This is a genomic window from Pseudomonas sp. VEM90 (assembly GCF_054611535.1).
Genome location: NZ_JBTRAR010000020.1, coordinates 1 through 57443, shown reverse-complemented (window position 1 = coordinate 57443; position 57443 = coordinate 1). Strand labels below are relative to the sequence as shown.

Here is a 57443-nt window from a genome sequence, read left to right as displayed (position 1 = left end):
GCTTCGCTCGATCAGCTCGATGGGCTGACCGAGTGGGTATTGCAGCAGGCCAAGGGCAACCCGAATGAAATTGGTGCGGCTTCGGTCGAGTACCTGCATGCCTTCGGCTATGTTGCCTATGGCTATATGTGGGCACTGATGGCGCGGGCGGCGCAGGCGGGTGAGGGAGATGCGGCGTTCTATTCGGGCAAGCTGGGTACGGCGCGGTTCTACTTTGCGCGGTTGCTGCCACGGGTGGATTCGCTGGTGGCTTCGGTGAAGGCGGGAAGTGAGTCGCTTTACCTGCTGGATGCCGAGCAGTTCTGATCGTTTTTTGGGGCCGCGAAGCGGCCCCAGCCATGCCATATCTGTGAATGAATCTCCTGTGTAAGCTTTTTCCTACGCGACGTGGTGACTTTTCACCACTGTTCTAAGATTGGATCCACGGTTAATCTTTACCACATGGACGTTGCGCAGGAAGCGCAAAGGACAGATCAAGGACGACGACGAAGGACCACCTGCCAGGATGGCGGGGCGATACGGATGTCACAGGGAAACAGTCTGGAAAACCCCGCTTCGGCGGGGTTTTCTTTGCGTGCGTGTTTTTAGGCCAGCACATCCCGCGGTGATGCCCCCAACAGGCGGGCGTCCGTCTCTTCCTCCAGCAACGTGCGCAGCAGCTCTACAGAGGCCTGCTGGCGCTGGGCATCGCGAAATACCAGGCCAACCTTCAACGGCACGCGCGGCTCGCTCAACGGTTTCCACAGCAGCCCTTGGTCATCTTCGGCGGCCTCCTTGGCGCGCCCTGGAAGAATAGTGGCCAGCGCCGTGTGCGCGAGGCTATCGAGAATCCCTGCCATATTGTTCATCTCTGCCTGCACCTGCGGCCGTCGGCCCTGGCTGGCCAACTGCGCCTGCCAGATCTGGCGGATCTGGAACTCCTCGCCCAGCATCAGCATGGGCAACTCGGCGGCCTGGCGGATGGACACCTTCTTGAAGTCCTTCAGCGGGTGGGTATCGGGTATGACCAGTTGCAGCTCATCTTCGTACAACAGCAGGCCATGCAGCCCTGGCTGGCGCGGCGGCAGGTAGCTGATGCCGATGTCCAGACTGCCGTTGAGCAGGCGGCGTTCGATCTCCAGCCCCGACAACTCGTAAATCTGCACGACCAGGTGAGGTTGAGCCTTGCGCAGCCGTTCAAGCAGTTGCGGTACCAGGCTTGGCCGCACGGTCTGCAATACACCGATAGCCAAGGTGCGCAGCGACTGGCCCTTGAAGTTGCGCATGGCCTCGTGGGCACGCTGCAGGCCGTCGAGCAACGGCAGGGCATGGTTGTACAACGTGTGGGCGGCCAGGGTCGGCAGCAAGCGTTTGTTGCTGCGCTCGAACAGGCTGAGATCGAGGCTGTGCTCCAACTGGCGGATTTGCTGGGAAAGCGCTGGCTGTGACAGCGACAGGCGTTCGGCGGCACGGCCGACGTGGCCTTCTTCGTACACCGCGACGAAATAACGCAGTTGACGGAAATCCATAAGAAACACTTATCGAAAATGCTGGAAAAACGAAATGGTCGAAAACCCTGTTGAAGCCTAGTCTATCGCCGTATTCCAAAGGGTTACAGCGATGATTCGGTCGATTGTTACCCCGGATGAAAAACACTTTTGATAGGCAAGGCAAAATATCGAGTGTCGGCATCAAGACCGCACCGTGGCTGCCCTTTACCGTGATTGGTTGGAGCCCTGATGAACCTGTTCAACCTGCGCCGCTCGGCTTCTGCCGCCGCCGCCGAGCCCAAGCGTGCGCCGGTGATCGTGCCGCAAGCTTCTGAGCTGTCACCTGAGCGCCTGATGCCCGGCGCCGAACGTGCAGCGCAGGTATTCGTGCGTGGCCAGGGCTCCTGGTTGTGGGACAACGAGGGGCATGCCTACCTGGACTTCACCCAGGGCGGTGCGGTCAACAGCTTGGGCCACAGCCCCAGCGTGCTGGTCAAAGCATTGGGCAATCAGGCTCAGGCCTTGATCAACCCGGGCTCGGGCTTCCACAACCGTGGCCTGCTGGGGCTGGTCAACCGGCTGTGTCAGAGTACCGGCAGTGACCAGGCCTACCTGCTCAATAGCGGTGCCGAGGCCTGTGAAGGGGCGATCAAGCTGGCGCGGAAGTGGGGCCAGCTGCACCGCAATGGCGCCTATCACATCATTACTGCCAGCCAAGCCTGCCATGGCCGTAGCCTGGGCGCGCTGTCGGCGTCCGATCCGCTGCCATGCAATCGCTGCGAACCTGGCCTGCCAGGTTTCAGCAAGGTGCCGTTCAACGACCTGGCGGCGCTGCACGCCGAGGTGGACTCACGCACCGTGGCGATCATGCTCGAGCCGATACAGGGTGAGGCGGGCGTTATTCCCGCTACTCAGGAATACCTCAAAGGCGTGGAAACGCTCTGCCGCGAACTGGGCATCCTGCTGATCCTAGATGAGGTGCAGACCGGTATTGGTCGCTGTGGTGCGCTGTTGGCCGAGGAGCTCTATGGCGTGCGTGCCGACATCATTACCTTGGGCAAGGGCCTGGGGGGCGGCGTGCCGCTGGCCGCCTTGCTGGCCAGGGGCAAGGCATGCTGCGCCGAGCCTGGTGAGCTGGACGGCAGCCACCATGGCAACGCGCTGATGTGCGCCGCCGGCCTGGCGGTGCTGGACAGCGTGCTGGAGCCTGGCTTTCTGGCCCAGGTTCAGGATAACGGTCGTCACCTGCGTGAAGGCCTGAGCCGCCTGACCGGGCGCTATGGTCAGGGTGAAGTGCGCGGTCACGGGCTGCTATGGGCCCTGCAACTGAAAGAAAACCTGGCCCGCGAGCTGGTGGCTGCGGCCCTGCACGAGGGCCTGCTGCTCAACGCGCCGCAAACGGATGTGGTGCGCTTTTCTCCGGCGCTGACTGTGAGCAAAGGCAACATCGACGAAATGCTGCTGCGCCTGGCGCGCGCTTTCGCCCGCCTGCATGCCCAGCAGCAGGCCCGTCGCGAAGTGCCAGCGTAGCGGCCTGCCAAAGAATTCAACGAACCGTCTGGCGTTCCTGCGCATCGCCCCTGGCCTGTTTCATTCGGCCCGGGGCGTTTTTTTTTGCCTGTGGAACCTCTTCGACTGGCAGCTAGTCTTTGATGTAACCCTTCAGGAGAGACTCGCATGGACTTTATTCGCATCATCATCGCCATTCTTCTGCCACCTCTGGGCGTGTTTCTGCAGGTGGGGTTTGGCGGGGCGTTCTGGCTGAATATTCTGCTGACCTTGCTGGGATACATTCCGGGGATCGTGCATGCGGTGTATATCATCGCCAAGCGTTGATACAGGCAGAGATTGGCCCCTGCAGGAGCAGCGCAAGGTCGCTCCTGCTCGGGGCGCCTGGAACTATTGCGCCAACACCCGGCAATAGAATTTCCACTCTTCTTCCAAGGCATGCGCCAGGTTTTCCGCCTTGCGGAACCCGTGCCGCTCCTCCGCATAAAAATGCCCTTCAGCGTCGATCCCGTTGGCCTGTAGCGCCGCCAACATGGCGCGTGTCTGCTCCGGCACCACCACCGCATCCAGCTCACCCTGGAAGAAAATCACCGGCACCTTGATGCGCTGCGCATGCAGCAGCGGGGTGCGCTGGCGATAGCGTTCAGCGTCGCGCTGCGGGTCGCCGATCAGCCAGTCCAGGTAATCCCCTTCGAACTTGTGCGTGGCACGGCCAAGGGCTAGCGGGTCGCTGACCCCATAGAGGCTGGCGCCAGCGCGGAACACGTCATGGAACGCCAAGGCGCACAAGGTGGTGTAGCCACCGGCGCTACCGCCGCGGATAAACGCCTTGTGCTTGTCGACCAGGCCTTGAGCAGCCAGGTATTCGACCGCCGCGCAGGCATCGGCCACGTCACTTTCGCCCCAGCGCAGGTGCAGTGCCTGGCGGTATTCCCGACCATAGCCGGTGCTGCCCCGGTAGTTGAGGTCGGCCACGGCAAAGCCACGCTGGGTCCAGTACTGGATGCGCGGGTCGAGCACGGGATAGCAGGCTGAGGTTGGCCCGCCGTGGATGAACACCACCAGCGGCGCGGCGCCTTGCGACTGCGCTGGCGGGTAGAAGAAACCATGGGCCTGCTCGCCGCCACTGCCGTAGTGGATCGACTGTGGCAGGCTGATTTGCCCTGCCGGCAGCATTTCGGCACCGCCGGCCAGCACACGTACGTCGTGGTTGCTGCGGTCAATGGCAATGACTGCTGGTGGGCTGATGGGCGAGGCGGCAATGGCATACAGGTGTTCGCTGTCCATGGCCAGGCTGCGAAAGCGTGTGTAGGCACTGGCGAAATGCTCCATACGGCCATCTTCGCCACGCAGCCCCAATTGCCCGAAGCCGTCTTCGAACCAGCTGGCCAGGTAGCTTTGCGGGCTCAGTGCCAACCAGGTACAGGTCCCCAATTGCCAAGGCGCAGCAGCATGGTCCGCCGGTGCGGCAGGCAACGCCTGCCATTGGCCATCGACCTCACCCCAGGGTTGCCAGAAGCCATTGCGGTCGGACAGGCAGTAGAGCCGACCTTCGGCATCGAAGCGTGGTTGTTGCAACGATTCTTCTGCGGCGGCTACACATTGCGCCGGCCCCCAGTGGCCGCTGGCATCGCGCGCGCGGCACATCAGCCGGGTGACGGTCCAGGGCTGTGCCGGGCGGTCCCATTCGATCCACGCCAGGCGCTGGCCATCGGCACTGACGGCAGGCGAGGCGTAGAAGTCGGCGCCCTCGGCGAGCACCTCGCGGCGGCTGTCACCCAAAGCGACCAGGCGGTGCTCTACCTGCTCGGCATGGCGCTCTTCGACGGCCAGTACGTGGCCGTCGTGCCACTGCACATCGCCATAGCGGCAGCTGGCATCCTGGGTCAGTGCACGTGGTAACAGATCGTCCAGCGGCTGGGTGTAGACCTGCTGGTCCTTTTCGTTGACGAATACCAGCCCGTCGCCACCGAGGCAGAAGCTGCCACCGCCGTACTCATAGACCCGGCTGCGTACGCTGAAGCCGTCCGGGGTCAGGCAGCGGGCCTGGTAGTGCAGCCAGTGCCAGATACGGCATGCCCCATCGGCCGGGCGGAATTCGTTCCAGAACAGCCCGTCAGCACTGACCTTGAGTTCGGCGAAGTCGGTACCGGCGGCCACTGCCTGGGCCGCGCTGAATTCAGCCGCGGGCGATGACACGGGAGTTTCGATCATTGCGGAAGGTCATCTGTTCGATCGCGAGCTGGGCGGTTTCTGCCTCCTCGCGGGCTTTGAGGATGATGCCGTGCTCGGTCGACTTGGCGCACACCGGGTCGGCATTGCTGGCATCGCCGGTCAGCATGAAGGCCTGGCAGCGACAGCCGCCGAAGTCCTTTTCTTTCTCGTCGCAGGAGCGGCAAGGTTCGCGCATCCACTCATAGCCACGGAAGCGGTTGAAACCGAACGAGTCATACCAGATATGGTGCAAGTCGTGGTCGCGTACATTCGGGAACTGCACGGGCAGCTGGCGGGCGCCGTGGCAGGGCAATGCGGTGCCGTCCGGGGTGATGGTGAGGAACAGGTTGCCCCAGCCGTTCATGCAGGCCTTGGGGCGCTCTTCGTAGTAGTCAGGGGTTACGAAAATAAGCTTGCACGGGTTGCCCTCGGCCTTGAGCTTGTCCCGGTATTCGTTGGTGATACGTTCGGCCCGCTCGAGCTGCGCGCGGGTTGGCAGCAGCCCCAGGCGGTTGAGGTGCGCCCAGCCATAGAACTGGCAAGTGGCGAGCTCGACAAAGTCGGCCTCCAGGGCAATGCACAACTCGATGATGCGGTCGATCTTGTCGATGTTGTGCCGATGGGTGACGAAGTTGAGCACCATCGGGTAGCCATGGGCTTTCACCGCGCGGGCCATTTCCAGCTTCTGTGCAAAAGCCTTTTTCGAGCCGGCCAGCAGGTTGTTCACCTGCTCGTCGCTGGCCTGGAAGCTGATCTGGATATGGTCCAGGCCAGCCTTCTTGAATTCGGCGATGCGCGCCTCGGTCAGCCCAATGCCCGAGGTGATCAGGTTGGTGTAGTAACCCAGGCGGCGGGCCTCTGCGATCAGTTGAGCAAGGTCCTGGCGTACCAGCGGTTCACCGCCGGAAAAGCCGATTTGTGCGGCACCCATTTCCCGCGCTTCAGCCATGACCTTGAACCACTGTTCGGTGCTCAGCTCCTGGCCCTGGGCGGCGAAGTCCAGCGGGTTGGAGCAGTAAGGGCACTGCAGCGGGCAGCGGTAGGTGAGCTCGGCCAGCAGCCACAGCGGCAGGCCGACCTCGGGCGTGGGCGGCAACTCAGGCGAGGACGATCCAGTGTTCGGCACGGGCCACCTCCATGAACTGCTCGATGTCGTCCGCCACTTCCGGGACACCGGGGAATTGCTGTTCGAGTTCGCTGATAATCGCTGCCACGTCACGCTGGCCGTCGATCAGGCCACCGATCAGGCTCGCGCTGTCGTTGAGCTTGATCATGCCTTCAGGGTACAGCAACACATGGCCCTTTTGCGCCGGCTCGTACTGGAAACGATAGCCGGGGCGCCAGTTCGGTACCTGCTTACGGTCGAAACTCATAGGGTGATTCCCTTGTGCCACACCCGTTCCTGGGTGACGGAGTGATAGGGCGGGCGGTTCAGTTCGTAGGCCATGCTCATGGCATCGAGCATGCTCCAGAGGATATCCAGCTTGAACTGCAATATCTCCAGCATACGCTCCTGGCCCGCGCGGGTGGTGTAGTGCTGCAGGGTAATCGCCAGGCCGTGTTCCACATCGCGCCGAGCCTGGCCCAGGCGGGTACGGAAGTACTCGTAGCCGGCGGGATCGATCCACGGGTAGTGCTGTGGCCAGCTGTCCAGGCGCGATTGGTGGATTTGCGGGGCGAACAGCTCGGTCAGCGAGCTGCTGGCGGCTTCCTGCCAGCTGGCGCGGCGGGCGAAGTTGACGTAGGCGTCCACAGCAAAGCGCACGCCGGGCAATACCAGTTCTTGCGAGCGCAATTGGTCCGGGTCCAGCCCGACAGCCTGGCCCAGGCGCAGCCAGGCTTCGATACCGCCATCCTCGCCGGGCGCACCATCGTGGTCGAGCAGGCGCTGGATCCACTCGCGGCGCACTTCGCGGTCCGGGCAGTTGGCCAGGATCGCGGCATCTTTCATCGGGATGTTGACTTGGTAATAAAAGCGGTTGGCCACCCAGCCCTGGATCTGCTCTCGGGTGGCGCGCCCCTGGTACATCGCCACGTGGTACGGGTGATGGATGTGGTAATAGGCGCCCTTGGCGCGCAAGGCCTGCTCGAACTCGGCAGGGGACATAGGCAGTGCGTCGCTCATTCGGCTGGCTCCTGTAAAGCGATTGTCAGGGCTGACACATATTCACCCTGTGGGAGCGGGCATGCCCGCGAACACCGGCGAAGCCGGTGCCATACACCGTGTTGGATGCTTCGCGGGCATGCCCGCTCCCACAGGGCCTGTGTCGCATCACGAACTGTTTTACAACGCGATGCTCATGCCATCGAAGGCAACTTCGACGCCCCGGCGCAGGACTTCGGCGCGCTCGGGGGAGTTTTCATCGAGAATCGGGTTGGTGTTGTTGATGTGGATAAGCACTTTGCGCTGGCGCGGGAAGCCGTCGAGCACTTCCAGCATGCCGCCAGGGCCGTTCTGGGCCAGGTGACCCATCTCGCGGCCGGTGCGGGTGCCCACGCCACGGCGCTGCATTTCGTCGTCTTCCCACAGGGTGCCGTCGACCAGCAGGCAGTCGGCACCGTGCATCATCGCCAGCAGATTGTCGTCGACCTGGCCCAGGCCCGGGGCGTAGAACAGCTTGCCGCCGGTGCGGGTGTCCTCTACCAGCAGGCCAAGGTTGTCGCCCGGGTGCGGGTCGAAGCGGTGTGGCGAATAAGGCGGCGCGGCGCTGCGCAGGGGGAAGGGGGTGAACTTGAGGTTGGGGCAGGCGTCGATCACGAAGCTGCCTTCCAGCTCGATACGGTTCCACTGCAGGCCACCGTTCCAGTGGCTGAGCATGTTGAACAGCGGGAAACCGGTGGTCAGGTCCTGGTGGACCATGTCCGTGCACCATACCTGATGCGGGCAGCCTTCGCGCAGGCTGAGCAGGCCGGTGGTGTGGTCGATCTGGCTGTCCAGCAGGACGATGGCGTTGATGCCGGTGTCGCGCAGGGCCCGGGCCGGCTGCATCGGCGCAAAGGCCTGCAGTTGGGCGCGGATGTCGGGCGAGGCATTGCACAGTATCCAGTGCACACCGTCGTCGGACAGGGCGATGGATGACTGGGTGCGCGCCGTGGCTTGCAGGGTGCCATCACGGTAGCCCTTGCAGTTGACGCAGTTGCAGTTCCACTGCGGGAACCCGCCACCGGCGGCGGAGCCGAGAACCTGGATGTACATGGCCACTCTCTATGCAGAAACCGGATCGGAAAAAACGAAAACGCCCCGGCAGGCCGAGGCGTGAAACCCTAAGCCTGGCTTAGCGGTTAGCGAAGTACATAGTAACTTCGAAGCCGATACGCAGGTCAGTGTATGCAGGTTTGGTCCACATGGAATTACTCCTTCCGAATGAGGGTTGGGTTGTTCAGCTACTACTTGGGTACCGCCATGCGTTGGCAGTTCCCTGAAACCGGGATTGCGCTATCTTACAAGAAAAATTTGAACCGGAAGGTTAATTATTCGAGAAGCGCCGTTGCAGTTCGCGTAATAATCATCGATTTTCGCCCTGCCAGGAAGTGTCTGGCGCGGCAGCGTTGGCCAAGCATAGCCAAGCGGAACCTGTGTCGAGCAGGTTGCTCAGCAGGTGGTCCAGATCCGTCTGCCGCGTAGTCAGAATAGACCTGCGCAGCACATCCAGCTTATCGGGTTGTGTGGCCAAGTGTGTCTGCCACGCCCATTCGGCGACATCGGCGTTGGCCATGGCGGGCTCGTCGAATTGCCCAGCCAATGCCTGGCGAGCGGCCGGGTCAAGGGTGACGCCATGGCGCAGCAGGTCGAGCAGGTGGTCGAGCACCTGTGCCTGGCCGGTGTGGGGGGACTGCACGCCGAACAGCAGCCCACCGACCCCCTCGACCTGACGAAAGGCGCTGAACACCGCATAACCGAGTTGCAATTCCACCCGCAGGCGTTGGTAAACCGGCCCTTGCAGCAACTGGGCTAACAGACGGCCTGCGGCTTCTTTGGCCGCAGGCAACGGGCAGAACAGCAGCAGGGCATGTTCGCTGCCTGGCACTTGGGCATGCTGCCAGCGGTGGTTTGCCCATGTTGGCAGGGGACTAGGCCGCGAGCCTTGCCCAGGGCACTGCTGCAGCGCAGTGCCCAAGGCGTTTAGCGCGGTATCCTCGAAGCCTGCAGCCATGCCATGCCACTCGGTGTGCAGCCACAGGCTGTCGAGTTGCTGCTGGTTCAGCGTGTCGGCGGGCACCGCTGCGGGCAGGCTACCCCGTACCGCGTCTGGCAGTTGCTTGAGCAGGGCCCTGATGGGGATCAGGGCCGGGGGCTGCGCCGTGCAGGGCAGCCAGCAACTGGCAGGTGGCTTGAGCATCAAGGCCAATGCTTGTTCCACTGCGCGCAGCACTGCTGCTGGCAGGCCGGCGCAGCGCAACTGCCAGTATTCTCCGGCGCTGCTGTACTGCAGTTGCACGGAGGCGCGGTCACAACGTTCCTGCAGTGGTGCCAGGGCCTGTTCCAGCACACGCTGCAAGGGCTGGCGCAAAGGTGAAGGTACATGCCAGCGCAGGTACAGCGCAGCGTATTGGCGCGCGGGCGGGAGCTGGTCACTGATCTTCAGCGCTGCCGGCAGCGGCTGCGCCTTGGCATGGGGCAGGTCTGCCATCAGCAATGGGTCGACTGGCAAGTGCTGCCAATTGCCATGGTCGCTACCTGGCAGGCTTTCCAGCAGGGCGCCAAGCGCCTGCAACCCTTGGGTATCCAGCTTGGCGAACGGCTGGCCTGTGCTGTCCCGGCGGGCCAGCTCGAGCGCGCTGGCACTGTGCGCACGGCTGCGCTGCAGCAAGCCGAATTGGTGGTTCAACTGTTCGCGGTCGGCCTGGCGGATGAACCTGAACCAACCTTGCAGCAGGGCGCAGGTTTCGTCCGGGCAAGCGTCGGTACTTAGCTTCAGGTCAAGGTGCCACAGCAGCTGACCGGCAAACGCGTACAGCTTTTCGGCCGTGAAGCTTTGTAGCCAGCCACGCTCGCGAAGCGCGCCCAGCCAGGTACCTGGGCGGCTGTCCTCCAGGTAAGCGAACAGCAGTTCCAAGGCTTGCTCGGCGCCGCTGGGGAGGCCTTGGTGAGTGAAGGTCAGGGAGCTAGCGATTGCTGGCAGTGGCGGCGGCGGCATTTGCGGCCCGCGCTCACCTGCGGCGAACAGTTCGGCATGCTGCCGGGCAAGGCGTTCAAGTTCATCCAGCGGCTGCGGCCCGCAAAGGCTCAAGCAGATCTGGCCGCCTTGGTAGAAGCGCTGATGAAAGCCCGCAAGCGCTTGCTGGAAGGCCGCATCGTGCAAGGCCAGGGTGTATCGATTGCCAGCATGAAAAGCGCTCAGTGGATGCTTGTCTGACACTGACTGCAGCAGGGCGAACTGTTGTTGGGCCGATGGATTGCGCGACCAGGCGATGAATTCGGCGTGGATCACTTCGCGTTCACGGCGTTGGCGTTCGATGCCCAGATCCGGTTCTGCCAGCATTTGGCACAGGCGCTCGAGACCGCCGCCTAGCGCGTTGGGTGGCACCTCGAAGAAAAAGTCGGTGGCGCGTTCACGGGTGCTGGCGTTGACCTGTCCGCCCAGGGCTTGTACGTAGCGCATCAGGCCGTCTTCCAGCGGGAAGCGCGGGGTACCGAGGAAGAACAGGTGTTCGAGGAAGTGCGCCAGACCGGGCCATTTGGCAGGTGCGTCGTGGCTGCCCGCATGTACCCGCAGTGCGGCGGCCGAGCGTTTGAGGCGCGGGGCGTGGCGCAGGGTCAACTGCAAGCCGTTGACGAGGGTGAGTTGGCGAGTGGCGTCAGGCATGGGGGCTCCGGTGGCGGCTTTTCATGCTAACCGATTTGTTTGCAGGCTCGGCCTATTCGCGGGGTATGGCGCCGGTATGAAAGGCAGCGCAGATCCCGTGGGAGCGGGCGTGCCCGCGAATGGGCCGCATAGCGGCCCCTGTCAGCCTTTACGCAGGTGCAGCTCCTGGCGCAAGTCGATCAGGTAGGGAAACGCCATGCGCCCCTGCACCACCCGTTCATGTTCCAGCTCTGCCAACAACTGGCACTCATCCCGCCCAGCCATGGCCAGTAAACTGCCATCCGGGCCGATGATGCTGCTCTGCCCGCAATACTGGATCTCGTCTTCCGCGCCGCAGTAGTTGGCATATACCAGGTAGCACTGGTTTTCCTGCGCCCGTGCCCTCACGGTCACCTGGCAGGTAAAGTCGTACGGCGTCATGTTCGCCGTCGGCACCAGGATCAGCTCGGCGCCATCCAGCGCCAGGCGCCGGGCGTTCTCCGGGAACTCGATGTCGTAGCAGATCAGCAGGCCAACCTTCCAGCCTTCCAGTTCCACTACCGGGAAGTGGTCGGCGCCTGGGCTGAACATTGAGCGGTCCAGTTCACCGAACAGGTGGGTCTTGCGGTAATTGCTCAGGCTGCGGCCATGCGCATCGATCAACTGCACGCTGTTGTAGATCGCCCCGTCATCGCCGCGCTCCGGGTAGCCATAGACAATGGCGATGCGATGCGCCTGGGCGATTTCCACCACGGTCATGGCTGCCGGGCCATCGGCGGCCTCGGCCAGGCGCTCGACCTGGGCCAGGCCGATGTTGTAGCCGGTCAGGAACATCTCCGGGCAGACCAGCAACCGGGCGCCTTGTGCGGCCGCCAACTGCGCCTGGTGGCGCAGCCGTTGCAGGTTGCCGGGCACGTCCAGTGGCTTGGGTGCACCTTGGTACAGAGCGATGCGCATGGTGCCTCCTTGTCTCAATCCGCCAGGGCGATCGGGCCGATTTCGTTGAACACATCGCCTGGGCCTGGGTTGTCGGGGTGGGTGTGGCCACCCAAGTGGTTCATGATACCCCACACCGCATTCAGCGACGTCTGCACCGCGCCTTCAACCCAGGCGGGGGTCCATGACACGTCGTCCCCGGCAATGAAGATACCGCGCTGCTCCGCTGGCATGTCCTGCTGCATGAAGTGCGCGTACATGCGCTGGTTGTAGCGGTAATGGCCGGGAAGCGCGCCTTTGAAGGCGCCGAGGAAGTACGGGTCGGCCTCCCAGGAAACCGTGATCGGGTCGCCGATGATATGGCCGGCGATATCGGTCTTCGGGTAGATCTTCTTCAGCGCATCCAAGGCCAGTTGCACGCGCTTTTCCACCGGGTGCGGCAGCATCTTCAGTGCGTCGCTCATCCACGAGTACGACAGGCAGATCACCCCGGGCTTGTCGTTGCCGTTGTCGAACAGGTAAGTGCCGCGGGTGAGTCGATCGGTGAGGGTCATGCTCAGCAAGTCACGGCCGGTTTCCGGGTCCTTGTCCTTCCAGAACGGGCGGTCGACCATGACGAAGGTTTTCGACGACTGCATGTAGCGGGTACGGTCCAGGGCCATCCACATCTTTTGCGAGAACAGCGATTCCTCGCAGTCGATCTGGGTGGTCAGCAACCAGGTCTGGCAGGTGGCGAGTACTGCGCTGTAGTGGCGGGTATCGCCCCAGTTGTCGGTGACCGCCAGGCGGCCATCGGCGGCGCGGGCAATGCGCTTGACCCCGGTACGTGGTGCGCCGCCATGCAGCGTGCTCAGGCTGGTGCCCTCTGGCCAATGCACGCAGCGTTCCGGTACGTGGCGCCAGATGCCCTGTGGCACTTGTTCCACGCCCCCGACCACCAGGTGCTGGTGGTCGTCGCAGTTGGTCATCACCACGCGGAAGATTTCCAGCATCGAGTTGGGGAAGTCCGAGTCCCAACCGCCGGTGCCGAAACCGACCTGGCCGAACACTTCTCGGTGCTGGAAGCTCAGCTTGGCAAAAGAGCGCGAGGTGGCGACGAAGTCGTAGAAGGTGCGGTCGTCCCACAGCGGCACCAGCTTGTTCCAGAGTTCCTTCAGGCGCGGTACATCACGGTCGCGGATGGCCTGCTGGATATCGGCGAACTGCGCACCGCTCTCCAGCGCATCGGCCCAGGCGTCGGCGACCTCATGAAACAGTTGCGGCAGGTCGGTGGGCTTCTCGGCGTAGTAGGTCTGGCCTTCCAGGTCGATCACTGTGCTGCCCGAAGCCGGGGTCAGCGGGTTGGGGAAGGGTTTGGTTTCCAGGCCCAGCTTGTCGACGTAGTGGTAGAAGGCGGTGGACGACACCGGGAAGCGCATGCCACCCAGCTCGGCAACGATCCCGTCAGTGCCATTGAAGGCTTGCGAGCGCAGCCGGCCGCCCAGCCTGGACGCCTCGTACACCACCGGCTTGAGGCCCAGCTTCATCAGCTCGTAGGCCGCTACCAGGCCGGCGATACCGGCACCGACAATGGCCACCTCTTCCCCATGGCGCTCAGCCGGAATACTGCCCAGGCCTGCCGGGTGTTCCAGCCAGTCGTCGAAAGCAAAAGGGAAGTCCGGGCCGAAAATGGTGATTGGCTTCTTGCCGTCGGCGGGGTGGCGGTTCTTCTTGTTCATGAAATGACCTTGCCAGAGAGGCTGCGCGAGGAGCGGAGCCTGAGTATAGGAGATGCCTGGCTGTCATTTTAGGGAGTGGGGTGTTCGTAATTAAGGTGCAGAGTGTTGTCTGAATGTAGTTAGTTTCGTCGTAATGATTAAGCTCATGTTCATTAAGACGAGGCAGGCGGTCGAGGTAATTCAAAAACCGCCCTGGCCCTTTGTAGGAGCGGGTTTACCCGCGAATGCGTCGGTAGATTCTCTGCCCCATTCGCGGGTAAACCCGCTCCTACAACCGGCCTCATCGATAACCCCACCCGAGCGCCAGTCCGTTCAAAGCGGCTGTCCACGGTCCACCTTGCTGCTGAGAATGATCGACGTGGTGGTTTTCTCCACCCCGTCGACACTGCCAATCTGGTCGAGCAACTGATCCAGCTGCTCGGGCGAGTCCGTACGCAGCCAGGCCACATAGTCGAATTCGCCGCTTACCGCACACAGCTGCTGCACCTGGCCCATGGCACTCAGGCGCCGCACCACGTCCTTGCCGGAACGCGGCTGTACCTTGATCCCGACATACGCCTGCAACCCGCCGCCTATCACACTCTGGCCCAGGCGTACGCCATAGCCGGAGATAACCTTGTTTTTCTCCAGCCGCTCCAGGCGCGAATTGACGGTGGTGCGGGCGATGCCCAACTGGCGGGCGAGGGTGGCGACGCTTTCGCGGGCGTTGATTTGCAGCAGGGCGATCAGCTGGCGATCGATTTCATCCAGCGTGATGGAGCGGGAATCCGACATGGCGAGTCTCTATGGTTGGCCCGCTAGCCTAGCCAGCCTGTGCCAATCAGGGCAAGGCCAGGTGCAGTCGATCACCGTTGATGGCGTCGGTTTGGCACTTTCTGTGAGAACGGCCGCGTATCTCTGAAGGCTGCGTCTTCGGCACTAATTCGGCATGATGAAGCGGTAGTCCAACGGGAACCTCAGCGTGAACCTCGACCACCTGCTCGAATGCTGGCGACTGGAAGTCGCCAGCAAGAAAAGGCCCGGACGCCGTATCAGCCTACTGTTCAACGTGCTGCGCCGCGCACGCAAGGACAACAAACTACGTTTTCTCTTCGCCTATCGCCTGGCCCAGTACCTCGACGCCCGCGGCGGCCTGGCCCGGCGCCACGCCAGGCGCATGCAGCAGCGGCTCAACCTAAAGTACGCCGTAGACATCGACATCTGCGCCCAGATCGCCCCCGGCCTGCGCATCGCGCACCTGCCTGGGGTGGTGATTACCCGGTACGTCAGCATCGGGCGCAATTTCTTCGTCCGGCAGAACTGCTCGATCGGCATCAAGACCCTGGGGCTGGATGAGTACGCCCTGCGCATTGGCGACAACGTCAGCATGGGCGCCAACAGTTGCATCGTTGCTGATCGTATCGACATTGGCGATGACGTGGTGATTGGCGCGATGTCGTTGGTTACGCGGGACATTCCGCCTGGCATGACCTTCTACAACCCGCGACAGGTCGAGATGCGTCCGGGAGGGGGTTAACCAACAGAGTTACATTTTTGCGGACGCTGGCGATGGCTTATTGATACCTTTTCGGCCGCTACCCTCTGGACGATATCGTTGTTGATCATGACGTACTCGGGTTCGTGGCCTGGTAGGGACGTTCGGGCTGGTTGATCTGATAACGGGTACTGCGCCCTCCGCCAGCCAGTCGCCGCAAGCAGCCTTTCTCCAGCAGGTCGCTTAAGTGCCGAGTTGCGGTGGCCTTGGAGACCTGTGCCACAGATTGGTACTGCGCAGCGCTTATGCCTGCCTCAAAGCCTTTCTCGCCGCCGTCAAGCAGCCGATTGAGTACTTTGATCTGATCGGGGGAAAGTGAGTCTGTGCGATGTGCCTGCCAAAAGCGCGCTTTGGCCAGTACGCGGTCGATACGGGCAAGTGCCTGCTCCAGACTTTTGAGCAATGTGCCGAGAAACCACTGCAGCCAGGCAGTGATATCCAACGTGCTTTTCTGGCTCGCTTCGAGGATGCGGTAATAGCCGGCTCGGTCGTTGAGGATGCTTGCGGACATGGCGTAAAAACGGATGGCTTGCTGTTCGCCTTGGGCCAGCGCTAGGTCTGTGATGGCGCGAGTAAGACGGCCGTTGCCGTCATCGAAGGGGTGCAGGGTGACAAACCAGAAGTGGGCGATGCCGGCGCGTAGCAATGGGTCGAGGCTGGCATCGCTGCGGCTGCTCTCGAACCAGGCGAGGAATTCGGCCAATTGAGTTTCCAGCCCGGCGCGGGGTGGAGCTTCGAAATGCACTGTAGGACGGTCGACGCGGCCTGAAACAACCTGCATGGGCTCCTCGCCCCGCAGTGTGCCAATGCGTAGCGGGCGTGCCAGCAGGTGGTCGCCACTGGGGAACAGCCAGCAGTGCCAGCCGTACAGTCGCTCCAGATCCAAAGGTTGCTGGTGCGCGCGGATGGCATCGAGCAGTAACGCTGCCAAGCCTTCCGAGCGTGCAGTGGTGCGGCCTTCTTCGTTTATCCCCAGGCGCCGCGCCAGTGATGAACGCACTGAGCCGACATTCAGCTGCTCACCCTCGATAGCTGATGAGGTGACGATGTTCTGTAGCAGGGCATCCAGGCTGCTCTGCGCCTCGGTATCGCTACCGACAGCGCCGAGCATCCCAAGCAAACGCCCCTGGGCCTGATTGCAGGCGCGCAGCAGCTGGGCAAGCGGTTCGGCTTGCCAGGTGAAGTGTGGCCAGTTGGACTGCTGCCAGATCCAGTAGGGTTCATTCATAGGCTTGCTCATTTGTGAGCCGATTAGCGAGCCTATTCGGCTCATTATGTGAGCTGATAATGCTGGCTATTCGGCTCATTGTCTAATCCTTACGCTGGGGGTTTGGGTGGAAGAGTGCGCCTGGTCAGGGTTGCCGGTTGGGCGAGAATTTGCAGTGGTTCGGGATAGATTGTTGTATTTGCCCAAATGGCTGATTAGCTGCTGGCTTTGGTGGCTTCGGCGCGCTGGGTGGTCGGCTTCTCGGGGGGCTGATTTCGCTGAGATGGTGTTTCAGCGCCACTTCCAAGGTCATGCGCTCGGCGCCGCTGTAAGGGATGTACACGCCCCGACCATTTATTTCTTGCGGGCATGAAAAAGCCGCGCAGTGCGCGGCTTCTAAGCTGGTGGGCCCACACGGACTCGAACCGTGGACCAAAGGATTATGAGTCCTCTGCTCTAACCAACTGAGCTATAGGCCCTCAGTAAGTGGGCGGATTATAACGAGGGTTTCGCACCTGTGCCATCTGAAAGATCCGATAGTGCTATGCGAAGAAACGCGGCTGCGAATTCCTCTGGTGGTAGCGGGAGGCTGACGATGTAGCCCTGGATCTGCTCGCAGCCCTCGGCCGCCAGAAAACGCTGCTGGGCCTGGTTTTCCACGCCTTCGGCAATGATGGTCAACTGCATGCTGCGGCCCAGGGCAATGATCGCCCGGGCGATGGCGGCGTCGTGTGGGTCGTCGGGCAGGCCGCGGATGAACGACTTGTCGATCTTGAGGATGTCCAGCGGCAGGCGCTTGAGGTAGCTGAGCGAGGAATAGCCGGTGCCGAAGTCATCGATGGCTAGCTGTACGCCGAGTTTCTTCAGTTGGTACAGCACGGCCAGGGCCTCTTCTGCCTGGCTCATGATGAAGTTTTCGGTGATTTCCAACTGCAGGTCACCGGCCTTCAGCTGATGGTGCTTGAGCAGTTGTTCGATGCGCCGTGCCAGGTGTGGGTGGCGCAGCTGGGCGCCGGCAAGGTTGATCGACAGCGGGCCGAAGGGTTCGTAGTGCTGCTTCCAGGCCTGCATCTGCCGGCAGGCTTGCTCCAGTACCCAGTCGCCGAGCTGCAGGATGGTGCCGTTCTCTTCCGCCAGGTGGATGAAGTGTTCCGGCGGTACCTCACCAAAGGTCGGGTGGCTCCAGCGGATCAGCGCTTCGGCACCCACCAGGCTCTGGGTCTTCAGGCTGAGCTTGGGCTGGAAGCACAGGCTCATTTCGTTGCGTTCGACGGCCCGGCGCAGTTCATGCTCCAGGGCGATGCGCTCGCTGGCCTGGGCGGTGAGGTCGCGGGTGTAGGCTTCGACGCGGTTACGGCCTTTGGCCTTGGAGCGGTACATGGCGGCGTCGGCGTTGCGGATCAGTGTGGAGACGTCGGTGCCATCCTGTGGGTAAAGACTGATGCCGATGCTGGCGCTGGTGAAAAACTCGTGCTCGCCGGCCTGGAACGGTGCGTTGAAGCAGGCCAGTAGCTTGTTGGCGATAGTGCTGGCGTCACTGGGCTTGTGCAGGCCGGGCAGCAGAATGATGAATTCGTCGCCACCCAGGCGGGCTACGGTGTCAACGTCACGTACCTGCTCTTTCAAGCGCTGGGCGATGCCCTTGAGCAGCAGGTCACCGACCGGGTGGCCAAGGCTGTCGTTGATGTGCTTGAAGCGGTCGAGGTCCAGGAACAGCACTGCGCCCTGGCGGTTGGAGACCTGCGCGCAGGTGAGTACGCCCTGCAGCCGGTTTTCGAACAAGGTGCGATTGGGCAGGCCGGTCAGCGGGTCGTGGTGGGCCTGATAGTCGAGTTTGGCCTGGGCGTGCTTGATGCTGGAGATGTCTGCAAAAACCGCCACGAAGTGAGTGATCTCGCGGTCGCTGTTGCGCACGGCACTGATGGTCAGCCAGCTTGGGTAAAGTTCGCCGTTCTTGCGCTTGTTGTAGATTTCGCCCTGCCAGTGGCCCTCGTCGGTAAGCTGGTGCCACATGGCCAGATAGAAAGCGCTGTCGTGCTGGCCAGAGGCGAGCAGGCGCGGGGTCTGGCCGAGGGCTTCGATCTCGCTGTAGCCGGTGATTTCACTGAAGGCGCGGTTGACGGCACTGATGCGCTGGTCAATGTCGGTGATCAGCACGCCTTCGGCAGTGTTCTCGAACACGGTGGCGGCCAGTTGCAGCTTTTCTTGCATCAGGTGACGCTCGGTGATGTCGCGGGCGATGGTCAGCATGCAGTCGACGCCGGTAATCGGCAGGGGCCGGGCGGACAGCTCGCAAAGGCGGATCTGCCCGTCGCTGCGGCGGATATGGCAGGTGAAGTCGCGCACGAAGCCGTCGCGGTTGAGCTGGTCGACCAGGCGTTTGCGCTCGTTGAGGTCGACCCAGATGCCCAGGTCCAGCGAGGTCTGGTCGATGGTTGGGTTGAGGGCGTAGCCGGTGAGGCGGCAGAAGCCCTCGTTCACCTCCAGCAGCAACCCGTCGCTCTGGCGCGACAGCAGCAGGCCGTCGGGCGAGGCGTGGAAGGCCTTTGCGAACTTTTCTTCTGAAGTTTGCAGCTGCTGCTGGGTCTCCTTCAGCTGGCTGATGTCGCGTACTGCCACAACCAGCGCGGGCGTGCCGTCCAGTTCGAAGGTTTCGGCCGAAGTCAGGCCGGTGAACAGTTGGCCGTTGCTGCGGCGGAAGCTCATTTCCAGGTTGCGGATACCACCTTGGTGCAACCTTTCAAGCAGGAGCGGGCCACTGCCTTCTATGCCCCAAAGGTCAAGGTCGGTGGCGGTGCGGCCAATGACCTGGTCTGGCGGCAGGCCGATCTGCTCTTCAAACGCCTCGTTTACCTCCAGCAGGCAGCCATCGCTGTGGCGGGCGATCAGCAAGATATCGGGGCACTGCTGGAATACCGAGGCGAACTTCTGTTCGGACAGGCGCAGGGCGTCCTCAGTGCGCTTGGTTTCGCTGATGTCGATCATCAGCCCGCGCATCACGGGCTGGTGACCGTGTTCGATCATGCTGACGATGTTGCGTACCCAGAGGGGCTGGCCGTCAGCTCGGATCACCCGGTAGTCCAGGCTGTGGTCCCGCCCCGCTGCGGTCTCGCTGTCGCAGTAGGCCTGGGCCCAGAGCGCGTCCTCCGGGTGCAGGATGCTGCGCCAGAAACCGGGCCTGAGCCAGTCACTCAATGGGTAGCCGAGCAGGTCCTCGGCATGGGGGGAAACGTAGCTGTAGGTGAAGTCGTTGGCATCGGCTTCCCAGGCGATGGCTGACAGGCTCTCGACCAGGCCGCGATAGTGGTATTCGCTGCTGCGCAGCTCTTGCTCCAGGGCGATGCGCCGGGAAATTTCCGAGCTGAGCCGGCGGTTGATGCGAATGACCGCTGCCAGTACAGCCATCAGCAACAGCACCGCTGGCAGGCCATACACCAGCATGTCGGACCAGAACATCCGCTGGTCGACCACATTGCCTACCCAGTGCTGCTGGATCTGGCTGATTTCGCTGCTGCTCATGTCGGCCATCACTTTATCGAGAATGCCGACCAGCACGCTCTTGTCGCGGGGGACGGCCATCGCCAGCTGATAACGGTAGGGCGTTTCGCCGCTGACGTAGAGGCCTTCGAGCTTGAGTTGGCGCAGGCTCCAGATACTGGAAGCGAGGTCGCCGACCACGGCATCCACCTGGTCGGTGGCCAGGGCTTGCAGCGTGGAGCTGACGTTTGGCAGGGCAACCAGGTTGAGGTCCGGGTGGTGGGTGCGCAGCAACTCGTGCGGGGCGTAGTTTTCTACCACGGCGATTTTCAGGCCGTACAGGTCAGCCAGCTTTCGCGGTTGTGCGCCGCCTTTGTGCGCGAGGATGACAATGGGGAAGTCGAGGTATGGGCGAGTGAAGGCCAGGAAGCCCTGGCGTTCCGGGGTGGACATGATGCCGGGCAGCAGGTCGATACGGCTTTCCCGCGCCTGCGCCAGCACCTCGGTCCAGCTGCTGGGTTCGACCGGTTTGAACGTCACACCCAGGCGCTGCTGGATCATGGCGATGTAGTCGGCGGCCAATCCCTGGTAACGGCCCTCCTGGTCGCGAAACTCGAACGGTGGCCAAGAGGCGTCTACGCCCAGGTTGAGCTGCGGGTGGGCAGCCAGCCAGGTTTTCTCCTCATCTGTCAGGGTCAGGGCGCCGGCCGTTGTGTTCCACAGAATCAGGATCAGCAACAGAATGGCCGGCTTCAAGGACATGGCAGCCTCGCACTCAGGTGGTCTGAAGTCGAGTGTAGACGGGCATTGCTGCAGGCGTGCAACGGAAGGGGGGCTTTATGTGGCGGGCCACTAAAGAAAAACCCCGGCCTGGGCCGGGGTTTTGTCATCACTCGTCGAGGAAGGAGCGTAGGTGCTCGCTGCGAGTCGGGTGGCGCAGTTTGCGCAACGCCTTCGCTTCGATCTGACGGATCCGCTCACGCGTTACGTCAAACTGCTTGCCCACCTCTTCGAGGGTGTGGTCGGTGTTCATGTCGATACCGAAACGCATGCGCAGCACCTTGGCTTCGCGTGCAGTCAGGCCCGAGAGCACGTCACGGGTGGCTTCCTTGAGGCTTTCGACCGTGGCTACATCGATCGGGGACTGCATGGTGGAGTCCTCGATGAAGTCGCCCAGGTGCGAATCTTCGTCGTCACCGATCGGGGTTTCCATGGAGATCGGCTCTTTGGCGATCTTCAGTACCTTGCGGATCTTGTCCTCAGGCATTTCCATGCGCTCGCCCAGCTCTTCCGGCGTCGGTTCACGACCCATTTCCTGCAGCATCTGGCGGGAAATACGGTTGAGCTTGTTGATCGTCTCGATCATGTGCACCGGAATCCGGATGGTGCGTGCCTGGTCGGCGATCGAACGGGTGATCGCCTGACGGATCCACCAGGTGGCATAGGTCGAGAACTTGTAGCCGCGACGGTATTCGAACTTGTCCACCGCTTTCATCAAGCCGATGTTGCCTTCCTGGATCAGGTCGAGGAACTGCAGGCCACGGTTGGTGTACTTCTTGGCGATGGAAATCACCAGACGCAGGTTCGCCTCGACCATTTCTTTCTTGGCGCGGCGGGCCTTGGCTTCACCGATCGACATGCGACGGTTGATTTCCTTGATCTCGGCAACGGTCAGGCCGGTTTCGGTCTCAAGGTCGATCAGCTTCTGCTGGCAAGCGACGATGGCAGCGTTCTTTTCACCCAGGGCGGCTGCCCACTTGGTGTTACGCTTGGCCAGGTCACCGCTCCAGGTCTGGTCGGTTTCGTTGCTCGGGAACATGCGCAGGAAGTCGGCTCGCGGCATGCGGGCGTCACGTACGCACAGCTGCATGATGGCGCGTTCTTGCTGTCGCAGACGGCTCAGGGCGTCACGTACACGCTCGACCAGTACCTCGAACTGCTTCGGTACCAGCTTGATCGGCATGAACAGGTCGGCCAGGGCCTGCAGGGCCTCGATGCTTTCCTTGTGGCTACGACCATTTTTCTTCAGGACCTTGGAGGTTACCTGAAGCTGATCGGATACCGCACCGAAGCGCTGGGCCGCGACTACCGGGTCCGGGCCGCTCTCGGCCTCTTCCTCGTCGTCACCGCTTTCGGATTCTTCTTCGTCGTCGTCGGACTCTTCCTTCGCCGCAGCGGCCTTGGCGCCCGGGATCGGCACTTCTTCGGTTGGCGCGGCAATGTTGTCGTCAGGGTCGATGTAACCGCTGAGAACGTCCGACAGGCGGCCACCCTCGGTGGTGACGCGGTCATATTCGCCGAGAATGTAGTCGACAGTGCCCGGGAAGTGGGCGATGGCGCCCATGACTTCACGAATGCCTTCCTCGATACGCTTGGCGATTTCGATCTCGCCTTCGCGGGTCAGCAGCTCGACAGTACCCATTTCGCGCATATACATGCGCACCGGGTCGGTCGTGCGGCCGATATCGGTTTCAACTGCCGCCAACGCAGCAGCGGCTTCTTCGGCCGCGGCTTCATCGGTGTCGGCTTCCGCCAACAGAAGGGCATCCGCATCCGGAGCACTCTCGAATACGTTGATCCCCATGTCGTTGATCATGCGGATGATGTCTTCCACCTGTTCCGGATCTGAAATATCCTCAGGCAGGTGGTCGTTGACCTCCGCGTAAGTCAGGTAGCCCTGCTCACGACCGCGGGTGATCAACTCTTTGATACGAGACTGCTGTTGCGCTTTTCCGGACATAACACCCTATCCACTGAAGGTCTTGGCGGGCAAAAAACAAGCCGAGGATTATACCCGAGCATGGGCCTCACGCGCCAGATGAGGTCGGCGTTTGTGCGGGAACATTTCGGCTCAGCAGGGCGAGGAGCTGGGTTTTTTCCTCGCTGGTCAATTCGCTTTGACGTGATTTCCTGAGCAATTGTTCCAGGCTGCGCTCGCGTTGGCGGGCGGACAAGCTAGTTATGGTGTCGAAAAACTGTTGTTCAAGGTTGTCGGCCACGATAAGCCATTCCTTTTCCGCCAGGGCCCGCAGCAGGCGGCCCTGTTCGGTGCCATGCCAGCGTGCGATCAACTGCATTGAGCTTAGCCCAGGATTTTTCTGCGCGGCTTCGATCAGTGCAACCAGCAGCTGGCTGTACAGGTGTTCTTCGTCGGCGAAGTGGCTGGCATCCTCCACCTTGCCGGCCAGCAGCGGATGGTGCAGCAGGGTTCGCAGGGCGGCCAGGGTGGGCGGCTCGACCGGTGCTGGCACGCGGGGAGGTGCTTCGTCGCGTTGCTGCCAGGGCTTGCCGCCCTTGCGGTTCTTGTCCCAGGGCTTGTCGCTCCACGGCTTCTTGCTGCCACCCTTGTTGGGTTTCCACGCCTGCTCCTGATGAACGGGGGCAAAGTCGTGCTGCGGCATGTCGCCGTAGTCGGGGGTGTAGCTGGCCATGGCATCGTAGTCGTAGCCAGGGTCGTAGTCCGGCACGCTGCTGCCCGTCGGGGCGTGTTGCGCCAACTGCTCGACCTGCTGCGGGTCGAGGCCGGTGATTTCCCTCAGGCGGTTGCGCATTAGCTGGCGCAGGTTGGCGCCGGGGATTTTTTCGATCAGCGGTGCGGCCAAGGTCGCCATATGCGCCTTGCCTTCCAGTGAGCGCGGGTCGGCTTCGACGCCAAGTTGCTCGAAGAAGTAGTCGGCCAGCGGTTGGGCGTGCTGGTTGATGCGGGCCATGAAGGCGTCGGTACCTTCGGCGCGCACCAGGCTGTCCGGGTCTTCGCCTTCGGGCAGGAACAGGAAGCGCGCGCGACGGCCGTCCTGCAGGTTCGACAATGTCGATTCCAGTGCGCGCCAGGCGGCCTTGCGCCCGGCCTGGTCGCCGTCAAAACAGAACAGCACGCTGGGCACCACGCGGAACAGGCGCTTCAGGTGCTCTTCGCTGGTGGCGGTGCCAAGGGTGGCCACGGCATTGCGCAGGCCTTGCTGGGCCAGGGCAATGACGTCCATGTAGCCCTCGACGACGATGATCTCGTCGAGGTTGCGGTTGTGCTTGCGTGCCTCGTACAGCCCGTACAGCTCCTGCCCCTTGTGGAACACCGGGGTTTCCGGGGAGTTCAGGTACTTGGGCTTGTCGTCGCCGAGCACCCGGCCACCGAAGGCGATGATGCGCCCGCGGCTGTCACGTATCGGGAACATCACCCGGTCGCGGAAGCGGTCGTAGCGCTTGCCGCTCTCGGCGTTTTCGATCAGCAGGCCGGCATCGATCATCACCTTCTGCTGCAAGGTGTCGGCACCCAGGTGCTTGAGCAGGTTGTCCCAGCCGGGCGGGGCAAAGCCCAGGCCGAAGTCGCGGGCAATTTCCCCGGACAGGCCGCGGCCCTTGAGGTAGTCCACCGCTGCCTTGCGGGACGGGTGGCTGCGCAGGGCCTGGCGGTAGAACTCCGAGGCGGCGTCCAGTAGCGGATACAGCGGCGAGTCCGTCGGCTGGCGCGGCTTCTGGTCGCGGCGGCCTTGCTCGCGGGGCACTTCCATGCCCGCGGCGCGGGCCAGTTCCTCGACGGCCTGGGGGAAGTCCAGGTTGTCGTGGTCCATGACAAAGCCCAAGGCGTTGCCACCGGCGCCACAACCGAAGCAGTAGTAGAACTGCTTGTCGGGGCTGACCGTGAAGGACGGGGTTTTTTCTTTGTGGAACGGGCAGCAGGCGGAGTAGTTCTTGCCGGTTTTTTTCAGCTGGACGCGCGAACTCACCACGTCGACGATGTCGAGGCGGTTGATCAGGTCGTCAATGAAACTTTGGGGAATCAGCCCGGCCATGGCAGTCTCGTTATCTGGCAACTGGCAAGTCTAATCGCTCACGCGCCGAAGGGGGCGAGTGCTGCTTGGGGAAGTGCGAGGGAATGTGCTCGTCGCCAGCCCCTAAGGGCTCGTCAGTCGGACGTGCACGTCTGGTCATACAGCAAGGAGGACCAGCTCTGACGTTTCAGGCAGGTTGCCCAGATGCAGTTCGCATGAAGCTTGTGCAGGGCCTTGAGCTAGCTGCTCAAGTTTGAAGCGACCACTGCCATCGCCCGGGGGTTAGCCGGGCAGGGCAGAAGCTTTGCGTTGAACGCCTGTATTAGTACAGACGAACGGCGCGGCGCTGTTCGCGCTGAACTTTCTTGGCGTGACGCTTAACAGCAGCAGCTGCTTTGCGCTTACGCTCTGCGGTCGGCTTCTCGTAAAACTCGCGGCTACGAACTTCAGCCAGTACACCGGCTTTTTCGCAGGAGCGCTTGAAACGACGCAGAGCTACGTCGAAGGGTTCGTTCTCTTTAACTTTGACGGCTGGCATCCAGGGCTACCTTAATTCATTACCGGGGTAGACGTGCTCCTGGCAAAACAAAGGTGTGCTGGAGAACGTCGGTTTTCAAGGGTTGCGGATGTTAACCCTTAGCAAGCCGGAATGCAAAGCCTCTGATCGAAAACCGCTGGTCGGCACCCGACACGGGGACTATCATGCGCGGCTTCGAATTCAGCCCCCACAAGGGACGAGCCCATGCTAGTACTGGGATTGGAAACATCCTGCGACGAAACTGGCGTCGCATTATACGACAGTGAACGCGGTTTGTTGGCCGACGCACTGTTCAGCCAGATCGACCTGCACCGCGCCTTCGGTGGCGTGGTGCCTGAGCTTGCCTCGCGTGATCACGTCAAGCGCATGCTGCCGCTCATCCGCCAGGTGCTGGACGAGGCAGGTTGCGTTGCCACCGAAATCGACGCCATCGCCTACACCGCGGGCCCCGGCCTGGTCGGCGCCTTGCTGGTGGGCGCATCCTGCGCCCAGGCGCTGGCCTTTGCCTGGGACATCCCGGCGATCGGTGTGCATCACATGGAGGGCCACCTGCTGGCGCCCATGCTGGAAGAAAACCCGCCGGAGTTTCCGTTCGTCGCTTTGTTGGTTTCCGGTGGCCATACCCAGCTGGTCCGGGTCGATGGCATCGGTCAGTACGAACTGTTGGGCGAGAGCCTGGACGACGCTGCCGGTGAAGCGTTCGACAAGACCGCCAAGCTGATCGGCCTCAATTATCCCGGTGGTCCGGAAATCGCGCGTCTGGCCGAACAAGGTGTGGCCGGGCGCTTCGTGTTCCCACGGCCAATGACCGATCGGCCAGGCCTGGAATTCAGCTTCAGTGGCCTCAAGACCTTCGCCCTGAACACCTGGCAGCAATGCAAGAATGCTGGCGACGACAGTGAGCAAACCCGTTGCGACCTGTCTCTGGCATTCCAGCAGGCGGTGGTGGAGACTTTGACCATCAAGTGCAAGCGGGCGCTCAAGCAGACCGGCCTAAAGCGCCTGGTCATCGCGGGTGGCGTGAGTGCCAACAAGGCCCTGCGCGCGTCCCTGGAGGACATGCTCGGTAGCATCAAGGGCAACGTGTACTACGCGCGCCCGCAATTCTGTACCGACAATGGTGCGATGATCGCCTATGCCGGTTGCCAGCGCCTGTTGGCCGGGCAGCAGCAAGACCTGGGGATCAGCGTGCAGGCACGCTGGCCGATGGAGCAGTTGCCGCCGCTGTAAGGTAGGGCGTCGAAGGTTCAGAAGTGGCGTTCGCGCCCTGCAAACAAGTCGCGCAGGTTGTTGCGGTGGCGCCACACGATCATCACTGTCAGTACGCTGATCGGTAGCAGGGCCTCCGGCTCGCGCCAGGCCAGCAACGGCAAGGTGAGTGGCGTGGCAATCAGTGCCGCCAGTGAGCTGGTGCGCGTGAGGTAGAAGGTCAGCAGCCAGGCGCCGATGGCCAGCAGCGCTGCCGGGAAATACAGGCCCATGAGCATGCCGGCTGCTGTCGCCACGCCCTTGCCGCCCTTGAAACGGAAGTACAGGGGGAACAGATGGCCCAGCACCGCGCATATGCCCACCCAGGCCTGCGCGTGCAGGTCCAGCCCGGCAGCGCGGGCGAGCAATACCGGCAAAAGGCCCTTGCACAGGTCGCCTAGCAGGGTCAGGATCGCCAGTTTACGGCCTGCCAGGCGTAGCATGTTGGTGGCGCCGGCATTGCCTGAACCGCTGGAACGCGGGTCCGGGCTGCCCGAGAGGCGGCTGAGAACAATGGCGAAGGACAGCGAGCCGAGCAGGTAGGCGAGCAACGCCAGTAACCAAAACATGCTAACTATTCCGGGCGAGGACGCCCTGATTCTAACGGCGCCAGTCGCCCTTGTCGTGCTGTGGAGAGAAGTGCTTGGACAGAGTGTTCATCGAAGGCCTGGAAGTCGATACCGTCATCGGTGCCTATGACTGGGAGCGGGATATTCGCCAGTGCTTGCGCCTGGACCTGAGCTTTGCCTGGGACAACCGCCCGGCCGCCGCCGGAGACGACCTGAACCTGGCGCTGGACTATGCCAGTGTGTCGGCGCGCATCCAGGCGTTTGCCGAACAGGCCCGTTTCGAGCTGGTTGAGACATTTGCCGAGCGCCTGGTGGCAACCCTGATGGACGAGTTCCACATCCCCTGGGTGCGGTTGAAGCTGACCAAGCCGGGCGCGGTGCCGGCGGCCCTTGGTGGTGTAGGCGTGGAGATCGAGCGCGGATGTCTCTGAGCACGGTTTACCTGGGACTGGGCAGCAACATCGACCGTGAGGCGCATTTGTGCGCCGGGCTCGATGCGTTGGCTGGCATCCTGACTGACATGCGCTGTTCGCCGGCCTTCGAAAGCCAGGCGGTGGGCATCAAGAGCGGGCCGTTCATCAACTTCGTGGTGACCGGGCAAACCGCGTTGCCGTTGATCGAGCTGGACCGCCGGCTGAAGTTCATCGAGGCCGACAATGGCCGCTATGCACCGGACCGCAAGGGGTTGCCGCTGGATATCGACGTGCTGATGTATGGCGATTTGCACGGTACCTTCGATGGGCTGGTGCTGCCCCGGGCCGAGATCCTGAAGAACGCCTTTGTGCTGTGGCCGCTGTCGTTGCTGGCGCCCGACCTGGTGCATCCGGGGGTGGGCAAACGGATGGCGCAGCTGTGGCAGGAAGCGCAGATCGATCAGGTACTCGCCCCGGTCGCCTTTGAGTGGCGCGGGTTGCAGTTGACGCCCGCTTAAGCCTGTATCGGCCTCTTCGCGGGTAAACCCGCTCCTACAACGGCCTGTGCCCAGCCCTTGATGTGTGCCCCCTGTAGGAGCGGGTTTACCCGCGAATACGGTGGTGGCTGCGACGGTGAACAGCGGGTGGAAATTGGCCCGCAGGGCCCGGCCCTTTCGCGGGTGAACCCGCTCCTACAACGGCCTGTGCCCAGCCCTTGATGTGTGCCCCTGTAGGAGCGGGTTTACCCGCGAATACGGTGGCGGCTGCGACGGTGAACAGCGGGTGGAAATTGGCCAGCAGGCCCGGCCCTTTCGCGGGTGAACCCGCTCCTACAACGGCCTGTGCCCAACCTCTGATGTGTGCCCCTGTAGGAGCGGGTTTACCCGCGAATACGGTGGCGGCTGCGACGCTGAACAGCGGGTGGAAATTGGCCAGCAGGCCCGGCCCTTTCGCGGGTGAACCCGCTCCTACAGCGGCTTCAGCCGCGAAGAGGCGGGTATGTCTAGCCGCGCTGGTAAGCCTCGAGCGCTTTCAGCCGCTCACCTTTGAGTGCTTCGCCCAGGGCCTTGCCCGTGAACCCGGCTTGCACCAACGGCTTCACATCCACCGCTCGCGCCGCCGCTGCTGCGCCTCGCAGGTAATCGGCCTGTGGGTAACCCTGCTCGCCATCGCCCAACGCCGCCATCTCGCAAACGACCACAAAATCCTCGAACCGCTGCGGCCGTCGGTAGACATCGAACTTCTGCAACAGCTCCAGCAGTGCCGTGGCAGGCAGTTCGAGCGCCTGATTGCCCTGCGCCAGGCATTCCCCTGTCAGCATGGCCAGTTCCTGGCACTCACGCGGTGCCTTCAGGCGCTGATTGACGGTTTTGATCGATGTCGGTGCCAACCCGCGCAACAGGCAGGCCCAGCGCACGTGCAGCGGTTGTTCGTGCGCCGCTGCCTGCTCCAGCGCCGACAGTGTCCGGGAGCCGTCATCAAGCTCAGGCAGTAGCTCCTGCAGGGCCCCGCACGCGCTCATTATCTTGAAGAACACCTGCGGTTGCGCTTCCATCAGCGCGCGCTCGATTTCCTTCCAGCTGCGCTCGGCAGTGAGTGCCTGTAGTTCTCCCGAGGCGCTGATCTGGCGCATCAGCGCCAAGGTGTCATCGGCAACCCGGAACCCCAAGGGTGCGTAGCGGGCAGCAAAGCGTGCAACACGCAGCACGCGCAATGGATCCTCGGAGAATGCCGGGGAAACATGGCGTAGCAGGCGTTGATCCAGATCTTTCTTGCCTTGGTAGGGGTCGTAGACCGTGCCCGCCTCATCCTCGGCCATCGCATTGATGGTGAGGTCGCGACGGATCAGGTCTTCTTCCAGGGTTACGTCGGGGCTGGCGTGAAAAGTGAACCCGCCGTAGCCTCGCCCGCTCTTGCGCTCGGTGCGCGCCAGGGCGTATTCCTCGCCGGTTTTCGGGTGCAGGAACACCGGGAAATCGGCACCTACCGGCCGATAGCCCTTGGCGAGCATTTCTTCGACGGTGGCGCCCACCACCAGCCAGTCGATATCGCTGACAGGGCGGCCGAGCAGGCGGTCGCGCACGGCGCCGCCAACTTTGTAAATGTGCATGTGCAGCTCTCCATAACTGCCGACAGGATAACCCGTCGGCGGTCATGGGGTTGCATCAGAGGTGGTGGATAACGGCCAGGTCCATGCGGCCGTAGTCGGCGCTTTCGCTATGCTCGCCGCGCGGCGGCATGTGGTGAGTATTCATCACTTGCTCGCCCTGCACGGTCTCCAGGTGGATATCGAAACCCCACAGACGATGCAGGTGCTTGAGCACTTCGTCGGTCGAGTCGCCCAGCGGTTTGCGGTTGTGTTGCTGGTGTCGCAGGGTCAGCGAGCGGTCTCCGCGGCGGTCGACGCTCCAGATCTGCACGTTCGGTTCACGGTTGCCGAGGTTGTACTGCGCTGCCAACTGCTCCCGAATCACCCGGTAACCGGCTTCATCATGGATGGCGGGCACCAGCAGGTCGTCGCGTTGGTCGTCATCGAGGATGCTGAACAGCTTGAGGTCGCGCATCACTTTGGGCGACAGGTACTGCAGGATGAAGCTCTCGTCCTTGAAGCTGCTCATGGCGAACTTGATGGTAGAAAGCCAGTCGCTGCCGGCAATGTCGGGGAACCAGTGGCGATCTTCCTCGGTGGGGTTTTCGCACATGCGGCGGATGTCGGTGTACATCGCAAAGCCCAGCGCGTAGGGGTTGATGCCGCTGTAGTACGGGCTGTCGAAGCCGGGCTGGAACACCACGCTGGTGTGCGACTGCAAGAACTCCATCATGAAGCCTTCGGTAATCAGCCCCTCATCGTACAGGTCGTTCATCAGGGTGTAGTGCCAGAAGGTTGCCCAACCTTCATTCATGACCTGGGTCTGGCGCTGCGGGTAGAAGTACTGGGCGATCTTGCGCACGATGCGCACGACCTCACGTTGCCAGGGTTCAAGCAGCGGGGCGTTCTTCTCGATGAAATACAGGATGTTTTCCTGCGGTTCGGCGGGGAAGCGCCCCTCATCGCGGTCGTTACCCTTTTCGGCGTTTTTCGGAATTGTCCGCCAAAGATCGTTGATCTGACGCTGAAGATGCTCTTCGCGCTCCTGTTGCCGGCGCCGCTCTTCTTCGGCAGAAATAGGATAGGGCCGCTTGTAGCGGTCGACACCGTAGTTCATCAGGGCATGGCAGGAGTCGATCAAGTCCTCCACTGCATCGATACCGTGGCGCTCTTCGCACTGGGCGATGTACTGCTTGGCGAACACCAGATAGTCGATGATCGAGCTCGCGTCAGTCCAGGTGCGGAACAGGTAATTGCCTTTGAAAAAACTGTTATGGCCGTAGCAGGCGTGGGCAATCACCAGTGCCTGCATGCACATGGTGTTTTCTTCCATCAGGTAGGCGATACAAGGGTCGGAGTTGATCACGATCTCGTAGGCCAGACCCATTTGGCCGCGGCTATAGGACTTTTCCGTGCTGAGGAACTGCTTGCCGTAGGACCAGTGGTGGTAGCCCAGCGGCATGCCGACCGAGGCGTAGGCGTCCATCATCTGCTCGGCAGTGATTACCTCGATCTGGTTGGGGTAGGTGTCCAGGGCGTAACGCTCGGCCAGACGGCTGATTTCCCGGTCGTAGGTCTGGATCAGCTCGAACGTCCACTCGGACCCAGTGGAAATGGGTTGGCGTCTCTGTGCTCTGGCGGTCATGTGGCTAACCTGCGCTGGAAGAGTTCACGGAAGACCGGGTAGATGTCGCCGGCCGATACCAGCTGCTGTTGGGCGAACGTGTCGGGGAAAGCATCGCCGATACGCTCGTACTCATACCACAGCGCCTGGTGTTCACGGGGGGTGATCTCAACGTAAGTGTAGTACTGCACATGCGGCATGATCTGTTTGGAGAGGATGTCGCGGCAGATGGGCGAGTCGTCGTTCCAGTTGTCACCATCAGAAGCCTGCGCGGCATAAATGTTCCAGTCGCTGGCCGGGTAGCGCTCGGCCATGATTTCCTGCATCAGCTTGAGGGCACTGGAGACGATGGTGCCGCCGGTTTCCCGCGAATAGAAGAATTCTTCTTCGTCGACTTCCCGGGCGCTGGTGTGATGGCGAATGAACACGACTTCGATGCGCTCGTAGTTACGCTTGAGGAACAGGTACAGCAGGATGAAGAAGCGCTTTGCGATGTCCTTGGTGGCCTGGGTCATCGAGCCGGATACGTCCATCAGGCAGAACATCACTGCCTTCGAGCTTGGGTTGGGTTGCTTGACCAGCAGGTTGTACTTGAGGTCGAAGGTGTCGAGGAAGGGCAGGCGGTTGATACGCGCTTTCAGGCGCTCGATTTCCTGTTCGATTTCCTGGATATCGGTGAAATTGTCCGGCTCTTCGACCCGCAGGCGGTTGAGTTCCTTTTGTGCTTCGCGCAGCAGCGCGCGGCTGCTGCCGGTCAGGGCGATACGGCGGGCATGGGCCGAGCGCAGGGTGCGCACGATGTTGATGCGTGACGGGTTGCCTTCGTTGGCGATGCCGGCGCGAACAGTCTTGAAGGTGTCGGCGCCAGTCAGGTGACGTTTGACCAGGTTGGGTAGCTCAAGGTCTTCGAACATGAATTCGAGAAATTCTTCCTGGGTGATCTGGAAGACGAACTCGTCCATGCCTTCGCCGGAATTGCCGGCCTTGCCGCGACCGCCACCACCTCCACCGCCTTGCGGCCGTGGGATGTGTTCACCGGCAGTGAATTCTTTGTTGCCAGGGTGCACGATGGTCTGTTTGCCCCCACGACCATGATGCAAGACCGGTTCGTCGATGTCGCGCCCGGGAATACTGATCTGCTCGCCGTGTTCCATATCCATGATGGAACGGCGGCTCACCGCCTCTTCGACGGCCTTCTTGATATGTTCGCGGTACCGCCGCAGAAAGCGTTGGCGGTTGACCGTGCTCTTGTTCTTGCCGTTCAGGCGTCGGTCTATAACGTAGCTCATGGTCCCTCCGGTGACTGGATGCAGCTGCAACCCACAAGCTGCAAGCCACAAGCTTCAAGCTGCAAGAAAGAGCAGCCACCGCCGCCGCAAGCTGTGACGCGGGCCGTAATGCCCGCGCTAGGCAGCTTGCAGCTTGCGGCTAGTAGCTTGCCGCTTTATTGCGATTTCCTGACCCGCAGGTACCATTCCGACAGCAGGCGCACCTGTTTGTCGGTATAGCCACGCTCCACCATCCGGGTGACGAAGTCGTTGTGTTTCTTCTGGTCCTCTTTGCTGGCCTTGGCGTTGAAGCTGATGACAGGCAGCAGGTCTTCGGTGTTGGAGAACATTTTCTTCTCGATCACGACCCGTAGCTTTTCATAACTCAGCCAGCTTGGATTTTTGCCATTGTTGTTGGCGCGTGCGCGCAGTACGAAGTTGACGATCTCGTTGCGGAAGTCTTTCGGGTTGCTGATGCCAGCCGGTTTCTCGATCTTCTCCAGTTCTTCGTTGAGCGCAATGCGGTTGAGAATTTCGCCGGTTTCCGGGTCACGGTATTCCTGATCCTGGATCCAGAAGTCTGCATACAGCACGTAGCGGTCGAAGATGTTCTGGCCGTATTCGCTGTAGGACTCCAGGTAGGCGGTCTGGATTTCCTTGCCGATAAACTCGATGTAGCGCGGCGCCAGGTATTCCTTCAGGTAGCGCAGATAGCGTTCGCGCACCTCAGCCGGGAACTGTTCCTGTTCGATCTGCTGTTCGAGCACATACAGCAGGTGCACCGGGTTGGCGGCAATTTCGTGTGGGTCGAAGTTGAACACCTTGGACAGGATCTTGAAGGCGAAGCGAGTCGACAGGCCGTTCATGCCTTCGTCGACACCTGCGGTGTCCCGGTATTCCTGGATCGACTTGGCCTTTGGATCGGTGTCCTTGAGGTTTTCCCCGTCGTAAACGCGCATTTTGGAATAGATATTGGAGTTCTCTGGCTCTTTCAGGCGCGAAAGCACAGTGAACTGAGCCAACATCTTGAGCGTGTCTGGCGCACAGTGGGCCTTGGACAGCGAGCTGTTGATCAGCAACTTGTCGTAGATCTTGATTTCATCGCTGACCCGCAGGCAGTACGGCACCTTGACGATATAGATCCTGTCGATGAACGCTTCGTTGTTCTTGTTGTTGCGGAAGGTGTGCCACTCCGATTCGTTGGAGTGCGCCAACAGAATACCGGTATAGGGGATCGCCCCAAGGCCTTCGGTACTGTTGTAGTTGCCTTCCTGGGTGGCGGTGAGCAAGGGGTGCAGGACCTTGATCGGCGCCTTGAACATTTCGACGAATTCCATCAGGCCCTGGTTGGCCCGGCACAGCGCGCCCGAGTAGCTATAAGCATCGGCGTCGTTCTGTGGGTATTCCTCAAGTTTGCGGATATCGACCTTGCCGACCAGGGCAGAAATGTCCTGGTTGTTTTCATCGCCGGGTTCGGTCTTGGCAATGGCGATCTGGTTAAGAATCGACGGGTACAGCTTCACCACCTTGAACTTGGAGATGTCACCGCCAAATTCCTGCAGGCGCTTGGTGGCCCAAGGCGACATGATGGTGTTGAGGTAGCGCCGTGGGATGCCGAACTCTTCCTCGAGAATGGCCCCATCTTCGGTGGCATTGAACAAGCCCAGAGGTGACTCGAATACCGGCGAGCCCTTGATGGCGTAGAACGGCACCTTTTCCATCAGCTGCTTGAGTTTTTCCGCCAGCGAGGACTTGCCGCCGCCTACCGGGCCCAGCAGATAGAGGATCTGTTTCTTCTCTTCCAGGCCTTGGGCGGCGTGGCGGAAGTACGACACGATCTGGTCGATGCACTCTTCCATGCCATGGAAGTCGGCAAAGGCCGGATAGCGGCGGATAACCTTGTTGGAGAAGATTCGCGACAGCCTGGAGTTGGTTGAGGTGTCGATCAGCTCTGGCTCACCGATGGCCAGCAACAGCCGTTCGGCCGCCGATGCGTAGGCACTGCGATCCTCTTTGCACAGCTCGAGGTACTCCTGCAGCGAGAGTTCTTCCTGGCGCGTTGACTCGAAACGTTGTTGGAAGTGGCTAAAAATACTCATGACGTCACCTCGCTCGATACGTGGAGACGACGCCGGATCAGTCAGCTGATGCTGGCATGCAACCGGGTTGGCCGATTGCTGTATACCCCCCAGAACACCCTGTAACGCTACCGATGACCCGCACGCCGGTGTACCGGCTCTCCCCTTTTTGGATGGCCTGAGCTTAAGCGTAGTTGGTTATCTGCAAGGTCAAGGGGCGAGAAACGCAGAAGTTACGAACGACCGTTCGTCAGATAAGCCGCAAGCCCGCGCGGGGCACGGGCTGCAGGGGAAAATAAAAAATTATTCAGCGTTGCCCTGGGCGGTCTCGGCCGGATAGGTCGCGCGCCACAGTTCGAAGCCGCCGTCCACGCTGTACACGTCGGAGAAGCCCTGGCCGACCAGATAGGCGGCAGCGCTTTGGCTGGAATTGCCGTGATAGCAGACCACCAGGGTCGGCGCATCGAGGTCGGCGTTGCGGATGAAATCGGCGACCGAGTGGTTATCCAGATGCCGGGCGCCGGTGATGTGGCCGGCGGCGAAGGCCTGCGGGTCGCGAATGTCGACCACGACCGCTCCGTCTTTCTTGCGAAGCTCCAAGGCCTGCTCAGGAGGGATGCGCTTGAATTCGCTCATGGGTACTGCTTCCTTCAGGTGTGGTCGTTGAGTGTAGTGGGTTGTGCCGGCTGGCGCAGGGTGCCGCCGTCGGCACAGTCGCAGCGGTGATATTCGCCGCTGTCGACGTTGTACAGGGTCATGGCGCCGCCCCACACGCAGCCAGTGTCCAGGGCGATGACGTCGGGCTCGGTGACCTCACCCTGCAGAGCGGCCCAATGGCCAAAGATGATCTTCACGTGGCGTGAGCGACGGTCCTTGTGCGCGTACCAGGCTTTGTAGCCTTTGGGCGCGCTACCCAGGCCTTCCTTGCTCTTGAGGTCGAGTTTGCCATCGGCAGTGCAGAAGCGCATGCGGGTGAAGTAGTTGGTGATGACCCGCAGGCGTTCGACGCCGGCGAGGTTCTTGCGCCACTTGTTCGGCTCGTTGCCGTACATGCCGTCGAGATACAGCTGCAGGCGGGTGTCGTCACGCAGCACTTCCTCGACCTCGGCGGCGAGTTCCAGGGCTTTGCCAAGGGTCCATTGTGGCGGTATGCCGGCGTGAACCAGGGCGATGCCGCGGGGCTCGTCGTAATGCAGCAGCTTTTGCTGGCGCAGCCAGTCGAACAACTGGTCGGCGTCCGGCGCTTCGATGATCTCGCGCAGTGTGTCGCTTTTCTTGAGGCGCTCGACGTTATGCCAGGCGGCCAGCAGGTGCAGGTCATGGTTGCCCAGCACGCAGACCAGTGAATGACGGATCGAGTACAGGAAGCGCAGGGTTTCCAGTGACTCGGGGCCGCGGTTGACCAGGTCGCCGACCAGCCACAGGCGGTCGACGGCGGGGTTGAAACTGACGCGATCGAGCAGGCATTTGAGTGGCTGCAGGCAGCCCTGCAGGTCACCGACGGCGTAGGTTGCCATCAGTGCAGCGCCCCGGGCACTGCCAGGCGGAAGGGGGCAATTTCGGCGTCGAAGCGCTTACCGTCTTCGGCGAACATCTGGTAGCTGCCCTGCATGGTGCCAACGCGGGTGCTGATGACGGCACCACTGCTGTAAGTATGGCTTTGGCCAGGGTCTATGTTGGGTTGCTGGCCGACCACGCCGGCGCCGCGTACTTCCTCTACCTCGCCGTCACCGTTGGTGATCAGCCAGTGGCGCGACAGCAACTTGGCCGTGAGCGAACCGTTGTTCTGCACGGTAATGGTGTAGGCGAACGCGAAACGACTGTTTTCGGGGTCGGATTGTTCTTTCAGGTAGCGGGTCACGACGCTGACGTCGATTTGATAGCGGGGGTCGGACATGCAAGGGCCTTGGGCGAACTGACGCAATAATGCAGTCTAGGCCATTGGAAGGGGGGAGGGCCAGCGGTGATCGGGCTTTGGGGGGGCTGTGCCGGCCTCTTCGCGGGTAAACCCGCTCCTACAAGGGTTCGCACAGGATTTGAGGGTTGTGCGATCCCTTGTGGCCCGCGAAGAGGCCGGTACGGGCTAAATCAGGCTTGTTGCTGATCCGCCAGTTGGTCAGCCAGGCGCACGAAGGCTGCCAGGTCGAGCTGTTCAGGGCGCAGGCTGCCATCAACGCCGGCAGCCTCGATGGCGGCGCTGTCCAGCAGGCCCTTCATGGTGTTGCGCAGGGTCTTGCGGCGCTGGTTGAACGCTTCGCGAACGACACGCTCCAGCAGCAGGTGGTCCTTGGCCGGGAACGGCAGCACTTCGTGCGGCACCAGGCGGACGATCGCCGAATCCACTTTCGGGGGCGGGTTGAAGGCACCAGGGCCGACATTGAACAGGTGCTCCACGCGGCAGTGGTACTGCACCATGATCGACAAGCGCCCCCAGTCACCGCCGCCAGGGCCGGCGGCCATGCGCTCGACCACTTCCTTCTGCAGCATGAAATGCATGTCGCGGATCAGCCCGGCGTGGCTTAGCAGGTGGAAGATCAGCGGGGTGGAGATGTTGTAGGGCAGGTTGCCAACCACCTTGAGGCTGCGCGGCGGTACGCCCAGCTGGTTGAAGTCGAACTTCAGGGCGTCACCCTGGTGCAGGCGGAAGTTGCTGCGATCGGCGAACTTGTGCTGCAGGATCGGCACCAGGTCTTTGTCCAGCTCCACCACGTCCAACTGTGCACCGCTGCCCAGCAGGCCTTCGGTCAGGGCGCCCTGGCCCGGGCCGATTTCCAGCAGGTGTTCGCCGGCCTTGGCGTTGATGGCACGCAGGATGCGGTCGATGATACCGGCGTCGTGCAGGAAGTTCTGGCCGAAGCGCTTGCGCGCCCGGTGTTGGTATTGCTCGTTCATGGTCGGTTCTCGGCCATCTGGTAGGCGGTTTCCAGAGCGACGCGCAGGCTGCCGGTGTCGACTTTGCCAGTGCCGGCCAGGTCCAGGGCGGTGCCGTGGTCAACCGACGTGCGGATGATTGGCAGGCCCAAGGTCACGTTCACTGCAGCGCCGAAGCCTTTGTACTTGAGTACGGGGAGGCCCTGGTCGTGGTACATCGCCAGCACCGCATCGCAGTGCTCCAGATATTTGGGGGTAAACAGGGTATCGGCCGGCAGCGGCCCGCGCAGGTCCATGCCTTCGGTGCGCAGGCGGGCCAGGGTCGGCTCGATGATGTCGATTTCTTCGCGGCCCAGGTGGCCGTCCTCGCCCGCGTGCGGGTTGAGGCCGCACACGAGGATACGCGGGTTGGCAATGCCGAACTTGTCGCGCATATCGGCATGCAGGATACGGGTTACACGTTCGACGCGCTCGGCAGTGATAGCGTCGGCAATATCACGCAGTGGCAGGTGCGTAGTCACCAGGGCCACGCGCAGGCCGCGGGTAGCCAGCATCATTACCACTTGTGCGGTGCGGGTCAGTTCGGCAAGGAATTCGGTATGCCCGGAAAAGGCGATACCGCTTTCGTTGATCACACCCTTGTGTACCGGGGCAGTGATCATCCCGGCGAAGTGCCCGTCCAGGCAGCCTTGCCCGGCGCGGGTCAGGGTTTCCAGCACGAACGCTGCGTTGGCCTTGTCGAGCTGGCCTGGCACCACCGGGGCCGCCAGAGGGGTATCCCAGACGTACAGGCTCCCCGCGGGGGCAGGGCGGTCAGGCCATTGGCCCGGGGCTACCGGCAGCAGGCTGACGGCCAGCCCCAGCTGCGTGGCCCGCTCGGCGAGCAGGTCACGGCTGGTGATGGCGATCAGGGGGTGGGGCTGGGCGTCTGCGGCGAGCAGCAGGCACAGGTCGGGGCCTATGCCGGCCGGCTCGCCGGGGGTGACGGCGAAGCGCAGGGGCTTCACTGGGCAGCCTGGTCGGCGCCAGGCAGCTTGATTTCAACGTAGGCTTCGTCGCGGATCTGGCGCAGCCAGGTTTGCAGCTCTTCGTCGTACTTGCGATTGCGCAGTACGCTCAGGGCCTGCTGTTCGCGGGCCTGCTCGGTGCTGTCGGTGGCGCGGCGGCCCAGCACTTCCAGAACGTGCCAGCCGTACTGGGTCTTGAACGGTTTGGTCACTACGCCTTGCTGGGCATTGGCCATCTGTTCACGGAACTCCGGTACCAGGCTGTTCGGATCGACCCAGTTGAGGTCGCCGCCATTGAGTGCCGAACCCGGGTCTTCAGAGAAGCTCTTGGCCAGTTCGCCGAAGTCTTCGCCGCTCTTGATCCGCTCGTACAGGCGCTCGGCCAGCTGCTTGGTGGCCGCCTCGCTGCGGATCTCGCTTGGCTTGATCAGGATGTGGCGTACATGCACTTCGTCACGCAGCACGTTCTCGCTGCCACCGCGCTTTTCCTCGAGCTTGAGGATGATGAAGCCGTTGGGGATGCGAATAGGCTGGGTAATTTCGCCCACCGGCATGCTGCTGAGCATCTTGGCGAAGTCGGGTGGCAACTGACCGGCTTTACGCCAGCCCATCTCGCCGCCTTCCAGGGCGTTTTCGCTGGCCGAGTTGGCAATCGCCATCTGGCCGAAGTCGGCGCCCTGGCGCAGTTGCTGGTACACGTCACCAACCTTGCGCGCAGCCTTCTGGATGTCGGCCGAGTTGGCGGCTTCCGGGGTCGGAATGAGGATGTTGGCCAGGCGGTACTCTTCCGACATCTGCATCTTGCCCAGGTCCGAGGCCAGGAAGTTCTTCACTTCCTGCTCGGACACCTGAATGCGTTCGGCAACGCGGCGCTGGCGCACGCGGCTGATGATCATCTCGCGCTTGACCTGCTCGCGAGCGTCGTCGAACGACAGGCCGTCCCGGGCCAGCGCCGCGCGGAACTGGTCCAGCGACATGCCATTGCGCTGGGCAATGGTGCCAATGGCCTGGTTCAGCTCTTCGTCGGTGATGCGGATGCCGGAGCGCTCGCCGATCTGCAGTTGCAGGTTCTCGACGATCAGGCGTTCCAGTACCTGCGGTTCCAGGGCGCTGGTCGGCGGTACGCCGCCGCCGCGCTTGGCGATGGTTTGCTGCACCTCATGGACACGCTGTTCCAGCTGGCTTTGCATGACCACGTCGTTGTCGACGATAGCCACCACGCGATCAAGAGGTTGCACCGCGGCATGCACCGCGCCACTCAGTAAAGCGGCGCCCAGCAACACTGGGCGCAGACGATCAATAAGCTTGGTCTTCACGTTCACGGTAACCTTGAATGCCTTGGTCGAGGAAAGACTCGACCTTGTTGCCAACTACGCCGCCGAGGCCTTTCAGGACGATCTGAAGGAAGACACCGTGGTCGCCTTTTTCGTTCTGTGGAAGGGCCTGGCTGAAATCGTCGTAGTCGATCCAGTAACGGTTGATCAGGCGCAGCTTCCAGCAGCAGTTGTCGTATTCGAAACCACCCATGGCTTCCAGGGTACGGTTACGGTTGTAGTCATGCTGCCAGCGAGCGATAACGTTCCACTGCGGCACGATCGGCCAGATGACCGAGAAGTCGTGCTGCTGGATCTTGTAGTAATCCTTGATGTAGTTCGGATCGCCCGGGGTGCCATAGTCACCGCCGCCCACTTTCCAGGTACCCGTGGTCGAGTCGTAGGCAATGGTGTCGTTACGATAGCGATAACCGAGGTTGACGATTTTGTTCGGGTTGTCTTCAGGCTGATAGTGGAACATCGCACTGCCCGAGCGGGTGCTGCGGCTGTCCGGGTCCCAGTTGAAGTCCGAATTGAAGCGCCAGTCGCGGTTGAAGTAGTAGTTGTACACCAGCGCGTACGGCGATACATCGGATTGCGCGTCCTTGCGGGTGCGGTAGTCGATGCCTGGCAGCTGGACCTTGCGGTCCTTGAAGTAGTAGGCCTGGCCGATGCTGAAGTTCTGGCGCTCGAAGCCGTTCTCCTCAATCCAGCGGGTGGTCACGCCCAGCGACAGTTTGTTTTCGTCGCCGATACGGTCAGTGCCGCTGAAGCGGTTGTCGCGGAACAGCGAATCGTAGCTGAACAGGGTTTCGCCGGTATCGAACAGCGGGATGTCCATCTGGTCCTTGTGCGGGACATAGAGGTAGAACATGCGCGGTTCGAGGGTCTGGCGGTAGTTGGTGCCGAACAACGAGGTGTTGCGATCGAAATACAGGCCGCTGTCGACGCTGAAAATCGGGATATCGCGGTTCAGGTTGCTTTTGTAGTCGCCGAACACGTCCAGTGTGTCTGCGTTCGCGGCAGCAATGTCGCTCTTGCCCTTGCTATCCAGGTCAAGGTCGTAGTGCGTATACATGTACTTCAGCTTCGGCGTGATGTAGCCGTAGCTGGCCTGCATCGGCAGGCTGATGGACGGGGCGACGTTCAGGCGGGTGCCGTTGGCACGGGCTACGCCGAAGATATTTTCGTCAAGGCGGCGACCGGCTATGCCGGCGCTGGCGTCTGGATTGCCATCTTCGTCCAGAACGAAATCGTCCTTCAGGTCACGATCAAAACGAACAGCCTCAGTCTCGTACCCAAGGTTCAAACCGCCTGGCTGGAACGGCAGCGTACCGTTCAGGGTCAGCTGCGGCAGGCGGTCATACGGCGTGATCTGCGAGATCGTAGCCATCTCGTAGGCATGTACATTCAACCGCGCGGTGTAGCTATCGCCCCGGTAGGTCAATGCACCCTGCTGATTCAGGAAATCGCGGCTTTCCACGCCAATCTGGTCGGACTCCAGGTCCTGGAAGTAGAACGGATCGCTGATGTCGGTGTAGTCCACCTCAGTCATCAGGCGTTCGTCCAGGCCACCCTTGTGCTGCCAGTTGACCATCCAGCGCTGATCTTTGTAATCCGTCTGATCTTTGCGGTCGTCGTTCTTGTCGTTCAGGTAGGCGCCGCCGAACTGGCCTTCGCTGGAAGGCGTCAGGTAACGGAACTCGCCTTCCATCAGCAGGCCGCGCTTGGCCATGTAGCGCGGATACAACGTGGCGTCGTAGTTGGGCGCCAGGTTGAAGTAGTACGGCGTGACCAGCATGAAGCCGGTGTCGCTGCTGGTGCTGAACGATGGCGGCAGGAATCCGGACTGGCGACGGTCGTCAATCGGGAAGTAGATGTACGGTGTGTAGAACACCGGGAAATCCTTGACCCGCAGCGTGACGTTGGTCGCGGTACCGAAACCGGTTGCCGGGTTCAGGGTGATGTTGTTGCCCTTCAGCTGCCAGGCGTTGCTGCCCGGTTCGCAGGTGGTGTACGTACCGTCCTTGAGGCGGATGATGGCGTTTTCGCTGCGCTTGGCGTACAGGGCATTGCCGCGGATGTGCGACTTGTGCATCACGTATTCGGCGTTGTCGACCTGGGCTTCGCCAGTGTCGAGCTGGATCTGTGCCTCGTCACCGACCACCAGCGAACCGTTGTCACGGATCTTGACGTTGCCCTTGAGCTCGCCACGGTTTTCGGCCTGGTAGAGGTTGGCCTCGTCGGCCTCGGCCTGCATGCTGCCCTGGCGCATCACCACGTCACCGGCGAGGGTGGCGATCTGCTGCTCCTGCTGGTACTTGGATACCTTGGCATTGATGTAGGTCGGCGACTCGTCCTTCGGCGTGGTGTCGGCCATGCCCGGGCGGGTTGGCTCGATATACGCGCCACCGCAGTAGGGGCCGGTTTCAGCCAGTTGTGCGGCGGTGAGCTTTTCACGCGGAACCCAGTCCAGGTGGCTGTAGTCTTCGCTGCGCGACCTCAGGCCACGGCCCTTGGCCTCGGTGACCAGCATGGGCCGGTCCGCAGTTTCGGCTTCGCCCGCAGCTTCGGTACCGGAGCTGACGGCTGCACCTTCGTGCACCGGGCGCGGTGGCAAGTTGTTGACTGGGGTTTTGGGCTTGCAGTCCCAACCACCGGCGGCGGACACTTGGCAGTCGAATTGTTCGGCTGCCACTACGTATGAGGTGGCCAGAGGTTGCAGGGCCAGCAGACCGCCGGTTACCAGCAACGGAAACTTTCTACGAAACGCGGGGGATTTCAATGCCATCTTATTAGTCCGGGCTTCCTGCGTGCCATCTGCCCGCGTGTGGGGCCGCACGCCTCTCGATGGTCTGAAAAAGATGCTGGATAATAAAGCATGACCCGCTTGACGGCTAGGGCCGTCGGAGACCCTTGCAATGCCTGAACACGATGTACGCCTGCAACAACTGACGGTCTGGCTCGATGAGCAGCTCAATGATCTTTTCCGTGACAACGCCTGGGGCGAGGTGCCTGCAGGCAGCTTGACCGCTGCCAGCAGCGACGCCAGCTTCCGCCGTTATTTCCGCTGGCAGGGCGCTGGCCACAGTTTCGTGATCATGGATGCGCCCCCCCCGCAGGAGAACTGCCGACCGTTCGTCGCCATCGACCACCTGCTGGCCAGCGCTGACGTGCATGTGCCGCTGATCCACGCCCAGGACCTGGAACGCGGCTTTCTGCTGCTTGGGGATCTGGGCACTCGGACATACCTTGACATCATCAGTGCCGACAACGCCGATGGCCTGTTCGCCGACGCCATCGATGCCCTTCTGAAGTTCCAGCGTTTGCCGATGGACGCGCCGCTACCCAGCTACGACGACGCCCTGCTGCGCCGTGAAGTGGAACTGTTCCCCGAATGGTACGTGGGGCGTGAGCTGGGCCTGACCCTCACCGATGCACAGAAGGCCATCTGGCAGCGCGTCAGCCAGTTGCTGATCGACAGCGCCCTGGCGCAACCCAAGGTGCTGGTACACCGTGACTACATGCCGCGCAACCTGATGCAGAGCACCCCCAACCCTGGTGTGCTGGACTTTCAGGATGCGGTATACGGCCCGGTCACCTACGACATTACCTGCCTGTTCAAGGACGCCTTTGTCAGCTGGCCGCAGGCGCGGGTCGAAGGCTGGCTGAGCGATTACTGGCAGCAGGCGCAGGCGGCCGGCATCCCGGTGCACGCTGAGTTCGAAGCCTTCCACCGCGCCAGTGACCTGATGGGCGTGCAGCGCCACCTGAAGGTGATCGGCATCTTCGCCCGTATCTGCCACCGCGACGGCAAGCCGCGTTACCTGGGCGACGTGCCGCGTTTCTTCGCCTATATAAATGAAGTGATCGGTCGTCGGCCCGAATTGGCGGAGCTGGGTGAGCTGATTGCCGAGTTGCAGGCCGGAGCGCGTGCATGAAGGCCATGATCCTGGCTGCGGGGAAGGGCGAGCGTATGCGCCCGCTGACCCTGCACACCCCAAAACCGTTGGTCCCGGTCGCCGGCCAGCCGCTGATCGAGTACCACCTGCGCGCCCTGGCGGCAGCGGGCGTGACCGAAGTGGTGATCAACCATGCGTGGCTTGGCCAGCAGATCGAAGAGCACTTGGGGGACGGTAGCCGCTTTGGCCTGAGCATCCGCTATTCACCTGAAGGTGAACCGCTGGAAACCGGTGGCGGCATCTTCAAGGCCCTGCCTTTGCTGGGTGATGCGCCGTTCCTGCTGGTGAATGGCGATGTCTGGACCGACTACGACTTCGCGCGTCTGCAGGCTCCCCTGCAAGGCCTGGCTCACCTGGTGCTGGTCGACAACCCTGGCCATCACGGCCGCGGTGACTTCCGCCTGGTGGGCGAGCAGGTCGTTGACGGCGATGACGCGCCAGGCACGCTGACCTTCAGCGGCATTTCGGTGCTGCACCCGGCGCTGTTCGAAGGTTGCCAGGCGGGCGCCTTCAAGCTGGCACCGTTGCTGCGCCAGGCGATGGCGGCCGGCAGGGTATCTGGCGAACACTACCGTGGGCACTGGGTGGATGTTGGCACGCTTGAGCGCCTGGCCGAGGCTGAGTCTCTGATTGGCGAGCGTGTCTGACATGTGGTGGCCAGGCACAGTGATTGGTGTGGGTGCCGGCTTTGCCGTTGCGAGCATACCGGGTGCCTTGCTCGGTGCGTTGCTTGGGCAGGCCGTTGACCGCCGGCTGCGCTTGCAAGGCTGGGAAGACATGCGTGAGCGCCTGGGTGGGCGCCCTGCATTACGTGACGACGAGTTGTTGTTCGTGATGCTCGGGCGCCTGGCCAAGTGCGATGGCCGGGTAGCTGAGCAGCACATCCAGCAGGCGCGTCAGGAGATGATGCGCCTGGACTTGGCCGAGGCAGCTCGGCTGCGCGCCATCAAAGCGTTCAACCGCGGCAAGGCGGGCAAGGACCGGCTTGGCGGGCACCTGCGGCGCATCAGTCAGCAGCCCCACGCGGCGGAAGGCACCTTGCGGGCCTGTTGGCGCATGGTCTGGGCTGACGGCAAGATGGGCAACAAGGAGCGTGAGCTGCTGCTGGACTGGGGGCAGAAGCTGGGCATGAGCCGACGCCAGGTGCAGGCCATGTCGCTGGAGTACGAGCCGCGCAAGGCCACGGGAGCAGAAAGCGCGCCCATGACCTATGCGGCAGCGTTGCGCTTGCTGGCGGTGGAGACAGATACCGACACTGATAAGGTCAAGCAGGCCTATCGTCGGCTTGTCAGCCGGCATCACCCGGACAAGCTGGCGGGTACCGGTGCCAGCGAGGCACAGGTGCGTGAAGCGACCGCGCGTACCCGTGAGTTGCACCAGGCCTATGCCATGATCCGCAAGCGTCGCGGTCTTTGATGGCCCCCCCACCAGGATCAAGCCGGGCTCAACCCTGAGGGCTCATCCACCCCCGCACCCGGCGGAACAATTGCTCTTGTGCCGCCGCTTTGTTTCCCGGCATGGCGATCAATGACAACTGGCGGTACTGGCTATCCTTCTGCCGCTTGCTGGCCTGCAGGCGTTGCTGGGCTGCATTGCGGTCAGCGCTGCGGGTGGCGTAGTAGATATCGGCTGTCGGTACCTTCAAGGTTGGGGCCAGGCTTTCCAGGTCATGCTCCACCCGTGCAGGTGTCTGAGCAGCGACCATCACCAGTTTTTGTACCTGCGGTGGCTGCTTCTCGCTCAGGTAGCGCGCCGCCCAATATGCACCGCTACCATGGCCGATCAGTACGATGCTGCGGGCGTTGTGTTGCTGGGCGAACGCCACGGCGGCATCCAGGCGGGCGAAGATGCGTTCGGCATCTGCCGGGTCGGACTGCTCGCTGGCTTGTTCGGCATCGGTGCTTTCTGCCGTGTCGGCATCTGCTGCCGTGGCTTGGGCCACGTTGGCGTTGGCGTCGGCCGGTACGTCCTTGACCGGTGCGCTTTCGCCTTTGTCTTGTGCAGGCGCTACAGGTGGTGTGGCTTCGACCCGCGCTTGCGGGCTGTCTGCGAGCAGGTCGGGCAGGCTGACGCTCAGGCTGTGCCAGCCGATATCAGGGAATTTTTGCCGCAGTGGGCCGACTGCATTTGGCCAGTCGGCCGTTTCGCCAGCACCGGGGACGATGATCACTGCCCCTTGCGGATCGTTGTCGTTGGCCGGCTTCCACAGGGCCAGGAAGCTGTCGGCACCGGCCTGCAGGGTCTGCTGCTCAGCCTTGGGCAGCAGCCGTTCCAGCGCCAGGGCATCCTCCTGGCTGCGTTCCAGCAAGGGTGGCCGTGGGGCCTCGGCCGCCGGTGCCACGGTATTTGCAGGTGATTTTTCGGCATCGGCGGCCAGGGCGCCGAGTGGAAGGACCGAGGCCAGGCAGCACACTGCCAGCGTCGTGCGATAAAGTGTGGACATGAGTCAACCCAGGGCCAGAATGAAACCGGCAGCCTAATAGTATTTGCCCGTGACGGCCATGCTGCATGGCCGTCTTTGCCAAGTCGAGCGTATAGATGAAGCGAGTGCGTCGCCTGTTGGTTATCGGCTGCTTGTGGCTGCCCTTGATTGTCTGGGCCAGGCCCGAGGCGCAGCCCTCTGTGGCGCTGGAGCCTGACCAGCAGCAGTGGCTGGACACCCACCGCAGCCTGCGTGTCGGCCTGGTGTTGCAGGCGCCCTACGCCCAGTTCGACCGGCGTCTGCAGCAACTGTACGGGGCCAATGTGGAACTGGTGAACAGCCTGGCACAGGCGCTGCGGCTGGACCTCACCTGGCGTAACTTCAGTGACCAGGCCAGTTTGGAACATGCCCTGCAGAGCGGCGAAATCGACTTCGCCCCTGGCCTTACCCAGACGCCGGCCAGTCTGCGCCTGTGGCTATTCAGCGACCCGTACATGCGCGTGCCACAACTGCTGGTGGGGCCGCGCACCGGGGCCATGGCCGTGGAGCTGGAAAAGCTTGACGCCGAGCAACGCGTGGCGGTGCGCATGCCCAGCCCCCTGGCGGACTACCTGCGCGGCAACTACGGCAACCTCAACCTCCAGGGGGTGCCCGACGAGCGTGAGGCCTTGCAACTGGTGGTCGGTGGCCAGGCCAGCTTCGCCGTGCTGGATGAAGCGCAGCTCAGCCGCCTGTCGCGCGAGAGCGAGTTCGGTGAGCTGGCGGTGGTTGGCGATATTGGCCTGCCGCAGCTGTTGCGTATCGGTTCGCGGCGCGACTGGCCGCTGCTGGCCGATGTACTTGAACGCGGCCTGCAGGCACTGCCGGCCAAGGAGCTGGAACAACTGCATCAGCGTTGGTTGCAGCCGAAAACCCCTCGCCTGAGCGAGTCGCCTGGCTTCTGGCAGAACATCGCCTTGCTGTTCGGTATGTTGCTGCTGTGTGCCTTGGCCACGCTGGTGTGGCAACGCCGGCAGCAGCGCCAGCTGGAGCGCAGCCTGCTGGCCGCGCGGGAAAGCCTTGTGGAGCGCCAGGTGCGTGAAGAGGCGTTGCGCCTGAGCCAGTTCGCCATCGATCAGAGCACCGTGGGTATCCTCTGGGTCAATTGGGACAGCCATGTGCGTTACGCCAACCATGCCGCCGAGCGCATGTTGGGCTACACCGAGGGTGAACTGCTGGAGCGGCCGCTGAGCGACTTCGAGCCAAGCCTGAACATGGACCGCTGGCTAGAGCTGTGGAAGGGCGCGCGTACGGGGGCGGGCGGTGTCGGTCAGTTTGAGACGCAGTGCCGGCGGGCTGATCAGAGCTTGCTACCCGTGGAGCTGTCGCTGAGCTTTCTGCGCTTTCGTGATTCCGAATACCTGGTGGTCTACCTCGCCGATGTCACCGAACGGCACCGCGCCCTGGCGGCCCTGCGCGAAAGCGAGGCGCGGTTGAAGGGCATTGCTGGCAACGTACCTGGTTTGGTGTTTCGCCTGGAGCGTGACCCGGCCGAGGGCGATCTGGAGTTCCCCTATATCAGCGAGGGTAGCGAGGCGTTGGTGGGTTATGCACCCAGCGAGATCCAGCACCCACAGATGGGGCTGCGCAACCTGGTACACCCCGAGGACCGTGCGGATTACCACCGGGTGCAGGACCTGGCTTTGGTCAGCGACCAGGACTGGTCCTGGCAGGGGCGCATTCTCACCCGGCAGGGCGAACAGCGCTGGGCCGACATCAAGGCCAGCGCCCGGCGCCTGGGCAACGGTCAGGTGGTGTGGGACGGTATAGTCTGGGACATCACACAGGGCAAGCGGGCGGAGCTGGCGCTGGCGAAGTCCCAGGAGCAGCTGCGCGAACTCTCGGCCCACCTGGAGAGCGTGCGCGAAGAAGAAAAAGCCCGTATCGCCCGGGAAGTGCATGATGAATTGGGGCAGATGCTGACCGTGCTCAAGCTGGAAGTGTCGATGTGCGAGCTGGCCTATGCCGAACTGGACCCGGGACTGAATGAACGCCTGGCGAGCATGAAACGCCTGATCGCCCAGTTGTTCCAGCTGGTGCGCGATGTCGCCACTGCCTTGCGTCCGCCGATCCTCGATGCCGGCATTGCCTCGGCCATCGAATGGCAGGCGCGGCGCTTCGAGGCACGTACGCAAATCCCCTGTCTGGTGCAAGTACCCGACAATCTGCCAGCATTGAGTGATGCCAAGGCCACCGGTCTGTTTCGTATCCTCCAGGAGGCGCTGACCAATGTGATGCGTCACGCCCAGGCGCACAGCGTGGAGATTGAACTGGTACGTGAGGGCGGACAGCTGCGCATGACGGTCAGTGATGATGGCCAAGGCTTTTGCCGCGAGCAGACCCGGCCCACCTCGTTTGGCCTGGTGGGTGTGCGTGAGCGGGTGCTGATGCTGGGGGGGAGCATGGCGCTGGACAGTGAGCCGGGTGAAGGCACCAGCCTGAGCGTGGCCATTCCGTTGGAGTAGGAGAGCAATCGTGATTCGAGTACTGGTGGCCGAAGACCACACCATTGTCCGTGAAGGCATCAAACAGTTGATTGGCCTGGCCAAGGACATGCAAGTGGCGGGGGAGGCCGGGAACGGCGAGCAGTTGCTCGAAACCCTGCGCCACACACCGTGCGAGGTGGTACTGCTGGACATCTCGATGCCAGGTGTCAACGGTCTGGAGGCGATCCCGCGTATCCAGGCGTTGCAGGATGCGCCGGCGATCCTGATGTTGTCGATGCACGATGAGGCACAGATGGCGGCGCGGGCGCTGAAGGCCGGAGCGGCAGGCTATGCCACCAAAGACAGTGATCCGGCGCTGTTACTGACGGCGATTCGGCGGGTGGCGGGTGGTGGGCGTTATATCGACCCGTCGCTGGCCGACCGCATGGTGTTCGAAGTGGGCCTGACCGAATCCCGGCCGTTGCACACACTGCTCTCGGAGCGGGAGTTTTCGGTGTTCGAGCGCCTGGCCCAGGGCGCCAACGTCAACGACATTGCCCAGCAGTTGGCGCTGTCGAGCAAGACCATCAGCACTCACAAGGCGCGCCTGATGCAGAAGTTGAAAGTGAACTCGTTGGCGGAGCTGGTGAAGTACGCCATGGAGCACAAGCTGATCTGATTGCGACATACGGGTGCCCGAAACTTGCCGAAGCCTCTGTGGGAGCGGGCATGCCCGCGAACGGGCCTGGCCTGCTGATCTCTATGGCTGAGCCGGCCTCTTCGCGGGCATGCCCGCTCCCACAGGTTCGGTGGACTGCTTTGGAGGGCATTCCAATCCCGCCATCGTTGTAGGGCGATCCCTACAACAAATCTTCCACCCGGATGATGGCATTCTCTCAGTACCCCCGATTTTCGGGCGCTTGCGTCTCTTCTACTCTTCTGCCTACGCAGTCATCCAACAAGAAGGTGCAGGCATGAGCGAGGCGAAGTCGAACGCTGCAACCGGCGAAACGCTGGTCAGCTTCCGTGGTGTGCAGAAGAGCTACGACGGCGAGTCGCTGATCGTCAAAGACCTCAACCTGGATATCCGCAAGGGCGAGTTCCTCACCCTGCTTGGCCCGTCCGGTTCCGGCAAAACCACCAGCCTGATGATGCTGGCGGGCTTCGAAACCCCCACCGCTGGTGAAATCCAGCTTGGCGGGCGCTCGATCAACAACGTGCCGCCGCACAAGCGTGATATCGGCATGGTGTTCCAGAACTACGCGCTATTTCCGCACATGACCGTGGCCGAGAACCTGGCTTTTCCGCTGACCGTGCGCAACCTGAGCAAGACCGACATCAGTGAGCGGGTCAAGCGTGTGCTGAACATGGTCCAGCTCGACGCTTTCGCCAAGCGCTACCCGGGCCAGCTGTCCGGCGGCCAGCAGCAGCGTGTGGCGCTGGCCCGGGCACTGGTGTTCGAGCCGCAGCTGGTGCTGATGGACGAGCCACTCGGCGCGCTGGACAAGCAACTGCGCGAACACATGCAGATGGAGATCAAGCACATTCACCAACGCCTCGGTGTGACCGTGGTGTACGTGACCCACGACCAGGGCGAAGCGCTGACCATGTCCGACCGCGTGGCGGTGTTCCACCAGGGCGAAATCCAGCAGATCGCCGACCCGCGCACGCTGTACGAAGAGCCCTGCAACACCTTCGTCGCCAACTTCATCGGCGAGAACAACCGCATTAGCGGCACGCTGCTGGCCAGCGATGGCAAACGTTGCCAGGTGCAGTTGCCTCGCGGCGAGCGGGTCGAGGCGCTGGCGGTGAATGTCGGCCAGGCCGGCGAGCCGGTGACCCTGTCGATACGCCCGGAGCGCGTGCGGCTGAACGGCCACAGTGAAAGCTGCGTCAACCGGTTCTCTGGCCGGGTGGCCGAATTCATTTACCTGGGCGACCACGTGCGGGTGCGTCTGGAGGTTTGCGGCAAAGGCGACTTCTTCGTGAAGCAGCCTATTGCCGAGCTCGACCCGGCGTTGGCCGTGGGCGATGTGGTACCGCTGGGCTGGGAGGTGGAGCACGCCCGCGCGCTCGATCCGATTGCCGAAGCCCATTGATGGATTGCTTCACCAACCCTGTACTGTGGAGAGAATAATAATGCGCAAGCCGTTGAAACTGACCGCCCTGGCTTTGGGGCTGTTCACCGCTGGCCAGGCCATGGCCGCAGACCTCACCGTGATCTCGTTCGGGGGCGCCAACAAGGCTGCCCAGGTCAAAGCCTTCTACGAACCCTGGGAAAAAGCGGGTAATGGCAAGATTATCGCTGGTGAATACAACGGCGAAATGGCCAAGGTCAAGGCGATGGTCGACACCAAGAGTGTGTCGTGGAACCTGGTCGAGGTTGAGTCGCCAGAGCTGGCGCGCGGTTGCGACGAGGGCATGTTCGAAGAGCTTGACCCGGCCCTGTTCGGTAACGAGTCTGATTATGTGAAGGGCGCCATCCAGCCGTGCGGCGTAGGTTTCTTCGTTTGGTCCACGGTCATGGCCTACAACGCTGACAAGCTGAAGGCCGCACCCACCAGCTGGGCGGATTTCTGGGACACCAAGAAATTCCCTGGCAAGCGCGGCCTGCGCAAGGGCGCCAAGTACACCCTGGAGTTCGCCCTGATGGCCGACGGTGTGGCACCGAAGGACGTGTATCAGGTGCTAAGCACCAAAGAGGGTGTGGACCGCGCCTTCAAGAAACTCGACGAACTCAAGCCCAGCATCCAGTGGTGGGAAGCGGGTGCACAGCCGCCACAGTTCCTGGCCTCTGGCGACGTGGTCATGAGTTCTGCCTACAACGGGCGTATTGCCGCTGTGCAGAAAGAGAGCAACCTCAAGGTGGTGTGGAACGGCGGCATCTACGACTTTGATGCATGGGCGATCCCTAAGGGTGCCAAGAACGTCGAAGAGGCGAAGAAGTTCATCGCCTACAGCGTCAAGCCTGAGCAGCAGAAGATCTACTCCGAGAACATCGCCTATGGCCCGGCCAACTCCAAGGCCGTGAGCCTGCTGTCGGACGAAGTGAAGAAAGACATGCCGACCACGCCTGAGAACATTGCCAACCAGGTGCAGATCGACGTGGCGTTCTGGGCCGACAACAGCGAACAGCTGGAGCAACGCTTCAACGCCTGGGCGGCGAAGAAGTAAACGTCCAGTGTGTGGGGCCGCAAAGCGGCCCCCATTTCAGCCTGTATTGCGGAGTTCGCCATGGCCATTGCAGTGCCCCTCAAAGAAGGCGCAGATCCAAGTCTCAAGCAGCGCCTCAAACACGCCGAGCGGGTTAACCGCTGGAAGGCGCAGGCGTTGATCGCGCCGCTGGCGCTGTTTCTTTTGCTGGTGTTTCTGGTGCCGATTGCGGCGCTGCTGTACAAGAGCGTCGGCAACCCGGAAGTGGTCGGCGGCCTGCCGCGCACGGTGGAAGTCATCAGCCAGTGGGATGGCAAGAGCCTGCCTGGCGAGGACGTTTACAAGGCGCTCAGCCAGGATTTGGCTGTGGCGCGCAAGAACCATACCCTTGGTGACCTTTCCAAACGCTTGAACATGGAACTGGCCGGCTACCGCAGCTTGTTGACCAAGACCGCCCGTGCACTGCCATTCAAGGCTGAGCCTGCCTCTTATAAAGACGCGTTGCAGGCTGTCGACGAGCGTTGGGGCGACCCGGCTTATTGGCAGGCGATACGCCGCAATACCAGTTCGGTGACTTCTTTCTACCTGCTGGCCTCGGTGGACCACCGCATCGATGACCTTGGTGAACTGGCCAAGGCCACTCCGGACCAGGCCATTTACCTGGACATCTTTGTACGTACCCTGTGGATGGGGGTGGTAATTACCACTATCTGCCTGGTACTGGCCTACCCACTGGCCTACTTGCTGGCCAACCTGCCGACCCGGCAGAGTAACCTGCTGATGATTCTGGTGCTGTTGCCATTCTGGACATCGATCCTGGTGCGGGTGGCGGCCTGGATCGTGCTACTGCAGTCGGGCGGCCTGATCAACGGCGCGCTGATGGCCATGGGCATCATTGACCAGCCGCTGGAGCTGGTGTTCAACCGCACAGGCGTCTACATCTCGATGGTGCACATCCTGCTGCCGTTCATGATCCTGCCGCTGTACAGCGTGATGAAGGGTATTTCCCCGAGCTACATGCGTGCGGCGATCTCGCTGGGCTGCCACCCGTTCGCCAGTTTCTGGCGGGTGTATTTCCCGCAGACCTACGCCGGTGTTGGCGCCGGTTGCCTGCTGGTGTTCATCCTGGCCATCGGTTACTACATCACCCCGGCGCTGCTGGGTAGCCCCAACGACCAGATGGTCAGCTACTTCGTCGCCTTCTACACCAACACCAGCATCAACTGGGGCATGGCCACCGCACTGGGCGGGCTGTTGCTGCTGGCGACCGTGCTGTTGTACCTGATCTATAGCTGGCTGGTCGGCGCCAGCCGCCTGCGCCTGAGCTGAGGAGCCTGTCATGCTGAGCCCATACATGTCGCCCGTGGAGCGGGTCTGGTACTACAGCCTGCGCATTCTCTGTGGCTTGATCCTGCTGTTCCTGATCTTGCCGGTGCTGGTGATCGTGCCGCTGTCGTTCAACAGTGGCAGCTTCCTGGTGTACCCGCTGCAGGGCTTCTCGCTGCAGTGGTATCAGGATTTCTTCGGCTCGGCCGAGTGGATGCGGGCGTTGAAGAACAGCATCATCGTTGCCCCGGCGGCCACGGTACTGGCCATGGTGTTCGGCACCTTGGCGGCCATCGGCCTGACCCGTGGCGATTTCCCCGGCAAGTCGCTGGTGATGGCGTTGGTGATCTCGCCGATGGTGGTGCCGGTAGTGATCATCGGGGTGGCCAGTTACCTGTTCTTCGCCCCTTTGGGCATGGGCAACAGCTTCATCTCGCTGATTCTTGTGCATGCGGTACTGGGTGTGCCGTTCGTCATCATTACCGTGTCGGCGACGCTGCAGGGCTTCAACTACAATCTGGTGCGCGCAGCGGCCAGCCTGGGAGCCTCGCCTTTGCTGGCTTTCCGCCGGGTGACCCTGCCGCTGATCGCGCCCGGTGTCATCTCGGGAGCGCTGTTTGCCTTCGCTACCTCGTTTGACGAGGTGGTGGTGACGCTGTTCCTCGCCGGGCCGGAGCAGGCAACCCTGCCGCGGCAGATGTTCAGCGGTATCCGCGAGAACCTGAGCCCAACCATTGCCGCAGCGGCGACCTTGCTGATTGCGTTCTCGGTGGTGTTGCTGCTCACCCTGGAATGGTTGCGTGGGCGTAGTGAGAAGTTGAGGACTCAACAGCCGGCTTGATGATGGGTTGCCTGTGCCGGCCTCTTCGCGGCTAGAGCCGCTCCTACAGGGTACTGCGGGCCCGGTAGGAGCGGCTCTAGCCGCGAAGAGGCCGGTACAGGTTGCGCTGGTCGACACCAATTGATACCAATCAGCCTTCATCGCTTTCCCTGAGTTACAATGCGCGCCACCGTGACTCTGCCAACAGGTGCGCCATGCAGCCCTACGCTATTGCCCCCTCCATTCTCTCTGCCGATTTTGCCCGCCTGGGTGAGGACGTCGACAAGGTATTGGCTGCGGGTGCAGACATCGTCCACTTCGATGTCATGGACAATCATTATGTCCCCAACCTGACCATCGGTCCGATGGTCTGTACCGCTCTGCGCAAGTACGGCGTCACTGCGCCGATCGACGTACACCTGATGGTCAGCCCGGTTGACCGCATCATTGGCGACTTTATCGAAGCGGGTGCTACCTACATCACCTTCCATCCTGAAGCCACACAGCACATCGACCGTTCGCTTCAGCTGATCAAGGATGGTGGCTGCAAGGCCGGCCTGGTGTTCAACCCGGCCACCAGCCTGGACGCCCTGAAGTACGTGATGGACAAGATCGACATGGTGCTGCTGATGAGCGTCAACCCAGGCTTTGGCGGGCAGAAGTTCATTCCCGGCACTCTCGACAAGCTGCGCGAAGCGCGTGCGCTGATCGACGCCAGTGGCCGTGATATCCGTCTGGAGATCGATGGTGGCGTGAACGTCAACAACATCCGCGAGATCGCTGCCGCTGGCGCCGACACTTTCGTGGCCGGCTCGGCGATCTTCAACGCCCCGGACTACCGGGAAGTCATCGCCAAGATGCGTGCCGAACTGGCCCTGGCCCGCTCATGAGTGGCTTCGAGCAGCTGTTCCCGGGGACGCTGCCCAGGTTGGTAATGTTCGATCTGGACGGTACCCTGATCGATTCCGTGCCTGACCTGGCCGCGGCTGTGGACCGTATGCTGCTCGAACTGGGGCGCCCGCCTGCTGGCCTTGAGGCAGTGCGCCACTGGGTTGGCAATGGCGCCCAGGTGCTGGTGCGCCGCGCGTTGGCGGGTGGCATCGACCATGCCGAAGTGGACGATGCGCTGGCAGAACAGGCGCTGGCGTTGTTCATGGACGCTTATGCCGAAAGCCATGAACTGACCGTGGTCTATCCCGGCGTACGGGACACCCTGCGCTGGCTGCGCAAGCAGGGCGTGGAAATGGCGCTGATTACCAACAAGCCTGAGCGTTTCGTTGGCCCGCTGCTGGACCAGATGAAGATCGGCAATTTCTTCCGCTGGATCATTGGTGGCGACACCTTGCCGCAGAAAAAGCCCGACCCGGCGGCGTTGCTGTTCGTCATGCAGATGGCCGGTGTTACCCCGCAGCAATCCCTGTTCGTGGGTGATTCGCGCAGTGACGTGCAGGCGGCCAAGGCGGCTGGCGTGCAATGCGTGGGCCTGACCTACGGCTATAACCATGGCAGGCCGATCGACGATGAATCCCCCAGCCTGGTAATCGACGACTTGCGCGCATTGCTGCCCGGTTGCGCAGACCCGGCCACTGGGATAACGTTGGCGGACCTTCAAGCCTCACAAGACAGAGAGTCCACCGTGGCGGTTACTGGCAAATTCTGGATGAAAGTCATCAAGGCCTTGGCCCGTTGGCGTTGGCGCGCCTGACTTCAGCCTGCCGGCGTGTGCCGGCCCGTCCGTTTGCCTGACCTATTGCTGCTTGCCACGAGACTACTCATGAACCGCGAAGAATTCCTGCGCCTGGCTGCTGCCGGCTACAACCGTATTCCCTTGGCCTGTGAAACCTTGGCCGACTTCGACACGCCGCTGTCGATCTACCTGAAACTGGCTGACCAGCCCAACTCGTACCTGCTCGAATCGGTGCAGGGCGGCGAGAAGTGGGGCCGTTACTCGATGATCGGCTTACCATCGCGCACGGTGATGCGTGTGCATGGCTACCATGTCAGCATCCTGCAGGATGGCGTCGAGGTGGAAAGCTGTGAGGTCGAAGACCCGCTGGCATTCGTTGAAACCTTCAAGGACCGCTACAAAGTTGCCGATATCCCCGGCCTGCCGCGCTTCAATGGCGGCCTGGTCGGCTACTTTGGCTACGACTGTGTGCGCTATGTAGAAAAGCGCCTGGGTGCCAGTCCCAATCCGGACCCGCTGGGCGTACCGGATATCCTGCTGATGGTGTCCGACGCGGTGGTGGTGTTCGACAACCTGGCGGGCAAGATGCACGCCATCGTGTTGGTCGACCCAGTTGAAGATCAGGCTTTCGAACAGGGCCAGGCACGCCTGCAAGGCTTGCTGGAAACCTTGCGCCAGCCAATCACCCCGCGCCGGGGTCTGGACCTTAGCGGCCCGCAGGCAACCGAGCCGGAGTTCCGCTCCAGCTACACCCGCGAGGATTACGAAAACGCCGTCGGTCGTATCAAGGAATACATCCTGGCCGGGGACTGTATGCAGGTGGTGCCGTCGCAGCGCATGTCGATCGACTTCAAGGCTGCGCCTATCGACCTGTACCGCGCGCTACGCTGTTTCAACCCGACGCCGTACATGTACTTCTTCAACTTCGGTGACTTCCATGTGGTCGGCAGCTCGCCCGAGGTGTTGGTACGTGTCGAGGACAACCTGGTCACCGTGCGCCCGATTGCCGGTACCCGCCCGCGTGGTGCGACCGAGGAGGCGGACCGGGCGCTGGAAGACGACCTGCTGTCGGACGACAAGGAAATTGCCGAGCACCTGATGCTGATCGATCTGGGTCGCAACGATGTGGGCCGTGTGTCTTCGACCGGCAGTGTGCGCCTGACCGAAAAGATGGTGATCGAGCGTTACTCCAACGTGATGCACATTGTCTCCAACGTTACTGGCCAGTTGCGTGAAGGCCTCACGGCGATGGATGCACTGCGGGCGATTCTGCCGGCTGGCACCTTGTCGGGTGCGCCGAAGATCCGCGCGATGGAAATCATCGACGAGCTGGAGCCGGTCAAGCGTGGTGTTTACGGCGGCGCCGTCGGCTATTTTGCCTGGAACGGCAATATGGATACCGCAATTGCCATTCGTACTGCAGTGATCAAGGACGGCGAGTTGCATGTGCAGGCCGGTGGCGGCATCGTTGCCGACTCGGTGCCGGCGCTGGAATGGGAAGAAACCATCAACAAGCGCCGGGCGATGTTCCGTGCGGTGGCGTTGGCCGAGCAGACTTCTGCCAGATAAATTTATTGGGGCTGCTGCGCAGCCCATTCGCGGGTAAACCCGCTCTTACAAGGGTTGCGCAAGCCTCAGGCATACCAGGCCGTCGTAGGAGCGGGTTTACCCGCGAAAGGGCCGGCCCTGCTGGCCAATTTCTACCGGCCGTTCACCGTTGTCGCCGCCAGCGTATTCGCGGGTAAACCCGCTCCTACAAGGGTTGCGCAAGCCTCAGGCATACGAGGCTGGCGTAGGAGCGGGTTTACCCGCGAAAGGGCCGGCCCTGCTGGCCAATTTCTACCTGCCGTTCACCGTTGCCGCCGCCACCGTATTCGCGGGTAAACCCGCTCCTACAAGGGTGCGCAAGCCTCAGGCATACGAGGCTGGCGTAGGAGCGGGTTTACCCGCGAAAGGGCCGGCCCTGCTGGC

48 protein-coding genes and 1 tRNA gene (1 of these 49 running past the window's edge) are annotated in these 57443 nt (G+C 62.1%); 19 read left to right on the top strand and 30 right to left on the bottom strand.

What is annotated here, in order from left to right; genetic code table 11:
* On the top strand, window positions 1-306 hold the 3' end of the coding sequence (locus ACYCCG_RS18885; RefSeq protein WP_209968555.1) for an acyl-CoA dehydrogenase C-terminal domain-containing protein. Its footprint begins 1473 nt before the window's first position; the window shows 306 of its 1779 coding nt (coding positions 1474-1779); its start codon lies beyond the left edge, outside the window; its stop codon occupies window positions 304-306.
* Window positions 307-584: 278 nt separating this feature from the next.
* On the opposite strand, the gene ACYCCG_RS18880 is transcribed toward ACYCCG_RS18885, so the two are convergent.
* Window positions 585-1508, bottom strand: coding sequence for a LysR family transcriptional regulator (locus ACYCCG_RS18880; RefSeq protein ID WP_176683524.1), 924 nt, complete (start codon window positions 1506-1508; stop codon window positions 585-587).
* Between the two features lie 210 nt (window positions 1509-1718).
* Here ACYCCG_RS18880 and ACYCCG_RS18875 point away from each other — a divergent pair, with 210 nt between their 5' ends.
* Window positions 1719-2999 (top strand): aspartate aminotransferase family protein, encoded by a 1281-nt coding sequence (locus ACYCCG_RS18875; protein WP_176683523.1) that lies wholly within the window; start codon window positions 1719-1721, stop codon window positions 2997-2999.
* Between the two features lie 147 nt (window positions 3000-3146).
* A complete protein-coding gene (locus ACYCCG_RS18870) occupies window positions 3147-3305 on the top strand; it encodes a YqaE/Pmp3 family membrane protein (protein ID WP_003177654.1) in 159 nt (52 codons plus the stop codon).
* Window positions 3306-3368: 63 nt separating this feature from the next.
* Here the strand turns inward: ACYCCG_RS18870 and ACYCCG_RS18865 are convergent, their stop codons facing one another.
* From ACYCCG_RS18865 to ACYCCG_RS18820, 10 genes are all read right to left on the bottom strand, one after another.
* Window positions 3369-5192: a S9 family peptidase gene (locus ACYCCG_RS18865; RefSeq protein WP_339443944.1), complete on the bottom strand. Its 1824-nt coding sequence runs from the start codon at window positions 5190-5192 to the stop codon at window positions 3369-3371.
* Complete coding sequence (gene pqqE / locus ACYCCG_RS18860; protein ID WP_422630967.1) at window positions 5158-6318, bottom strand: pyrroloquinoline quinone biosynthesis protein PqqE; 1161 nt, start codon at window positions 6316-6318, stop codon at window positions 5158-5160. The genes ACYCCG_RS18865 and pqqE overlap by 35 nt, the downstream gene beginning before the upstream one ends.
* Window positions 6290-6565: a pyrroloquinoline quinone biosynthesis peptide chaperone PqqD gene (gene pqqD / locus ACYCCG_RS18855; RefSeq protein WP_176683521.1), complete on the bottom strand. Its 276-nt coding sequence runs from the start codon at window positions 6563-6565 to the stop codon at window positions 6290-6292. The genes pqqE and pqqD overlap by 29 nt, the downstream gene beginning before the upstream one ends.
* A complete protein-coding gene (gene pqqC / locus ACYCCG_RS18850; RefSeq protein WP_003255592.1) occupies window positions 6562-7317 on the bottom strand; it encodes a pyrroloquinoline-quinone synthase PqqC in 756 nt (251 codons plus the stop codon). Before pqqC ends, pqqD begins: the two co-directional genes overlap by 4 nt.
* 159 nt (window positions 7318-7476) lie before the next feature.
* On the bottom strand, window positions 7477-8388 hold the full coding sequence (gene pqqB, locus ACYCCG_RS18845; protein WP_209968548.1) for a pyrroloquinoline quinone biosynthesis protein PqqB: 912 nt from the start codon (window positions 8386-8388) through the stop codon (window positions 7477-7479).
* Between the two features lie 79 nt (window positions 8389-8467).
* Window positions 8468-8539: a pyrroloquinoline quinone precursor peptide PqqA gene (gene pqqA, locus ACYCCG_RS18840; protein WP_003243383.1), complete on the bottom strand. Its 72-nt coding sequence runs from the start codon at window positions 8537-8539 to the stop codon at window positions 8468-8470.
* Window positions 8540-8698: 159 nt separating this feature from the next.
* Window positions 8699-10999, bottom strand: a complete 2301-nt coding sequence (gene pqqF, locus ACYCCG_RS18835) for a pyrroloquinoline quinone biosynthesis protein PqqF (protein WP_459671474.1) — start codon at window positions 10997-10999, stop codon at window positions 8699-8701.
* 141 nt (window positions 11000-11140) lie between these two features.
* Window positions 11141-11935, bottom strand: coding sequence for a carbon-nitrogen hydrolase family protein (locus tag ACYCCG_RS18830; RefSeq protein WP_176683518.1), 795 nt, complete (start codon window positions 11933-11935; stop codon window positions 11141-11143).
* A 14-nt stretch (window positions 11936-11949) separates the two neighbouring features.
* Window positions 11950-13632 carry a flavin monoamine oxidase family protein gene (locus ACYCCG_RS18825; protein ID WP_209968540.1) on the bottom strand — a complete coding sequence of 561 codons (1683 nt, stop codon included), beginning with the start codon at window positions 13630-13632 and terminating at the stop codon, window positions 11950-11952.
* Between the two features lie 312 nt (window positions 13633-13944).
* Window positions 13945-14406, bottom strand: a complete 462-nt coding sequence (locus ACYCCG_RS18820; RefSeq protein WP_003255583.1) for an Lrp/AsnC family transcriptional regulator — start codon at window positions 14404-14406, stop codon at window positions 13945-13947.
* A 187-nt stretch (window positions 14407-14593) separates the two neighbouring features.
* Here ACYCCG_RS18820 and ACYCCG_RS18815 point away from each other — a divergent pair, with 187 nt between their 5' ends.
* Entirely contained in the window at window positions 14594-15148 is a 555-nt protein-coding gene (locus ACYCCG_RS18815; RefSeq protein ID WP_209968537.1) for a serine acetyltransferase, read from the top strand.
* 85 nt (window positions 15149-15233) lie between these two features.
* Here ACYCCG_RS18815 and ACYCCG_RS18810 read toward each other — a convergent pair whose 3' ends face one another.
* From ACYCCG_RS18810 to rpsU, 6 genes are all read right to left on the bottom strand, one after another.
* Window positions 15234-16394, bottom strand: coding sequence for a Fic family protein (locus tag ACYCCG_RS18810; protein ID WP_209968534.1), 1161 nt, complete (start codon window positions 16392-16394; stop codon window positions 15234-15236).
* A 381-nt stretch (window positions 16395-16775) separates the two neighbouring features.
* Window positions 16776-16852, bottom strand: a tRNA-Ile gene (locus ACYCCG_RS18805).
* 16 nt (window positions 16853-16868) lie between these two features.
* Complete coding sequence (locus ACYCCG_RS18800; protein WP_392461893.1) at window positions 16869-20612, bottom strand: EAL domain-containing protein; 3744 nt, start codon at window positions 20610-20612, stop codon at window positions 16869-16871.
* Between the two features lie 127 nt (window positions 20613-20739).
* Complete coding sequence (rpoD, locus tag ACYCCG_RS18795; RefSeq protein ID WP_021782703.1) at window positions 20740-22590, bottom strand: RNA polymerase sigma factor RpoD; 1851 nt, start codon at window positions 22588-22590, stop codon at window positions 20740-20742.
* A 67-nt stretch (window positions 22591-22657) separates the two neighbouring features.
* Window positions 22658-24640 carry a DNA primase gene (gene dnaG / locus ACYCCG_RS18790; RefSeq protein WP_209968404.1) on the bottom strand — a complete coding sequence of 661 codons (1983 nt, stop codon included), beginning with the start codon at window positions 24638-24640 and terminating at the stop codon, window positions 22658-22660.
* 301 nt (window positions 24641-24941) lie between these two features.
* On the bottom strand, window positions 24942-25157 hold the full coding sequence (rpsU, locus tag ACYCCG_RS18785) for a 30S ribosomal protein S21 (protein WP_003255575.1): 216 nt from the start codon (window positions 25155-25157) through the stop codon (window positions 24942-24944).
* Between the two features lie 204 nt (window positions 25158-25361).
* On the opposite strand from rpsU, the gene tsaD reads away from it, so the two are divergent.
* Window positions 25362-26387, top strand: a complete 1026-nt coding sequence (gene tsaD / locus ACYCCG_RS18780; protein WP_209968401.1) for a tRNA (adenosine(37)-N6)-threonylcarbamoyltransferase complex transferase subunit TsaD — start codon at window positions 25362-25364, stop codon at window positions 26385-26387.
* Between the two features lie 17 nt (window positions 26388-26404).
* On the opposite strand, the gene plsY is transcribed toward tsaD, so the two are convergent.
* Window positions 26405-26974 carry a glycerol-3-phosphate 1-O-acyltransferase PlsY gene (gene plsY, locus ACYCCG_RS18775; RefSeq protein ID WP_014589441.1) on the bottom strand — a complete coding sequence of 190 codons (570 nt, stop codon included), beginning with the start codon at window positions 26972-26974 and terminating at the stop codon, window positions 26405-26407.
* 74 nt (window positions 26975-27048) lie between these two features.
* On the opposite strand from plsY, the gene folB reads away from it, so the two are divergent.
* A complete protein-coding gene (folB, locus tag ACYCCG_RS18770) occupies window positions 27049-27405 on the top strand; it encodes a dihydroneopterin aldolase (protein WP_176683508.1) in 357 nt (118 codons plus the stop codon).
* Window positions 27396-27905, top strand: a complete 510-nt coding sequence (gene folK, locus ACYCCG_RS18765; RefSeq protein ID WP_209968398.1) for a 2-amino-4-hydroxy-6-hydroxymethyldihydropteridine diphosphokinase — start codon at window positions 27396-27398, stop codon at window positions 27903-27905. The genes folB and folK overlap by 10 nt, the downstream gene beginning before the upstream one ends.
* 485 nt (window positions 27906-28390) lie before the next feature.
* On the opposite strand, the gene ACYCCG_RS18760 is transcribed toward folK, so the two are convergent.
* The 11 genes from ACYCCG_RS18760 to ACYCCG_RS18710 form a co-directional block, all read right to left on the bottom strand.
* Window positions 28391-29497 (bottom strand): multifunctional CCA addition/repair protein, encoded by a 1107-nt coding sequence (locus ACYCCG_RS18760; protein WP_339535919.1) that lies wholly within the window; start codon window positions 29495-29497, stop codon window positions 28391-28393.
* A gap of 55 nt (window positions 29498-29552) precedes the next feature.
* A complete protein-coding gene (locus ACYCCG_RS18755) occupies window positions 29553-31121 on the bottom strand; it encodes a SpoVR family protein (RefSeq protein WP_209968390.1) in 1569 nt (522 codons plus the stop codon).
* Complete coding sequence (locus tag ACYCCG_RS18750; protein ID WP_176683504.1) at window positions 31118-32389, bottom strand: YeaH/YhbH family protein; 1272 nt, start codon at window positions 32387-32389, stop codon at window positions 31118-31120. The genes ACYCCG_RS18755 and ACYCCG_RS18750 overlap by 4 nt, the downstream gene beginning before the upstream one ends.
* Before the next feature lie 155 nt (window positions 32390-32544).
* Entirely contained in the window at window positions 32545-34467 is a 1923-nt protein-coding gene (locus ACYCCG_RS18745; RefSeq protein WP_252460373.1) for a PrkA family serine protein kinase, read from the bottom strand.
* Between the two features lie 282 nt (window positions 34468-34749).
* The gene (glpE, locus tag ACYCCG_RS18740) at window positions 34750-35082 is read right to left on the bottom strand and encodes a thiosulfate sulfurtransferase GlpE (RefSeq protein WP_103443390.1); all 333 of its coding nucleotides are present in this window, start codon (window positions 35080-35082) and stop codon (window positions 34750-34752) included.
* A 14-nt stretch (window positions 35083-35096) separates the two neighbouring features.
* The gene (locus ACYCCG_RS18735; RefSeq protein ID WP_209968386.1) at window positions 35097-35963 is read right to left on the bottom strand and encodes a symmetrical bis(5'-nucleosyl)-tetraphosphatase; all 867 of its coding nucleotides are present in this window, start codon (window positions 35961-35963) and stop codon (window positions 35097-35099) included.
* On the bottom strand, window positions 35963-36343 hold the full coding sequence (apaG, locus tag ACYCCG_RS18730; RefSeq protein ID WP_021782712.1) for a Co2+/Mg2+ efflux protein ApaG: 381 nt from the start codon (window positions 36341-36343) through the stop codon (window positions 35963-35965). The genes ACYCCG_RS18735 and apaG overlap by 1 nt, the downstream gene beginning before the upstream one ends.
* Before the next feature lie 191 nt (window positions 36344-36534).
* Window positions 36535-37338 (bottom strand): 16S rRNA (adenine(1518)-N(6)/adenine(1519)-N(6))-dimethyltransferase RsmA, encoded by an 804-nt coding sequence (gene rsmA, locus ACYCCG_RS18725; RefSeq protein WP_003255558.1) that lies wholly within the window; start codon window positions 37336-37338, stop codon window positions 36535-36537.
* Window positions 37335-38324 (bottom strand): 4-hydroxythreonine-4-phosphate dehydrogenase PdxA, encoded by a 990-nt coding sequence (gene pdxA, locus ACYCCG_RS18720; protein ID WP_459671464.1) that lies wholly within the window; start codon window positions 38322-38324, stop codon window positions 37335-37337. The genes rsmA and pdxA overlap by 4 nt, the downstream gene beginning before the upstream one ends.
* Window positions 38321-39640 (bottom strand): peptidylprolyl isomerase SurA, encoded by a 1320-nt coding sequence (surA, locus tag ACYCCG_RS18715; RefSeq protein WP_422630966.1) that lies wholly within the window; start codon window positions 39638-39640, stop codon window positions 38321-38323. The genes pdxA and surA overlap by 4 nt, the downstream gene beginning before the upstream one ends.
* On the bottom strand, window positions 39621-42428 hold the full coding sequence (locus tag ACYCCG_RS18710) for an LPS-assembly protein LptD (protein WP_459671463.1): 2808 nt from the start codon (window positions 42426-42428) through the stop codon (window positions 39621-39623). Before ACYCCG_RS18710 ends, surA begins: the two co-directional genes overlap by 20 nt.
* A 130-nt stretch (window positions 42429-42558) precedes the next feature.
* Between ACYCCG_RS18710 and ACYCCG_RS18705 the strand changes: the two genes are divergently transcribed.
* Genes ACYCCG_RS18705 through ACYCCG_RS18695 form a run of 3 tightly spaced genes read left to right on the top strand, consistent with a single transcriptional unit; the run spans window position 42559 to window position 45015 of the window.
* Entirely contained in the window at window positions 42559-43578 is a 1020-nt protein-coding gene (locus tag ACYCCG_RS18705) for an aminoglycoside phosphotransferase family protein (RefSeq protein WP_209968373.1), read from the top strand.
* Window positions 43575-44246 (top strand): N-acetylmuramate alpha-1-phosphate uridylyltransferase MurU, encoded by a 672-nt coding sequence (gene murU / locus ACYCCG_RS18700; RefSeq protein ID WP_209968370.1) that lies wholly within the window; start codon window positions 43575-43577, stop codon window positions 44244-44246. The genes ACYCCG_RS18705 and murU overlap by 4 nt, the downstream gene beginning before the upstream one ends.
* A 1-nt stretch (window position 44247) precedes the next feature.
* Entirely contained in the window at window positions 44248-45015 is a 768-nt protein-coding gene (locus ACYCCG_RS18695) for a TerB family tellurite resistance protein (protein ID WP_209969927.1), read from the top strand.
* Between the two features lie 28 nt (window positions 45016-45043).
* Here ACYCCG_RS18695 and ACYCCG_RS18690 read toward each other — a convergent pair whose 3' ends face one another.
* Window positions 45044-46042 carry an alpha/beta hydrolase family protein gene (locus ACYCCG_RS18690; RefSeq protein ID WP_176683497.1) on the bottom strand — a complete coding sequence of 333 codons (999 nt, stop codon included), beginning with the start codon at window positions 46040-46042 and terminating at the stop codon, window positions 45044-45046.
* 95 nt (window positions 46043-46137) lie between these two features.
* Here ACYCCG_RS18690 and ACYCCG_RS18685 point away from each other — a divergent pair, with 95 nt between their 5' ends.
* The 9 genes from ACYCCG_RS18685 to trpE all read left to right on the top strand — a co-directional run bounded on the left by ACYCCG_RS18685 (window position 46138) and on the right by trpE (window position 57041).
* On the top strand, window positions 46138-48525 hold the full coding sequence (locus tag ACYCCG_RS18685) for a PAS domain-containing sensor histidine kinase (protein ID WP_459671462.1): 2388 nt from the start codon (window positions 46138-46140) through the stop codon (window positions 48523-48525).
* Between the two features lie 7 nt (window positions 48526-48532).
* On the top strand, window positions 48533-49165 hold the full coding sequence (locus tag ACYCCG_RS18680) for a response regulator (RefSeq protein ID WP_459671507.1): 633 nt from the start codon (window positions 48533-48535) through the stop codon (window positions 49163-49165).
* Window positions 49166-49460: 295 nt separating this feature from the next.
* Window positions 49461-50585 (top strand): ABC transporter ATP-binding protein, encoded by a 1125-nt coding sequence (locus ACYCCG_RS18675; RefSeq protein ID WP_003255547.1) that lies wholly within the window; start codon window positions 49461-49463, stop codon window positions 50583-50585.
* A gap of 40 nt (window positions 50586-50625) precedes the next feature.
* Complete coding sequence (locus ACYCCG_RS18670) at window positions 50626-51660, top strand: ABC transporter substrate-binding protein (RefSeq protein ID WP_176683495.1); 1035 nt, start codon at window positions 50626-50628, stop codon at window positions 51658-51660.
* Window positions 51661-51720: 60 nt separating this feature from the next.
* Window positions 51721-52968, top strand: coding sequence for an ABC transporter permease (locus ACYCCG_RS18665; RefSeq protein ID WP_176683494.1), 1248 nt, complete (start codon window positions 51721-51723; stop codon window positions 52966-52968).
* 10 nt (window positions 52969-52978) lie between these two features.
* Window positions 52979-53806, top strand: coding sequence for an ABC transporter permease (locus ACYCCG_RS18660; RefSeq protein WP_209968361.1), 828 nt, complete (start codon window positions 52979-52981; stop codon window positions 53804-53806).
* Window positions 53807-54000: 194 nt separating this feature from the next.
* Entirely contained in the window at window positions 54001-54675 is a 675-nt protein-coding gene (rpe, locus tag ACYCCG_RS18655) for a ribulose-phosphate 3-epimerase (protein WP_209968358.1), read from the top strand.
* Window positions 54672-55490, top strand: a complete 819-nt coding sequence (locus ACYCCG_RS18650; protein WP_176683491.1) for a phosphoglycolate phosphatase — start codon at window positions 54672-54674, stop codon at window positions 55488-55490. The genes rpe and ACYCCG_RS18650 overlap by 4 nt, the downstream gene beginning before the upstream one ends.
* A 69-nt stretch (window positions 55491-55559) precedes the next feature.
* Window positions 55560-57041, top strand: coding sequence for an anthranilate synthase component I (gene trpE, locus ACYCCG_RS18645; RefSeq protein ID WP_459671460.1), 1482 nt, complete (start codon window positions 55560-55562; stop codon window positions 57039-57041).
* The last annotated feature ends 402 nt before the right edge of the window (window positions 57042-57443 follow it).

Coding starts and splice junctions, on each gene's coding strand:
- ACYCCG_RS18880 (WP_176683524.1), bottom strand. CDS start 1,508: ATGGATTTCCGTCAACTGCGTTATTTCGTCGCGGTGTACGAAGAAGGC.
- ACYCCG_RS18875 (WP_176683523.1), top strand. CDS start 1,719: ATGAACCTGTTCAACCTGCGCCGCTCGGCTTCTGCCGCCGCCGCCGAG.
- ACYCCG_RS18870 (WP_003177654.1), top strand. CDS start 3,147: ATGGACTTTATTCGCATCATCATCGCCATTCTTCTGCCACCTCTGGGC.
- ACYCCG_RS18865 (WP_339443944.1), bottom strand. CDS start 5,192: ATGATCGAAACTCCCGTGTCATCGCCCGCGGCTGAATTCAGCGCGGCC.
- pqqD (WP_176683521.1), bottom strand. CDS start 6,565: ATGAGTTTCGACCGTAAGCAGGTACCGAACTGGCGCCCCGGCTATCGT.
- pqqC (WP_003255592.1), bottom strand. CDS start 7,317: ATGAGCGACGCACTGCCTATGTCCCCTGCCGAGTTCGAGCAGGCCTTG.
- pqqB (WP_209968548.1), bottom strand. CDS start 8,388: ATGTACATCCAGGTTCTCGGCTCCGCCGCCGGTGGCGGGTTCCCGCAG.
- pqqF (WP_459671474.1), bottom strand. CDS start 10,999: ATGCCTGACGCCACTCGCCAACTCACCCTCGTCAACGGCTTGCAGTTG.
- ACYCCG_RS18830 (WP_176683518.1), bottom strand. CDS start 11,935: ATGCGCATCGCTCTGTACCAAGGTGCACCCAAGCCACTGGACGTGCCC.
- ACYCCG_RS18825 (WP_209968540.1), bottom strand. CDS start 13,632: ATGAACAAGAAGAACCGCCACCCCGCCGACGGCAAGAAGCCAATCACC.
- ACYCCG_RS18820 (WP_003255583.1), bottom strand. CDS start 14,406: ATGTCGGATTCCCGCTCCATCACGCTGGATGAAATCGATCGCCAGCTG.
- ACYCCG_RS18810 (WP_209968534.1), bottom strand. CDS start 16,394: ATGAATGAACCCTACTGGATCTGGCAGCAGTCCAACTGGCCACACTTC.
- ACYCCG_RS18800 (WP_392461893.1), bottom strand. CDS start 20,612: ATGTCCTTGAAGCCGGCCATTCTGTTGCTGATCCTGATTCTGTGGAAC.
- rpoD (WP_021782703.1), bottom strand. CDS start 22,590: ATGTCCGGAAAAGCGCAACAGCAGTCTCGTATCAAAGAGTTGATCACC.
- dnaG (WP_209968404.1), bottom strand. CDS start 24,640: ATGGCCGGGCTGATTCCCCAAAGTTTCATTGACGACCTGATCAACCGC.
- rpsU (WP_003255575.1), bottom strand. CDS start 25,157: ATGCCAGCCGTCAAAGTTAAAGAGAACGAACCCTTCGACGTAGCTCTG.
- tsaD (WP_209968401.1), top strand. CDS start 25,362: ATGCTAGTACTGGGATTGGAAACATCCTGCGACGAAACTGGCGTCGCA.
- plsY (WP_014589441.1), bottom strand. CDS start 26,974: ATGTTTTGGTTACTGGCGTTGCTCGCCTACCTGCTCGGCTCGCTGTCC.
- folK (WP_209968398.1), top strand. CDS start 27,396: ATGTCTCTGAGCACGGTTTACCTGGGACTGGGCAGCAACATCGACCGT.
- ACYCCG_RS18760 (WP_339535919.1), bottom strand. CDS start 29,497: ATGCACATTTACAAAGTTGGCGGCGCCGTGCGCGACCGCCTGCTCGGC.
- ACYCCG_RS18755 (WP_209968390.1), bottom strand. CDS start 31,121: ATGACCGCCAGAGCACAGAGACGCCAACCCATTTCCACTGGGTCCGAG.
- ACYCCG_RS18750 (WP_176683504.1), bottom strand. CDS start 32,389: ATGAGCTACGTTATAGACCGACGCCTGAACGGCAAGAACAAGAGCACG.
- ACYCCG_RS18745 (WP_252460373.1), bottom strand. CDS start 34,467: ATGAGTATTTTTAGCCACTTCCAACAACGTTTCGAGTCAACGCGCCAG.
- glpE (WP_103443390.1), bottom strand. CDS start 35,082: ATGAGCGAATTCAAGCGCATCCCTCCTGAGCAGGCCTTGGAGCTTCGC.
- ACYCCG_RS18735 (WP_209968386.1), bottom strand. CDS start 35,963: ATGGCAACCTACGCCGTCGGTGACCTGCAGGGCTGCCTGCAGCCACTC.
- apaG (WP_021782712.1), bottom strand. CDS start 36,343: ATGTCCGACCCCCGCTATCAAATCGACGTCAGCGTCGTGACCCGCTAC.
- rsmA (WP_003255558.1), bottom strand. CDS start 37,338: ATGAACGAGCAATACCAACACCGGGCGCGCAAGCGCTTCGGCCAGAAC.
- ACYCCG_RS18710 (WP_459671463.1), bottom strand. CDS start 42,428: ATGGCATTGAAATCCCCCGCGTTTCGTAGAAAGTTTCCGTTGCTGGTA.
- ACYCCG_RS18705 (WP_209968373.1), top strand. CDS start 42,559: ATGCCTGAACACGATGTACGCCTGCAACAACTGACGGTCTGGCTCGAT.
- murU (WP_209968370.1), top strand. CDS start 43,575: ATGAAGGCCATGATCCTGGCTGCGGGGAAGGGCGAGCGTATGCGCCCG.
- ACYCCG_RS18695 (WP_209969927.1), top strand. CDS start 44,248: ATGTGGTGGCCAGGCACAGTGATTGGTGTGGGTGCCGGCTTTGCCGTT.
- ACYCCG_RS18690 (WP_176683497.1), bottom strand. CDS start 46,042: ATGTCCACACTTTATCGCACGACGCTGGCAGTGTGCTGCCTGGCCTCG.
- ACYCCG_RS18685 (WP_459671462.1), top strand. CDS start 46,138: ATGAAGCGAGTGCGTCGCCTGTTGGTTATCGGCTGCTTGTGGCTGCCC.
- ACYCCG_RS18675 (WP_003255547.1), top strand. CDS start 49,461: ATGAGCGAGGCGAAGTCGAACGCTGCAACCGGCGAAACGCTGGTCAGC.
- ACYCCG_RS18670 (WP_176683495.1), top strand. CDS start 50,626: ATGCGCAAGCCGTTGAAACTGACCGCCCTGGCTTTGGGGCTGTTCACC.
- ACYCCG_RS18665 (WP_176683494.1), top strand. CDS start 51,721: ATGGCCATTGCAGTGCCCCTCAAAGAAGGCGCAGATCCAAGTCTCAAG.
- ACYCCG_RS18660 (WP_209968361.1), top strand. CDS start 52,979: ATGCTGAGCCCATACATGTCGCCCGTGGAGCGGGTCTGGTACTACAGC.
- rpe (WP_209968358.1), top strand. CDS start 54,001: ATGCAGCCCTACGCTATTGCCCCCTCCATTCTCTCTGCCGATTTTGCC.
- ACYCCG_RS18650 (WP_176683491.1), top strand. CDS start 54,672: ATGAGTGGCTTCGAGCAGCTGTTCCCGGGGACGCTGCCCAGGTTGGTA.
- trpE (WP_459671460.1), top strand. CDS start 55,560: ATGAACCGCGAAGAATTCCTGCGCCTGGCTGCTGCCGGCTACAACCGT.